The 57,671-nt window shown below is 60.2% G+C and carries 47 protein-coding genes and 8 pseudogenes (2 of these 55 running past the window's edge); 30 read left to right on the forward strand and 25 right to left on the reverse strand.

What is annotated here, in order from left to right; all coding sequences use genetic code 11:
- Nucleotides 1-20, reverse strand: partial view of a cytochrome P450 gene (locus tag ABIB91_RS11230; protein ID WP_354167856.1) — the beginning only. The gene continues 1,255 nt to the left of window position 1, outside the view; the window shows 20 of its 1,275 coding nt (coding positions 1-20); the start codon lies at nucleotides 18-20; its stop codon lies off the left edge, out of view.
- Nucleotides 21-200: 180 nt separating this feature from the next.
- Nucleotides 201-1,466 carry a cytochrome P450 gene (locus ABIB91_RS11235; protein WP_219683050.1) on the reverse strand — a complete coding sequence of 422 codons (1,266 nt, stop codon included), beginning with the start codon at nucleotides 1,464-1,466 and terminating at the stop codon, nucleotides 201-203.
- A 372-nt stretch (nucleotides 1,467-1,838) separates the two neighbouring features.
- Here ABIB91_RS11235 and ABIB91_RS11240 point away from each other — a divergent pair, with 372 nt between their 5' ends.
- The 3 genes from ABIB91_RS11240 (at nucleotide 1,839) to ABIB91_RS11250 (ending at nucleotide 4,692) form a co-directional block, all read left to right on the forward strand.
- Complete coding sequence (locus tag ABIB91_RS11240; protein ID WP_502916969.1) at nucleotides 1,839-2,984, forward strand: DUF898 family protein; 1,146 nt, start codon at nucleotides 1,839-1,841, stop codon at nucleotides 2,982-2,984.
- A 3-nt stretch (nucleotides 2,985-2,987) separates the two neighbouring features.
- The gene (locus tag ABIB91_RS11245; RefSeq protein ID WP_354167863.1) at nucleotides 2,988-4,097 is read left to right on the forward strand and encodes a M48 family metallopeptidase; all 1,110 of its coding nucleotides are present in this window, start codon (nucleotides 2,988-2,990) and stop codon (nucleotides 4,095-4,097) included.
- Nucleotides 4,098-4,200: 103 nt separating this feature from the next.
- On the forward strand, nucleotides 4,201-4,692 hold the full coding sequence (locus ABIB91_RS11250) for a DUF305 domain-containing protein (protein WP_007596484.1): 492 nt from the start codon (nucleotides 4,201-4,203) through the stop codon (nucleotides 4,690-4,692).
- Nucleotides 4,693-4,708: 16 nt separating this feature from the next.
- Here the strand turns inward: ABIB91_RS11250 and ABIB91_RS11255 are convergent, their stop codons facing one another.
- The 4 genes from ABIB91_RS11255 to ABIB91_RS11270 all read right to left on the reverse strand — a co-directional run bounded on the left by ABIB91_RS11255 (nucleotide 4,709) and on the right by ABIB91_RS11270 (nucleotide 8,295).
- Nucleotides 4,709-4,921: a hypothetical protein gene (locus tag ABIB91_RS11255; RefSeq protein WP_007596483.1), complete on the reverse strand. Its 213-nt coding sequence runs from the start codon at nucleotides 4,919-4,921 to the stop codon at nucleotides 4,709-4,711.
- 79 nt (nucleotides 4,922-5,000) lie between these two features.
- Nucleotides 5,001-5,630, reverse strand: a complete 630-nt coding sequence (gene upp / locus ABIB91_RS11260) for a uracil phosphoribosyltransferase (protein ID WP_219683054.1) — start codon at nucleotides 5,628-5,630, stop codon at nucleotides 5,001-5,003.
- Between the two features lie 162 nt (nucleotides 5,631-5,792).
- On the reverse strand, nucleotides 5,793-7,031 hold the full coding sequence (locus ABIB91_RS11265; RefSeq protein WP_354167868.1) for a URC4/urg3 family protein: 1,239 nt from the start codon (nucleotides 7,029-7,031) through the stop codon (nucleotides 5,793-5,795).
- A 7-nt stretch (nucleotides 7,032-7,038) separates the two neighbouring features.
- Entirely contained in the window at nucleotides 7,039-8,295 is a 1,257-nt protein-coding gene (locus tag ABIB91_RS11270; protein WP_007596478.1) for a GTP cyclohydrolase II, read from the reverse strand.
- A gap of 372 nt (nucleotides 8,296-8,667) precedes the next feature.
- Here ABIB91_RS11270 and ABIB91_RS11275 point away from each other — a divergent pair, with 372 nt between their 5' ends.
- Nucleotides 8,668-9,795, forward strand: coding sequence for a threonine synthase (locus tag ABIB91_RS11275; RefSeq protein WP_354167872.1), 1,128 nt, complete (start codon nucleotides 8,668-8,670; stop codon nucleotides 9,793-9,795).
- A 173-nt stretch (nucleotides 9,796-9,968) separates the two neighbouring features.
- On the opposite strand, the gene ABIB91_RS11280 is transcribed toward ABIB91_RS11275, so the two are convergent.
- Together ABIB91_RS11280 and ABIB91_RS11285 are read right to left on the reverse strand one after the other, a co-directional pair.
- Nucleotides 9,969-10,784 (reverse strand): DUF2927 domain-containing protein, encoded by an 816-nt coding sequence (locus ABIB91_RS11280; RefSeq protein ID WP_007596475.1) that lies wholly within the window; start codon nucleotides 10,782-10,784, stop codon nucleotides 9,969-9,971.
- 69 nt (nucleotides 10,785-10,853) lie between these two features.
- Nucleotides 10,854-11,432 (reverse strand): L,D-transpeptidase, encoded by a 579-nt coding sequence (locus ABIB91_RS11285; RefSeq protein ID WP_219683059.1) that lies wholly within the window; start codon nucleotides 11,430-11,432, stop codon nucleotides 10,854-10,856.
- 264 nt (nucleotides 11,433-11,696) lie between these two features.
- Between ABIB91_RS11285 and ABIB91_RS11290 the strand changes: the two genes are divergently transcribed.
- Entirely contained in the window at nucleotides 11,697-13,244 is a 1,548-nt protein-coding gene (locus ABIB91_RS11290; protein WP_354167877.1) for an acetolactate synthase large subunit, read from the forward strand.
- 180 nt (nucleotides 13,245-13,424) lie between these two features.
- Entirely contained in the window at nucleotides 13,425-13,943 is a 519-nt protein-coding gene (locus tag ABIB91_RS11295; RefSeq protein WP_354167880.1) for a hypothetical protein, read from the forward strand.
- A gap of 45 nt (nucleotides 13,944-13,988) precedes the next feature.
- Here ABIB91_RS11295 and ABIB91_RS11300 read toward each other — a convergent pair whose 3' ends face one another.
- The 4 genes from ABIB91_RS11300 to ABIB91_RS11315 all read right to left on the reverse strand — a co-directional run bounded on the left by ABIB91_RS11300 (nucleotide 13,989) and on the right by ABIB91_RS11315 (nucleotide 18,534).
- The gene (locus ABIB91_RS11300) at nucleotides 13,989-14,555 is read right to left on the reverse strand and encodes a hypothetical protein (protein WP_354167883.1); all 567 of its coding nucleotides are present in this window, start codon (nucleotides 14,553-14,555) and stop codon (nucleotides 13,989-13,991) included.
- Nucleotides 14,556-14,577: 22 nt separating this feature from the next.
- Nucleotides 14,578-16,179, reverse strand: coding sequence for a hypothetical protein (locus ABIB91_RS11305; RefSeq protein ID WP_354167886.1), 1,602 nt, complete (start codon nucleotides 16,177-16,179; stop codon nucleotides 14,578-14,580).
- Nucleotides 16,180-16,440: 261 nt separating this feature from the next.
- Nucleotides 16,441-17,976, reverse strand: coding sequence for a peroxidase family protein (locus ABIB91_RS11310; protein WP_354167889.1), 1,536 nt, complete (start codon nucleotides 17,974-17,976; stop codon nucleotides 16,441-16,443).
- A 324-nt stretch (nucleotides 17,977-18,300) separates the two neighbouring features.
- Nucleotides 18,301-18,534 (reverse strand): DUF3551 domain-containing protein, encoded by a 234-nt coding sequence (locus ABIB91_RS11315; RefSeq protein WP_007596464.1) that lies wholly within the window; start codon nucleotides 18,532-18,534, stop codon nucleotides 18,301-18,303.
- Between the two features lie 254 nt (nucleotides 18,535-18,788).
- Between ABIB91_RS11315 and ABIB91_RS11320 the strand changes: the two genes are divergently transcribed.
- From ABIB91_RS11320 to ABIB91_RS11345, 6 genes and pseudogenes are all read left to right on the forward strand, one after another.
- Complete coding sequence (locus ABIB91_RS11320; protein WP_007596462.1) at nucleotides 18,789-19,127, forward strand: hypothetical protein; 339 nt, start codon at nucleotides 18,789-18,791, stop codon at nucleotides 19,125-19,127.
- Nucleotides 19,128-19,277: 150 nt separating this feature from the next.
- On the forward strand, nucleotides 19,278-19,793 hold the full coding sequence (locus ABIB91_RS11325; RefSeq protein WP_354167894.1) for a hypothetical protein: 516 nt from the start codon (nucleotides 19,278-19,280) through the stop codon (nucleotides 19,791-19,793).
- 40 nt (nucleotides 19,794-19,833) lie between these two features.
- Complete coding sequence (gene greA / locus ABIB91_RS11330) at nucleotides 19,834-20,316, forward strand: transcription elongation factor GreA (protein ID WP_354167897.1); 483 nt, start codon at nucleotides 19,834-19,836, stop codon at nucleotides 20,314-20,316.
- A gap of 54 nt (nucleotides 20,317-20,370) precedes the next feature.
- Complete coding sequence (locus ABIB91_RS11335) at nucleotides 20,371-21,048, forward strand: SNARE-associated domain-containing protein (protein WP_007596452.1); 678 nt, start codon at nucleotides 20,371-20,373, stop codon at nucleotides 21,046-21,048.
- A 771-nt stretch (nucleotides 21,049-21,819) separates the two neighbouring features.
- A complete protein-coding gene (locus ABIB91_RS11340) occupies nucleotides 21,820-23,151 on the forward strand; it encodes a tyrosine-type recombinase/integrase (RefSeq protein ID WP_354167900.1) in 1,332 nt (443 codons plus the stop codon).
- 1,124 nt (nucleotides 23,152-24,275) lie between these two features.
- Nucleotides 24,276-24,953, forward strand: a pseudogene (locus ABIB91_RS11345) (MmgE/PrpD family protein); the annotation flags it as partial.
- Nucleotides 24,954-25,066: 113 nt separating this feature from the next.
- Here ABIB91_RS11345 and ABIB91_RS11350 read toward each other — a convergent pair.
- The 5 genes from ABIB91_RS11350 to ABIB91_RS11370 all read right to left on the reverse strand — a co-directional run bounded on the left by ABIB91_RS11350 (nucleotide 25,067) and on the right by ABIB91_RS11370 (nucleotide 27,911).
- Complete coding sequence (locus tag ABIB91_RS11350; protein WP_354167903.1) at nucleotides 25,067-25,330, reverse strand: IS630 transposase-related protein; 264 nt, start codon at nucleotides 25,328-25,330, stop codon at nucleotides 25,067-25,069.
- Between the two features lie 133 nt (nucleotides 25,331-25,463).
- On the reverse strand, nucleotides 25,464-26,453 hold the full coding sequence (locus tag ABIB91_RS11355) for a hypothetical protein (protein WP_354167906.1): 990 nt from the start codon (nucleotides 26,451-26,453) through the stop codon (nucleotides 25,464-25,466).
- Complete coding sequence (locus ABIB91_RS11360; RefSeq protein WP_354167909.1) at nucleotides 26,416-26,877, reverse strand: hypothetical protein; 462 nt, start codon at nucleotides 26,875-26,877, stop codon at nucleotides 26,416-26,418. Before ABIB91_RS11360 ends, ABIB91_RS11355 begins: the two co-directional genes overlap by 38 nt.
- The gene (locus tag ABIB91_RS11365; RefSeq protein WP_354168087.1) at nucleotides 26,837-27,445 is read right to left on the reverse strand and encodes a nucleoid-associated protein; all 609 of its coding nucleotides are present in this window, start codon (nucleotides 27,443-27,445) and stop codon (nucleotides 26,837-26,839) included. The genes ABIB91_RS11360 and ABIB91_RS11365 overlap by 41 nt, the downstream gene beginning before the upstream one ends.
- A 46-nt stretch (nucleotides 27,446-27,491) precedes the next feature.
- Nucleotides 27,492-27,911, reverse strand: coding sequence for a hypothetical protein (locus ABIB91_RS11370; protein WP_354167912.1), 420 nt, complete (start codon nucleotides 27,909-27,911; stop codon nucleotides 27,492-27,494).
- A gap of 318 nt (nucleotides 27,912-28,229) precedes the next feature.
- On the opposite strand from ABIB91_RS11370, the gene ABIB91_RS11375 reads away from it, so the two are divergent.
- From ABIB91_RS11375 to ABIB91_RS11405, 7 genes and pseudogenes are all read left to right on the forward strand, one after another.
- Complete coding sequence (locus tag ABIB91_RS11375) at nucleotides 28,230-29,777, forward strand: Fic family protein (protein WP_354167915.1); 1,548 nt, start codon at nucleotides 28,230-28,232, stop codon at nucleotides 29,775-29,777.
- Between the two features lie 84 nt (nucleotides 29,778-29,861).
- Nucleotides 29,862-30,692: a hypothetical protein gene (locus tag ABIB91_RS11380; protein WP_354167918.1), complete on the forward strand. Its 831-nt coding sequence runs from the start codon at nucleotides 29,862-29,864 to the stop codon at nucleotides 30,690-30,692.
- 847 nt (nucleotides 30,693-31,539) lie between these two features.
- Nucleotides 31,540-31,818: a helix-turn-helix transcriptional regulator gene (locus ABIB91_RS11385; protein ID WP_354129002.1), complete on the forward strand. Its 279-nt coding sequence runs from the start codon at nucleotides 31,540-31,542 to the stop codon at nucleotides 31,816-31,818.
- Nucleotides 31,808-33,151, forward strand: coding sequence for a type II toxin-antitoxin system HipA family toxin (locus ABIB91_RS11390; protein ID WP_354167922.1), 1,344 nt, complete (start codon nucleotides 31,808-31,810; stop codon nucleotides 33,149-33,151). The genes ABIB91_RS11385 and ABIB91_RS11390 overlap by 11 nt, the downstream gene beginning before the upstream one ends.
- Nucleotides 33,152-33,454: 303 nt before the next feature.
- A pseudogene (locus ABIB91_RS11395) lies at nucleotides 33,455-34,613 on the forward strand (IS30 family transposase); the annotation flags it as partial.
- Nucleotides 34,614-35,123: 510 nt separating this feature from the next.
- Nucleotides 35,124-35,489 (forward strand): hypothetical protein, encoded by a 366-nt coding sequence (locus tag ABIB91_RS11400; protein ID WP_354128996.1) that lies wholly within the window; start codon nucleotides 35,124-35,126, stop codon nucleotides 35,487-35,489.
- Between the two features lie 15 nt (nucleotides 35,490-35,504).
- Nucleotides 35,505-35,903 (forward strand): helix-turn-helix domain-containing protein, encoded by a 399-nt coding sequence (locus ABIB91_RS11405; RefSeq protein WP_279692399.1) that lies wholly within the window; start codon nucleotides 35,505-35,507, stop codon nucleotides 35,901-35,903.
- Between the two features lie 403 nt (nucleotides 35,904-36,306).
- Here the strand turns inward: ABIB91_RS11405 and ABIB91_RS11410 are convergent, their stop codons facing one another.
- A complete protein-coding gene (locus ABIB91_RS11410) occupies nucleotides 36,307-36,501 on the reverse strand; it encodes a hypothetical protein (RefSeq protein WP_354167927.1) in 195 nt (64 codons plus the stop codon).
- A gap of 88 nt (nucleotides 36,502-36,589) precedes the next feature.
- On the opposite strand from ABIB91_RS11410, the gene ABIB91_RS11415 reads away from it, so the two are divergent.
- The gene (locus ABIB91_RS11415; protein WP_354167930.1) at nucleotides 36,590-36,793 is read left to right on the forward strand and encodes a hypothetical protein; all 204 of its coding nucleotides are present in this window, start codon (nucleotides 36,590-36,592) and stop codon (nucleotides 36,791-36,793) included.
- A gap of 384 nt (nucleotides 36,794-37,177) precedes the next feature.
- Here the strand turns inward: ABIB91_RS11415 and ABIB91_RS41695 are convergent.
- Nucleotides 37,178-37,356: pseudogene (locus ABIB91_RS41695) on the reverse strand (outer membrane protein); the annotation flags it as partial.
- 11 nt (nucleotides 37,357-37,367) lie between these two features.
- On the opposite strand from ABIB91_RS41695, the pseudogene ABIB91_RS11420 reads away from it, so the two are divergent.
- Nucleotides 37,368-37,547: pseudogene (locus ABIB91_RS11420) on the forward strand (IS66 family transposase); the annotation flags it as partial.
- A gap of 260 nt (nucleotides 37,548-37,807) precedes the next feature.
- Nucleotides 37,808-38,268: pseudogene (locus ABIB91_RS11425) on the forward strand (YbgC/FadM family acyl-CoA thioesterase).
- Here the strand turns inward: ABIB91_RS11425 and ABIB91_RS11430 are convergent.
- From ABIB91_RS11430 to ABIB91_RS11440, 3 genes and pseudogenes are all read right to left on the reverse strand, one after another.
- The gene (locus ABIB91_RS11430; RefSeq protein WP_354167933.1) at nucleotides 38,256-38,645 is read right to left on the reverse strand and encodes a hypothetical protein; all 390 of its coding nucleotides are present in this window, start codon (nucleotides 38,643-38,645) and stop codon (nucleotides 38,256-38,258) included. The pseudogene ABIB91_RS11425 and the gene ABIB91_RS11430 overlap by 13 nt on opposite strands.
- 658 nt (nucleotides 38,646-39,303) lie before the next feature.
- The gene (speD, locus tag ABIB91_RS11435; RefSeq protein ID WP_354128993.1) at nucleotides 39,304-39,696 is read right to left on the reverse strand and encodes an adenosylmethionine decarboxylase; all 393 of its coding nucleotides are present in this window, start codon (nucleotides 39,694-39,696) and stop codon (nucleotides 39,304-39,306) included.
- A gap of 50 nt (nucleotides 39,697-39,746) precedes the next feature.
- Nucleotides 39,747-40,225, reverse strand: a pseudogene (locus tag ABIB91_RS11440) (transposase); the annotation flags it as partial.
- Between the two features lie 632 nt (nucleotides 40,226-40,857).
- Here ABIB91_RS11440 and ABIB91_RS11445 point away from each other — a divergent pair.
- The 5 genes and pseudogenes from ABIB91_RS11445 to ABIB91_RS11465 all read left to right on the forward strand — a co-directional run.
- On the forward strand, nucleotides 40,858-41,286 hold the full coding sequence (locus ABIB91_RS11445; RefSeq protein ID WP_354128992.1) for a hypothetical protein: 429 nt from the start codon (nucleotides 40,858-40,860) through the stop codon (nucleotides 41,284-41,286).
- A 757-nt stretch (nucleotides 41,287-42,043) separates the two neighbouring features.
- A complete protein-coding gene (locus tag ABIB91_RS11450; RefSeq protein WP_354167938.1) occupies nucleotides 42,044-48,508 on the forward strand; it encodes a non-ribosomal peptide synthetase in 6,465 nt (2,154 codons plus the stop codon).
- The gene (locus ABIB91_RS11455; protein WP_354167941.1) at nucleotides 48,501-49,928 is read left to right on the forward strand and encodes an MATE family efflux transporter; all 1,428 of its coding nucleotides are present in this window, start codon (nucleotides 48,501-48,503) and stop codon (nucleotides 49,926-49,928) included. Before ABIB91_RS11450 ends, ABIB91_RS11455 begins: the two co-directional genes overlap by 8 nt.
- Before the next feature lie 1,186 nt (nucleotides 49,929-51,114).
- Entirely contained in the window at nucleotides 51,115-51,432 is a 318-nt protein-coding gene (locus tag ABIB91_RS11460; protein ID WP_354167944.1) for a transposase, read from the forward strand.
- Between the two features lie 199 nt (nucleotides 51,433-51,631).
- Nucleotides 51,632-52,459 (forward strand): annotated as a pseudogene (locus tag ABIB91_RS11465) (IS110 family RNA-guided transposase); the annotation flags it as partial.
- Nucleotides 52,460-52,512: 53 nt separating this feature from the next.
- Here the strand turns inward: ABIB91_RS11465 and ABIB91_RS11470 are convergent.
- On the reverse strand, nucleotides 52,513-54,069 hold the full coding sequence (locus ABIB91_RS11470; protein ID WP_247547482.1) for an ISL3 family transposase: 1,557 nt from the start codon (nucleotides 54,067-54,069) through the stop codon (nucleotides 52,513-52,515).
- A gap of 141 nt (nucleotides 54,070-54,210) precedes the next feature.
- Here ABIB91_RS11470 and ABIB91_RS11475 point away from each other — a divergent pair, with 141 nt between their 5' ends.
- The gene (locus ABIB91_RS11475) at nucleotides 54,211-55,242 is read left to right on the forward strand and encodes an IS110 family RNA-guided transposase (RefSeq protein WP_354167947.1); all 1,032 of its coding nucleotides are present in this window, start codon (nucleotides 54,211-54,213) and stop codon (nucleotides 55,240-55,242) included.
- A gap of 358 nt (nucleotides 55,243-55,600) precedes the next feature.
- Here the strand turns inward: ABIB91_RS11475 and ABIB91_RS11480 are convergent.
- A pseudogene (locus tag ABIB91_RS11480) lies at nucleotides 55,601-56,053 on the reverse strand (IS21 family transposase); the annotation flags it as partial.
- Between ABIB91_RS11480 and ABIB91_RS41700 the strand changes: the two are divergent.
- Both ABIB91_RS41700 and ABIB91_RS11485 read left to right on the forward strand, forming a co-directional pair.
- Complete coding sequence (locus tag ABIB91_RS41700) at nucleotides 55,937-56,221, forward strand: hypothetical protein (protein ID WP_502916968.1); 285 nt, start codon at nucleotides 55,937-55,939, stop codon at nucleotides 56,219-56,221. The pseudogene ABIB91_RS11480 and the gene ABIB91_RS41700 overlap by 117 nt on opposite strands.
- Before the next feature lie 248 nt (nucleotides 56,222-56,469).
- Nucleotides 56,470-56,811, forward strand: a complete 342-nt coding sequence (locus ABIB91_RS11485) for a hypothetical protein (RefSeq protein WP_354167950.1) — start codon at nucleotides 56,470-56,472, stop codon at nucleotides 56,809-56,811.
- Nucleotides 56,812-56,995: 184 nt separating this feature from the next.
- Here ABIB91_RS11485 and tnpC read toward each other — a convergent pair whose 3' ends face one another.
- Nucleotides 56,996-57,671, reverse strand: partial view of an IS66 family transposase gene (gene tnpC / locus ABIB91_RS11490; protein ID WP_354167953.1) — the 3' portion only. 881 nt of this gene lie beyond the right edge of the window; only the last 676 of its 1,557 coding nucleotides appear in the window; the start codon falls outside the window, past its right edge; it ends in the stop codon at nucleotides 56,996-56,998.

Genomic DNA, 57,671 nt, shown 5'->3' on the forward strand with positions numbered 1-57,671 from the left:
ACCGGCGCTTGGATGTTCATGGTCGTAGCTCCAGTGTTTCTCTTTCTTCGCCTCTCCCCGCTTGCGGGGAGAGGCCGGAATTCGCGCACCGCGCGGATTCCGGGTGAGGGGGACTCTCCGCGAGTCGGCGGCTACTTTTTTCGCGGATAGAGCCCCCTCACCCCGACCCTCTCCCCGTAGAACGGGGAGAGGGAGTAATCTCACGCCGCGATCTTCACCGGCAAGGTTTCGAGACCCTTCACGAAACTCGAATAGACCCGCTTGGGTTCGCCGACCACCTCGATATGGTCGAATCGCTTGAGGATCTCTTCCCAGATAATCTTGAGCTGGAGTTCGGCAAGCCGCAAGCCGACGCAGCGGTGGATGCCGAAGCCGAACGAGAGATGCGTACGCGGCCGCGCGCGGTCAATGATGAATTCGTAGGGCTTTTCGATCGCGTCGGCGTCGCGGTTGCCCGAGACATACCACATCACGACCTTGTCACCTTTCTTGATCTGCTTGCCCCGGAACTCGAAGTCCGCAAGCGCGGTGCGCCGCATATGAGCCAGCGGCGTCTGCCAGCGGATCACTTCCGGCACGAAGCTGTCGAGCAGCGCGGGGTTTTCGCGCAGCTTGCGATATTGCTCGGGATGCTGGCTCAGCGCGTCGAGCGAGCCGGACATGGTGTTGCGGGTGGTGTCGTTGCCGCCGACGATCAGAAGGATGAGATTGCCGAGGAAGTTTTTCGCGTCCATGTCGCGCGTCGCGGCGCCATGCGCCATCATCGACAACAGGTCGCTCTTCGGCGGCTGCTCGATGCGCTCCTTCCACAGCCGCGCGAAATAGCCGGCGCATTCGGTGAGCTCGGCCTGACGCTCGTCTTCGGTGGCGACGAGGCCGTCGGGTCCGGGAATGGTGGTCGCGATGTCCGACCAGCGCGTCAGCTTGCGGCGGTCCTCCCAGGGGAAGTCGAACAGCACCGCGAGCATCTGCGTGGTGAGCTCGATCGAGACGCGGTCGACCCAGTCGAACACCTCGCCGCGCGGCAGATTGTCCAGGCACTCGGCCGAGCGCTTGCGGATGCTGAGCGCGAGATTGTCCAGATGCGTCGGCGTGAACATCGGCGCCACGGTCTTGCGCTGCGCCGCGTGGCGCGGCGGGTCCATCGAGATGAAGCTCTCGCGACGCAGTTCCGGATCGATGTCGCGGATGGTGATGCCGCCGAGCGAGGAGGCCGAGGAGAATACCGAATGATTGGTCTCGATCTCCATGATGTCGTTGTAGCGCGTCACCGACCAATACGGCCCGAACATCGAGTCCTTGCAATAGTGCACGGGATCTTCGCGGCGCAGGCGATCGAAATAGGGCCAGAACGTATCGGTCCTGAACAGCTCGGGGTCGCCCGGATCGAACTGCTCCAGCGGCAGTGACGTTGCGCGTGCGCGCAACGCGTCGAGCTTCGCCGCGCTTTCGATGGTCCCATGCATGACCGCTCTCCCTGACATAACCGCGCGTTCTCGTTGAATTCTGCGCTGCGGTATTTGATTTGCAATTACAGCCGGTTGTCTGCGCCGGAGCAAGGGCGAGTTTTGCCACATGGGTGTGAAGTAGCCCGGATGGAGCGAAGCGAAATCCGGGATTCGGGCCCCCACTGCCACCGTCCCGGATTGCGCTTCGCTCCATCCGGGCTACCGGACATTCGCGAACGTGATCTCGCGCACGCCCTCGGCCGTGGAAATGCGTCAGAAATCGACCGGAATCGAGCCAAATCGAACCCGCCCATCTTGGGGATCGACTAATCTCTGATCTATAGTTTGAACGAACCAGGTCCGCACCCCGAGGTTGCCGCCGTGAACGATATGCAATGGACGCCCATCGGCTCCGAACCCTTACCCCCGCCGCTGCCGCCCATGGGGGTCGATTTCACCGGCAACCGCACCGAGTTTCGCAAATTGGTTACCAAGGGTGCCCTGCTCGAGCTCGTCACCTTCGGCTTCTACCGGTTCTGGCTCGTCACCGACATCCGTCGTCATCTGTGGGCGAACACCGCGGTCGACGGCGACGCCGCCGAATATACCGGGCGGGCCAAGGAGCTCTTGGTCGGCTTCCTGTTCGCGCTCGCGATCCTGGTGCCGATCTACCTCGCTTACTTCCTTGTCGGCATCGAGTTCGAGCGCTGGCAGGGCTTTGCCTCGACGCCGCTGTTCATCAGCTTCTACGCTTTCGGCCAGTTCGCGATCTTTCGCGCGCGGCGCTATCGCCTGACGCGGACGGTCTGGCGCGGCGTGCGATTCTGGATGGATGGATCGGGCTGGGCCTATTCGTTCCGCGCCATGCTGTGGGGCTTGCTGGTGTTTCTGACGCTTGGGCTCGCATTGCCGTGGCGCGAGGCCTCGCTCGAACGCTACAAGATGCGGCACACCCATTACGGCGATTTGCGCGGCGATTTCGCGGCTGACGGCTGGACGTTCTTCAAGCGCGGCTGGTGGCTGTGGCTGCTGAGCCCGATCGCGATGGTGATCTTTCCGCTCGCGCCGTTCGTCTATGCCGAGTTCAAGGCGCGCGAGTGGCGCTGGTGGCTCGACGGTATCCGCATCGGCGATGTCAGCGTGTCCTCGCAACTTCCGCGCAACGCATTTTACGGCCTGTACTGGAAGGTGATCGGCTGGTGGATGCTGCTCTCGGTCATCTTCGCCGCTTATGTCGGCGGAGCCACCATGCTCGTCGTCAAGCTGAGCGGTCTTTCGGTCGAGCAGGCGTTGGGGCCCGGCAATGCGGCCAAGAGCATCCCGACACTGGTGATGATGGTCGTCGGCTACCTCGCGCTCGCCCTGGCCCTCAACATCGTCATGCGGGTCTATCTCCAGCGCGATCTCTGGGCCAAGGTGCTGGAAACGGTCGATGTGCACAACATCGCCGCCGCCGCGGACGTGCGCGGCAGCGCCGAGCTTGCCAGTGCGCTCGGCGAAGGCTTTGCCGATGGACTCGATGTCGCGGGATTCTGAGCTGTGAGTGACGTATTCGCCGAAGCCCCGGCGCAGTCCGCAAAGCCGACGATCTTCTTCGACGGCGTGTCGAGCCGCAGGCGGCAGGTGACGCTGACGCTCAGTGACGCGCTCGAGATCCTCGAAGAGGGTGCGACGCCCGTTCGCTGGGGCTATGCCGACATCCGCCGCGCCGACAGCCCGCCCGGCATTTTGCGGCTCGCCTGCGGTTCCGCGCCGCCGCTGGCGCGGCTGGAAATCCGCGACGCTCTGCTCGCCTCAGACGTGACCGCGCGCTGCATGCGGCTCGACGACCACCAGACTTCGCGCCGCGGCGTCGCAAAGATCGTCGGCTGGTCGATGGCTGCCGCCGTCTCCATCGTCTGCGTCGTGCTGTTCGGCGTGCCGCTCGCCGCCGACCGCCTCGCGCCGCTGGTGCCGAAACCGATCGAGCGGCGCATTGGCGATGCGTCGGAGGTTCAGGTGAAGACCATCTTCGGCCGCAATGCGTGCGAGGATGCGGCGGGGAAGGCGGCCTTCGTCAAACTGGTCAACCGGCTACGCGATGCCGCCGGCCTCGACGACGATTCCATGACCGCGGGCGTGCTGCCGACCCCGGTGCCGAACGCGTTCGCGCTGCCGGGCGGCAAGGTGTTCGTGCTGAAGGGCCTACTCGACAAGGCTGAAAGCCCGGACGAACTCGCCGGCATACTCGCCCACGAACTCGGTCATCTCAAGCATTACGACAACATGCGCGGCCTGATCTACAACGGCGGCACCTCGTTTCTGATCGGCCTGTTGTTCGGCGACGTCACCGGCTCGAGCGCCGTGATCTTCGCCTCGCGCAGCGTGGTCGAGGCCTCCTATTCACGCGAGGCCGAGACCGCTGCGGATACGTTTGCCATCGACATCATGCACAAGCTCGGCCGTTCGCCGAAGCCCGCAGCCGAATTGATGTTCCGTATCACCGGCAAGGAAGGCGGCGGCCTCACGTCGATCCTGGCGAGCCATCCGCTGACCGAGGACCGGCTCGCGCGCATGACGAAGGAGGATCGCCCCGCCAGCGGGCTGCCGCTGCTGACGGATGCGGAGTGGCGGTCACTGAAGGGGATCTGCGGCAACGGCAAGATCTGAATCTCTTGCCGCCGACGCGTCGGCCCCGCGCCAGATCATGAATCGGCGAGGAACGATCCCTCGGGGAGTGGTTATCCCCCGATAGACAGCGGGAATGTTCCTCATGGCTTACGGTCGTTTCGTCACGATGATCGCGGCTTCCACCGTGATCATGTTCGGTCTGATGTATCTCAACACCTTCGCTCTGGATCACGTCTGGTACAGCCAGACCCGGACGTGGATGGCGTTGCTGATGGGCGCCGTCATGGCCGCCGTGATGCTCGCTTTCATGTGGGGCATGTACAGGAACCGCACGGCGAACGTCGCCATTCTGGCCGCCAGCGCCGTCGTGTTTGCGGTTTCGCTCTGGCTCGTTCGAAGCCAGCAGACCGTGACCGACGTCGCCTATATGGAGGCGATGATCCCGCATCATTCCATCGCGGTTCTCACCAGCGAGCGCGCGCACATCAGGGATCCCCGCGTCCGCAAGCTGGCCGACGACATCATCGAAGCCCAAGTGCGGGAGATCGGCGAGATGGAACGGTTGATCGCCGACCTCAAGGAGAAGCCCGCGCCCGCGGATGCGAAGGATCTGCCGCCGCGGCCGCCGACCTGACGGAGCGGCCCTCGTATCACTTTGCCGGGGCGGCCGGATTGGTTGAGCCCGTGGTGACGCTCGGCGCGTTGTTCGGGCTGGTGGTCGTGGTCTGGGGACCGACATCGCGTCCATTGTAGAAGAAGACGGCCGCGACGACGGCGATCACGAAGATCGCGCCGATCGCCCAGCCCACCGGGCTGTTGAGGCGTGCTCTGTCTACTCTGCGGTCGTCATCCTGATAGGTCATCGTGCTCTCCATCCTAGAGCAGGAAAAACCTTGCGCGGGCGAAGCTGTTCCTACCGTGACGCGGTTTGCAGGCCGGCGCCTATCTCGTCCCGTAGGCGCGGTCGCCGGCGTCGCCGAGGCCCGGCAGGATAAAGCCGTTCTCGTCGAGACCTTCGTCGACCGCAGCCGTCCAGATCGGGACGTCCGGATGCAGTCCGCGCAGCCGTTCGAGACCTTCGGGGGCGGCGATCAGGCAGGCGAGGCGAATGTCCTTGGCGCCGCGCTCCTTCAGCCGGTCGATTGCGGCCACAGCCGTATTGGCGGTCGCAACCACCGGCGTTACCACGATCGCCAGGCGTTCGCCGAGATCGGACGGCGATTTGAAGAAGTACTCGACCGCCGCAAAACTGTGCGGCTCACGATAGAGGCCGATATGCGCAACGCGCGCGGTCGGCACCAAATCCATCATGCCGTCGACGAAGGTCGTGCCGGCCCGCAGCATCGGCACGAAGACCAGCTTCTTGCCGGCAATCTTGGCCGAATGCATCGTCGCCAGCGGCGTGTCGATAACGGTATCGGCGAGCGGCAGGTCACGCGTCACCTCGTAGCACAGGAGCATGCCGATCTCCTTGATCAGCTCCCGAAACGATTTGGTCGAGATCGATTTGTCCCGCACCAGGGTCAGCTTGTGCTGCACCAACGGATGATCGACGATCGTGACGCCTTGCATGACGGGATGCCTTTCTTCCTTCTCCCCTTGTGGGAGAAGGTGGCGCGAAGCGCCGGATGAGGGGTACTTTCCGCGAACTCCTGTGAGAGATATGCCCGCGGAGACAACCCCTCACCCGGCTTCGCTTTCGCGAAGCCACCTTCTCCCACAAGGGGAGAGGGTTTAGAAAACCGTGCCGTCGCTGATCACCTTGAGCGGCGGCGAACCATCGGGGCGGCGCGCGAAGGCGATGGCGCGGCCCGCGGCCCAGGTGCCGCCTTCCAGAATGCTGGCGAGCGGCAATGTCTCAGGGGTGCGGCCGAGTTTTGCGCGGACCAGATCGGCAAGCCGGTCGAGCAGCGCCACGGTCAGCGCGCGCCACTCGACGACGAGCAGCGAATCCACCGCATGCGCATGTTCGGCATCGGCGGCGTCGCGCAGGCGCAGCACCTCGTGATCGACGAACAGCCCGCCATTGCGATACTCGGCAAGCCCGGTCAGGCCGTCGATGTCGGTGACGTCAATTCCGGCGCGCTGGAGCGGCTCGATCAGCGAATAGCTCAGCCATTGCGACAGCTTGTGCAAGGGCACGAGACCCGAGGTGGCATCGCTGGCCTTGATCGCCGGATGGCGCCAACAATCGCCGAGCGGAATTCCGGCAAGCTCCAGCCGCGACGGCCAGATCGGTCCGAGCTGGTTCAGCACCGCCGAGAGAATCGCGGGTGCGGGAACCGCGCCGCCCTTCGCCTGTGCCGCGATGTGATCGAACAGCCCGCCCGGCCGCGGCGTGTCGTGCGAGCCGAATACCTCCGCGCGCTCCGCCACCAGCTTGCCCAGACGCCGCAGCAGGTCGGTCCGCCCCTCGAGCCCGAGCAGCGGATTGGCATCGCTCACCTGAAAGGCGGATGTAAGCGCGGCAAGCGGCAGTTGCGCGAGCACGTCGGCATCGGTCTTGAACGGTGCGCGGGCATCGCGGGAAAAAAGGCCGCTCGCGAACATGTCGAGACTTGCAATCGCAAGTCCCTCCGACCGGCCGATCTCTTGTCGCGTCACAGCGTCGCGGTATCGCCACGCCGCGCCCGCGCCGGCATCGAGCAGCACGCTGACGATGGCAAGGTCGAACTCCGCGCGCGCCCGCGCCGCGCGATCGGGCCACGACGCCGCGTCTGCAAGCCGCGCCCAACGGTCGACGCCGCCAAGCACAAAATGGCGCCACCGCGCATGGAACGGAATCTCCAGCGTCGGATAGGCCTTTCGCGTCACCGCGAGCACGGCATCAGCAACGCCGTCCATGCGATCGAGATCAACAGTGAAATGGGTGAGTCCGCCGGCAAGGCCGATGTCAAGTATCTCCCCGGCACGCGCGCGAACCGCTGCTGCGCTGAGCAGCGAACGGGCCTGCAATTCCAAAGCGTCTGCCATCAATCGATCAGTATTTTTCCAGCGAACGCCCGACAACGCCGTCGACGTCCTTCTCCGGCGCGATGTCGGTGGAGTAATAGCCGGCGGCCTTCTTCGCGGCGATCTCGACATAGGCGTCGGCGGGAATGAGCTCGGGCGGGATCGGCACGCGCTCGACGATGTCGATGCCCTGCGATGTCAGCGCGTCGTGCTTCATGTCGCTCATCGAGAGGAAGCGGTCGATGCGCTTCAGGCCCAGCCAGTGGATCGTATCGGGCATCAATTGCTGGAAGCGCGCGTCCTGGACGCCGGCGACGCATTCGGTGCGCTCGAAATAGGCGGCGGCCGCATCGCCGTCCTCCTGGCGCTTGCGCGCATTGTAGACCAGGAATTTCGTGACCTCGCCGAGCGCGCGGCCTTCCTTGCGGTTGTAGATCACGAGCCCGAGCCCGCCCTCCTGTGCGCCGCGCGCGGATTCCTCGATGCCGTGGATGAGATAGGGACGGCAGGTGCAGATGTCGGAGCCGAACACGTCGGAGCCGTTGCACTCGTCATGGACGCGGCAGGTGATCTTGGTGCGATGGTCCGGCAGTTTTGTCACATCGCCGAACATGTACACTGTGGTGCCCCCGATCGGCGGCAAGAACACCTTCATGTCCGGCCGGGTCACCAGCTCGGGGAACATGCCGGCGGTCTGCTCGAACAGCGTGCGGCGCAGCTCGGTCTCGTTGGTCGCGAAGCGCTCGGCAAGGCCAGGCAGATACCAGACCGGGTCAATCGCGATCTTCACCACCGACACACTGCCATTGGCATGCACGACGTCGCCGTCGGCGCGCAGGCGCTTGGCGGCGAGCGCCTCGCGGATCTCCGGCAGGTCCAGCCGCGCCCGCGTCACCGCGATGCTCGGCCTGATGTCGATGCCCTCAGCAATGTCCTTGCCGAAATTCTCGGCGACGAGATGCCCCCAGGGATCGAGCGCGACGATTTTTGCGGGATCGCGCCATTGCTCGAACGGCCCGATGGTCGCGGCCGGAAAGGTGTTGGTGAGATCGGGCCTACGAATCGGATCGAGCGCGCCCGCGGACACCGCGAGCGCGCGGTACATCGCATAGGAGCCGCCATGGCTGCCGATCACGTTGCGATCGGCGGCGCGCGATACCGTGCCGATGATCGGCCCGCGGATACGCGCGTCGGCTGCGCCCCAGTGGATCGGGAAGGCGGCTGTCCTGCCCGGCTCCGGATGGGAGGTGAGGCGGATGTGGTCGGTACGGTTCGCGCGGCTCATGACCAAACTCCCAAAAAGCCAACGGCCCGCCGCTCGGACGGGCCTGGCTCTGCGGCGTTGCCGATGCGGTCACCGGCGACGCAATCCAACATATTGTAGCGGCCAGCCACGACAGACAAGTTAATCGTGCTGCGCAGGGCAGGCGGCTTGCGGCCAAATCCCCATCATCACCGAGCCAGCAGGGGCTGCGTGAGAGCCACGCTACCGCACGGGCCGACCCCGGTGAGATCGCTGTAAGCCGATGAAGTAATTATCTTTTTCGTGCTTTCAAGGGGGCGTGCACGGATGGTGCGGCGGGCGTCGAGTTTCCGGACAAAACGTGTCATCAAACCAAACCTACAGATCGCCTTTGCCTCTGCCTTGGAGACCGCCATGCCCGCCGCCGCCTACATCGACCCTCGCAACGGAAAGCTCTATCCGCTGGACCAGCCGCGCTGGTGTTCGGACGAGCGCACGCCGCTGCTGGTGACGCCGGGGACGGGGATCTCGCGCGAGGACATTGACAGCCGGGCGCGCTCACTCTGGCGCTACCGGGCGGCGCTCCCGGTCGAGATCAAAACTCCGATCACGCTCGGCGAAGGCTGCACACCACTGGTGCAGCAGGCCTGGGGCGAACTGCGCCCGTTCTTCAAGCTCGAATGGTTCAACCCGACCGGCAGCTTCAAGGACCGCGGCTCCGCCGTGATGCTGTCCTTTCTTCGGCAGATTGGCGTCGACGCCATTCTGGAGGACTCGTCCGGCAATGGCGGCTCGTCGATGGCGGGGTTAGGTGCCGCCGGCGGCATGCGCGTGAAGATTCTCGCGCCTGCATCGACGTCACCGGCCAAGATCGCGCAGGTCCGCGCCTATGGCGCGGCGGTGCAGCTCGTCGAGGGCCCGCGCGAGGAATCGGAGGCCGAGGCCATCCAGCAGTCGAGCCAAACCTTCTATGCCAGCCACAATTGGCAGCCGTTCTTTCTCGAAGGCACCAAGTCGCTCGCCTACGAGATCTGGGAAGATCTCGGCTTTCGCGCCCCCGACAACGTCATCGTTCCCGTCGGCGCCGGCAGCAGCCTTTTGGGTTGCGCCTTTGGTTTCCGCGAGCTTTTGAAAGCCGGTCAGATCACCAGGCTGCCGCGCCTGTTTGCGGCGCAGCCGCTCAATTGCTCGCCGATTGATGCAAGCTTCAAGGCCGGCGTCGACACCCCTGTCGCGCGTGAGGTCAGCAAGACCATCGCCGAAGGTACCGCGATCAAGCATCCCCTGCGCCTGCGCGAGATCATCGCCGCGTTGCGCGAGAGCGGCGGCGGCACCGTAGCGCTCACCGAGGACGAGATCGTCGCCGCGCTGCGGCGTCTTGCGCGGCAGGGCCTGTTCGCCGAGCCGACCAGCGCAAGTGCCGCCGCCGCGCTGGACAAACTATCCGTCGCCGGTGCCATCAAGGCGAACGAGACCACGGTCGCGGTCCTCACCGGCACCGGCCTCAAGGCCGCGACCATCGTTGCCGATCTTGTGCAATAAGGCGGTCTCTTCCGTTCTCCCCTTGCGGGAGAAGGTGGCGCGAAGCGCCGGATGAGGGGTTGCTTCAGCGGATTCGAAAGCCAAAGGCTCGCGCGTGGAGAGAGACCCCTCACCCGTCTCGCCGCTTCGCGTCGAGCCACCCTCTCCCGCAAGGGGAGAGGGAAAGCGTCGCCTCATTCCTTCAGATCGTTGACACGCCTCACCCACACGCGCACATCGGCGAGCACGTCGGGCAGCGCCGCCTTGACCTCCTGTACGGTCATGCCGGCCTTGATGCGGGGATCGTAGAGCAGGTTCAGGATGTACTGGTCGTAGACGTCGAAATAGCCCATCGAGACGTTGTCGTTGAACATGGTCCAGGGCACGCTCGCGGTGTCGTTGATCGGGCCGAGCGATTGCAGCAGCTCCTCATAGGCGCAGTCGAGGAAGGTGAAATCGCCGTTGTCCACGGTGAGGATGACGTCGGAATGCTCGATCTCGAAATTGTCGTTCTTGCGGAAGCCTGACAGGCATTGCGGATCGAGCGAGGTGCGGATCTCGCGGGCCTTCTCCGCACCGTAGAAGCTCGAGATGGTGCGGAACAGATCGCGGTCGCGCACGAGCTTCACCCGCACATTCGCCGCCTCGCTGCTGTCGATCATGGCGATGTCGAGATGCTGCACGTGCTTGCCGATGTCGGCCACGACTTTTGCGAGCTGCGCCTTGCGGTCGGCGCGGTCGCTCTCGGCGAACACGCGCACCGGCCCGTCAAACTTGCGGATGCGGTCGACACGGCCGGCAAGGTGATATTCGGCGCCGAACGCCGTCTTCAGAAAGCCATCGACGATCTCGCCGTCGGTAAAGCTCTTCTTCTCGGCGCGCTGACGCGAGACGATCGCGGGCAATTCCCCCGCGACGGCGATGGTAGCGGTGTCAGGGGCAAACGCGACGGTGGCGAGCGCCAGCAGGGCGATGCGAAAGCCGGACGAAGGCGGGGCTAATGCGCTCATTGCCAAGCGACGCTGCCGTATTCGCGTCGCGCGCACAAGACCGCATATCCACGCGCCCGTCGGTTCCTGCTAGTTGTTCAGCACGACCACGGTGGTGCCGACTCCGACGCGGCCGTAGAGGTCGGTGACGTCGTCGTTGGTCATGCGGAAGCAGCCCGAGGACACCGCCTGGCCGATCGTCTCCGGCTCGTTGGAGCCGTGGATGCGGTAGAGCGTCGAGCCCAGATACATCGCGCGCGCACCGAGCGGATTCTCGACGCCGCCCTTCATGTGACGCGGCAGGTCCGGCCGGCGGGCCAGCATCTGCGACGGCGGCGTCCAGTCCGGCCATTCCTTCTTGGCGGTGATCCTGTGCACGCCGCCCCAGCGGAAGCCGTCGCGGCCGACACCGATGCCGTAGCGCAGGGCCTGGCCGTTCTGGAGCACCAGATAGAGCCGGCGCTCCGAGGTGTTCACCACGATCGTGCCGGGGGCGTAATTGCCGTTGTACATGACGGTGGTGCGGGGGACCGGGCTCGAGCCGCCGCGGAAGAAATTCGGGCCGCCGCCCATGATGTCGCGCGAGTCGAACTCCTCGGCGAAGGCGCCGCCGGCGGTAGCCGTCAGCAGTGCGATGGCGGCAATCGGCGCGGCAAAATACCGGATCATTGTTCCCCCAGCAAAAAATCGATTCAACTGAAGTTACAGGCCATATTTGCGGGCTTTCCGCAAGCCACGGCCCCGTGAGGGAGGCATCCTTAATGAAGGAAGTTACCAAATCGGCAACCGCGCCAGTTGGAAGAAAACGTTAGTCAAACCGGCGCATCGCTGCGCGGGGCAGGGCGGCGATGCCGGCTATTGCTTTGACGAGACGAGCGAACAATGATTGATCGGACGGATTGTTGGAACATTGCCGGTTGCGGGAGCTGACGGATGAACGGTGCGGAAAGTCTGGTGCGGACGATGGTCAAGGGCGGGGTCGACGTCTGCTTCTCCAACCCCGGCACCTCCGAGATGCATTTTGTCGCAGCGCTCGACCGCGTGCCCGGCATGCGTTGCGTGCTCGGCCTGTTCGAAGGCGTGGTGACCGGCGCCGCCGACGGCTATTTCCGCATGAAGGGCACGCCGGCCTCGACGCTGCTGCATCTCGGTCCCGGCCTCGCCAACGGCCTTGCCAATCTGCACAACGCCAAGAAGGCGAATTCCGGCATCGTCAACATCGTCGGCCAGCATGCCGTCTACCACATCGGCTACAACGCGCCGCTGACCTCCGACATCGAGGGCCTGGCCCGGCCGATGTCGTCCTGGGTCCGCACCTCGCCGGACTCCAAATCGGTCGCCGCCGACGGCGCCGCGGCGATCGCCGCCGCCAAGAGCGCGCCGCCGCAGATCGCGACCCTGATCTTGCCCGCCGACACCGCCTGGAACGAAGCGGACGGCATCGCCGAGGTTCCGGCCGAGCAGCAGCGCGCGAGCTATTCGCCGCAGGCGGTCGAGCAGGCCGCAAAAATCCTGCACGGCGACGGCGAGGGCACGCTGCTGCTGATGACCGGCAGTGCGCTGAGCGAGCAGGGCCTGGCGCTGGCCGAGCGCATCGCCGCCAGGACCGGCTGCACCGTGATGGGCCCGACCTTCCGTCCGAGAATGGCGCGCGGCCGCGGCCGCTTCTCGATCGATCGCATCCACTACGTGATCGACAACGCGCTGCAGATGCTGGCGAGGTTCCGTCACATCGTGCTGGTCGAGTCCGACGATCCCGTGGCGTTCTTCGCCTATCCGAACAAGCCGAGCATCCTCAAGCCCGAGGGCTGCGACGTGCATCGCATGACCTCCTGGGGTGAGAATTCGGTCGCAGCGCTGGAAGCGCTCGCCGGCGCGGTGAAGGCCAGCGCGAAGGACGTCAAGCCGCAGGCTTCGGCCGAACTGCTCAAGCCGACCGGCGCACTGACCCACGCCTCGATCGCCCAGTCGATCGCCTATGCGATTCCCGAGAACGCAATCCTGGTCGACGAATCCCTCACCACCGGCCGCGCCTTCTTCCCGCCGACGGCGGCGGCTGCTCCGCACGACTGGCTCCAGAACATGGGCGGCTCGATCGGCTTCTCGACGCCGCTCTCGATCGGTGCCGCGATCGCCTGCCCGGACCGCAAGGTGATCTGCATGGTCGGCGACGGCAGCGCGATGTACACGATCCAGTCGCTGTGGACGCAGGCGCGCGAAAACCTCAACATCGTCACCATCGTGTTCGCCAACCGCATCTACCAGATCCTGCGCGGCGAGTTCGACAATGTCGGCGCCGGCGAGCCCGGCCAGCGCGCCAACGACATGCTTCGCCTCGACCGGCCGACGCTGGATTTCGTGGCGCTGGCCAGGGGCATGGGCGTGCCCGGCCGCGCCGTCACCAACGCGGACGAGTTCAACAAGGCGCTGGCCGAAGCCGTCGCCGAGCCCGGGCCGCGGCTAATCGAAGTCCAGATGTAGGTCTGGTCGATCGCGCCGCGAATTCCGGCCTCATCCTGAGGAGCCCGCGTACGCGGGCGTCTCGAAGGATGGTGACAGGCGGGATACGGGCCTTCATGGTTCGAGACGCGCGTTCCGCGCTCCTCACCATGAGGGTCCGGTGACGGCGCATCGGAATGCGCGTGATGAGCCGGGGGCAAGATGCAGACCGAGCTGAACAAGGTGATAGCGGCGCTCCGGGACTTCTACGCCCACGAAGCATTCCTGTTCGAGAAGGACATAGGGGAGCGTGCCATCACGCACCGCTTCGCCGTGCATCTGGAGAAGCAATTCTCCGGCTGGTCGGTCGACTGCAACTACGACCGGCTCGGCGAGCGTACGCTGCATCTGCCGCACGGCACCATCGTCTCGACCGACGATCATCTGGGCAAGTCGATCTACCCTGACGTCGTGGTGCATCAGCGCGAGATCCCGAACAACCTACTCACCGTGGAGATCCGCAAGGCGAGCAATCACACCGCGCTCGACCACGACCAGCACAAGCTGATGGCGCTGACCGATGCGCATGTCTGGTTCGCCTATTGGATCGGCGTGCTGCTGGTGCTGGACAAGCACCATGTGACGATCTCGGAGGTCTATGTCGGCGGCGTCCTCGATCAGCCGCTGTCGCGCTGGTTCGCGACGCGGCTGGAGGAGATCGGCCTGCGGGCTGCGCGGTAACCAGCGCGCCGAGATTGTCGCCTTCAATTCAGCTATTGCTTTGAGTCATAACCCAAGCGCGATCTCGGCCCATTTCAGCATGCGGTCGCTATTAAGGAATGACAGCACCGCCGGCTCCAGTGACGCGGTCGCGCCCGGTGCGAGCAAGGCCGTCGCGGCGACCATGTCGCAGCGTTGATTGAAGGCGAGTGAGAGCGCGGCCTTGGGGTTCCCCTCGACGCGATAGGCCCTGCTGCGGCCGCGCATCGGACCGACGACGATCTCTCGGCCGGCAGCCGTCGGCGTTGCCTTCCCAATCAGCGCCAGGTCGCCCATCTGTTCGAGGTCGCCGTCGTCGGCAACGCCGGTGGCGCAATTGCAAAAGCCGAGCTTGGGGCGAACGTAGAGCAGGACCTCGCCGCCGCAATCTTCGGCCTTGCAGCGAAACGCCTTTCCTTTCCCCCAGGGATCCGCGCCGAAAGGCCAGTCGATTTCCGTCCACACCGGGCGGACCTCGCCGGAGGCCGCTGTTGCGCGTGCCGGTTCGCCGGATCGCGATATCCAGAGCGCTGCGGCTGCGCAGAGCAGCGCAGTGGCTGCGCTGATTGCAACGAATTTGCTTGTCAGGCGCATGGAAGCTGCCGCGGCACCTTTGCTAATTCTGAGCCATCAACTTTCGTGCGGCCGCGAGGTCCTCCCGCGATGAGTCGCCATTTCTCGCCGTTTCGACGACTTTGGCGTAGTACTGGCGGGCCTTCACAGCATCCCCCGCTTTCTCGGCCGCGTGAGCGGCGCCGATGGTCGCGCCAAATCGGTTCGGCTCCTTGCGCATGGTGCTTTCGAACGCGACCAATGCCTCCGTCGCCATGCCGCGTTCGAGCAGCATGGTCCCGTAAAGCTCGCGTGCGGGAGCAAGCGGACCCGGCGTCACGATGGATTTTTCGGTCTTGTCTTCGGCATCGGCGGCAAGGCGCATCGCTTCCAGCGCATCCGCCTGTTTTCCCTGAGCGTTGAGCTGCCAGGCTGTGGCGACCTGCCGCTGAATGTCCACGATTTCGGTCCAATAGGCGTCCTTGTCCTGCTGCAGCTTGTCCCGCAACTCCGCCAGCTTGGCGATGTCCGCCGCTGCAGCGTCTGCATTGCCGGAGCGCGCGGCGCCAAGGGCGCGAGCGAAATAGGTGATCGCATCGACATAGGCAAACCGGCTCGGCTCGACTTTCAGCGCGGCAGCGCCCTGCCAATCACCGCGTTCGACCATATAGCGCGCCTGGCTGGCCGCTATCGCGTAGGGTCCGGCGCGGACAGCCGGCGCATAGCCCGTGGTCGCAATCATATCCGCGATGACCTCGCTGGCTCGGCTGTCCTGCGCAAGCTGGAGCAGGGCGTAGACCATATAGTCGTCGGCATGCAGCTGCTCGCTCGGGTCCTTGCCCTCCTTAGCAGCCTTGGCGGAACGGCTATTGGCGTCGATGGATTCGTTCCAGTAGCCGACGCGCGTGAAAATGTGCGACGGCATATGCAAGGCGTGCGGTGCCGCCGGCGCGATCTCGGAATAACGCTTGGCAGCGTCGAGTCCTTGCTCTGCGATCGCCGGATAGTCATAGAGATGGATCAGGTAATGTGCGACGCCGGGATGCCGCGGCTGGCGCTTGAAGATCGGCTCCAGGATAGCAGCGCCCTTGAGCTGGTTGGCATAGGTCTTGTCGTTTGGCGACGCCGTGACGTTCAGCGTGATGGCGTAGGCGATCTGTGCCTCGTCATCATCGGGATAGCGCGCGGCGACGGCTTCGGTTGCCTTGAGATAGGACTGCGCGCGCTGGCCAAACGTCGTCTTTTCGTCGCCCGAATAGAAGGCCCGCAGCGCGTCGATATAGTCACGTTCGCGTTCGCTCTTGGCGCCGAGTGCCTTGGCCTTCTGCAGCGCGACAAGGCCTGCGGTAAGGTTTTCCTTTGGCGCGGGAAAATGCGGATTGTACAGCAGGCTCAGGGCAATGCCCCAATAGGCGATCGCGCATTCCGGATCGGCCTGCAGAGTCTCCTCGAAGATCTCTTTTGCGGGCCGGTACCAGAACGAGTGCTGATAACGCATCCCGCGATCGAAGCGGCGCTGCGCCACCTCGTTGCAGGAGGTCTGGAAGTGCACCTTGCCAAATTGCTCATCGGTCCCGTCCTCCGCGCGTGCGGCAGGCGTGCCGGAAATCGAGCCTAGGGCAGCGAGGGCGAGAAGTGAGACGGTTCTCAAGGCAAGCGCGCGCATCGGCCCCTCCGTTTTCTGTTCAGAATAAATCTGGTCAGATGGCGCCGATAAAACCGAGGGCGCCGAAGTTCGTATTGCTGAGATTGGCAATGGCAATTGTTGCTAAAGGATTTCTCCATTCGAGATGCGAGTCAACAGGAAGCGGACAGATTTGCGTTAGGGAAGCACGCCTGCCAGGATCCATCCGCCCGCCCGTCGAGGCGAGTGGGCCACAAGGCCGCTCGCACGACGAGCGGCCTTGCATCATCGTCCGTCACCCGCTCAATGCAGCGGATCGCCCTGGCCGAGCGCGTAGGCGACGAGGTCCTTCAACGCGAAGCCGGAGCCGGTCACCGGCGTCCATTGCGGGTCGAGCGACAGCACGGAGGAATTGTCTCCGAACATCATGCCGAGGAAGACCTCGGCGACGATGCGACCGCCGACCGGTCCGAGCTGCGGTGTCCTGACCGTGGCGGGCCCGCCGGTAGCGGGGATCGCCATGTCCGTCGCGTTTTGCCGCGCCTCGGCCAGGATGTAAGCCCACAGCGGGCAGTTGCCGGCGAACACGCCGTTCGCGATGCTCGCGATCTTGACTTGCGGATCGCCCGCGCCGGGCTCGTCGACGGCCTTGCCGATGATGATCTCGTCGTCGCTCAGCGGCGTCAGGTTCATCGCCCTGGCGACGGCCTGGCCCGACGGCAGTCCGAGCCGCCAGCTGCGCTCGAGATTGCGTAGCGCCAGCGACGCCGGATTGGAGGCGACTTCCGGGGGCAGCTTGCGCAGCGGGTCCACCAGCGAGGCATCGATGCGATAGGCGAACTGCAGCCGCCTCTTGTTGTCGGGATTGGTGTCGTCGTCCTCGGCGCCATAGGGGCGCGTGTCGAGATCGATGAAGCGGCCCCAATCCATGGCGCGTCCCGGTCCCATCGCACGGAAGCCGGTCAGTGCGTTTTGGTCGGGATTGTTGGGATCGGGGAAGATCTGCAGCAGCATGTTGGCCGCGTCGTTCAGCCGGTAGCCGGGGCGGATCATGGAGTGCCCGAGCCGGTAGGCCGCGACCGAGAACTCGACCGGCATGAACGGATAGGTCTTCCAATGGTAGTAAGCGAGCTTGCTGCGGTCGTAGTGACCCGCGGTCTTCAGCTCGTCCAGCACGCTGGCGTGGACGATGCGCGGCAGGAAGTCGTTCAGCACGACATACTGATAGTGGAATCGAACGCGCTGCTGCACGTCTTCGAACGACAGGCTGTCATTGTCGTCGACCATGCGGTTGTGAAAGCGCAGCATCAAGGCCTGGAATTGCGAGACGATGCTGTTCTCGTCGTTGCGGGGATCGCCGATCAGCGCGCGGCCCTTGAAGCGCGGCAGGTCGACCGCATCGGGCACGCCGGCGCCCGTGACCTTCTCGCCGAGCCGGAACTTGATCCCGTCATACATGTAGGGCTGGTCGTTCGGACCGCGGCCGTAGAGATTGTCCATGTCGAGCGATGGCGTGCGGAAGTCGACGAGCCCGTCGGGATCCTGCTGCTTGGTCAGAGAGCTGACCGGATCGAAGGTGATGTCGTGATCGACGAACTGGCCGAAATAAGTGTAGAGCGAAGGAATGCCGCTCTCTTCCGCGTCCGGCCCGTCCTTCGGCCCGTCGAAGCCGGCGATCATCTTGTCGGCGAGCGCCGACAGGTTTGCGATCGTGCCGGAATCGTTCGGGCCGAATTTGGCCGGTGCGAGCTTGCGGAACATGCGGCCGAAGCGGCCTTGCGAAAGCGGCGAACGCGTTGCGTTCAGACCGCGCGGAACAATTGCGTGGCGGCTGCTCATTGAAACACCTTCCTGAAAAGTCGAATGAAACAGATCGGGCTAAAGTTTCTCGCGCTGGGGTTTGCAGCCTAGGCGCGATCACGCCTGCCACGAGCGAGATGGATCACAATTGCCCGGCATCGAAATTTTCGGAAGGTGCGCCTTGCCCGCAAGCCGCGGCTGCGCATCGTGAATTTCTCCGTGGCGATGACGGATAACATTCTCGTCATCGACGGACGCAGGCGGCTTCGCACCGTTTCAATTCGCCGGGGCGTCGGCGAAGCGGATCGGCTTCACGTAGAAATTGTGGCGGCGCGCGCGTCATGCGCGCACGCCGCCAATTCGTCAGTAGTCGCGCTGCTGCGAGAACGCGTAGCGCGGGTTGATGCCGCAATAAGACGATGTGCCGGAGGCGGTGGCGAGGCACTGCTGATAGCTGGCGAACTGGCAATTGCCGGGGTAACCCCACGAGCGGCCCTGGATGCAATATCGATCGTTCGCAGGATGTGCCTGGGCGGCCGGGGATGCTACGGCGAGCAGGGCCGCGAGCGATGCGAGAGTGAGGATGGTGCGACGCATGTCAGTCTCCTTCGAGAGCGAGTGGGTGGGAATGTCAGCGAGCCTGGCTCGTCTGTTGCGCAGTCATGCCTGTGTTGGTGTCGCCAGAATGCCTTGCGTTCGCGACAAGGCACATCATGACGCAGCCTGCCGCCGGCAATGTGATCTCGGCCACAGTTCACGGTGGGGTTCGAGCCTATCGTGAACGGACTTGCACGCGTCGATCCCGGAGAACTACGCTTGCCTTATTCGGATCAGGTATTTTGGAGGTTCTAATGCAGAAATCATACTTGCTGGCTGCGACAGCAGCGCTGGCGCTTCTCATGCAGACACCGCTCGCGTTGGCGCAGGGCGCACCAGCCGCCGCCGGAACCGCGGCGCCTGCGACGACAACCGCCGCGCCGGCAGCGACGACGACCGCGCCGGGCGCAACCAATGACGCTTCCAGCCAGCCGACCGACTCCAAAAAGAGTGCGTCGAAGAAGCCGGCGAAGAAGAAGATGACGCGGCAGCAGGAGATCGATCACTCGGTCGACAGCGGCACGGTGCCCGCGCGCTACCGCAGCTCGGTGCCCAAGCAGTACCAGCAATACATTCCGTTCGATAAGCAGTGACGGATCGCACGGCGGCGCGGCGTGATCGGGCATCGCACCGCCGGTGCCATCGCGTCAAAATAGGACCTTGGCCGGGCGGAATCCGGCCATACATCCCCAGTGGCGGTCCGCGCGAGCGGTGCTAGAGTAGGCCGAAGCCTAGGGGGACTAATGAGTGACGACGTGAAGGATGCTGGCCTCGTGGCCATGATCAGCAGCATCCTGGGAGGCAACAGGCGCGCCGCAGACAGTATTGTGCCGCCGCCGCTCATCGAGGTTCCGCCGCCGACAGCGCCGACGAACGGATTTGAGCTGGCCGAGCCGCCCGCCGCCGATACGCCGCCGGCCAAGGCCGAGAACAACGCAGAGAACAATTCCGAGAACGCGCCCGGTGCGGCGGCGGCTGCCGCGAAGCCGGTCGAGCCGCCCGCGAAGATCGCGACGACGCCTGATGGCAAGCAGTTGCTGCCTGCTGAAGCGATCGCCGATCTCGTCCTGGGCGAGCTGCGCAAGCTGGAGAATTTTCCGGCGACCGGTGCCTCCGTCACGGTCTACGGTTACAGGCACTGGAATGCGATGATCACCTTCGCGCCGTTCTCGACCACATTCCGGGATGCCACGCGGTTCCGCCAGGCCATGCCGGACATCGTCTTCAAGCTGCGCCGTTTCGTCGAACTTGAGATATGATCCTGGCCATGAGCCCGAACAGTTCGACAGGAATTTCGACTTGAGCGTTGCCTTTACCAAAGAAGAGAGCGCGGAAACCGCCGCCGAGACGCTGTTGCCGGATCGGCCGATCTCGCCGCATCCAAACCTCGTGACGGAAGCAGGCCTGCAGGCGTTGCAAAGGCAGCTTCAGGACGCGCGCGAAGCCTATGAAGCTGCGCAAGCCATCGAAGACGTCAACGAAAAGCGCCGGCAATCGGCAGTGCCCTTGCGTGACGCCCGCTATCTCACCGAACGGCTGCGCACGGCGCAGGTCGTTCCCGCCCCGGCCTCGACCGAGGTCGTCGCCTTCGGCAGCACGGTGACCTTCAGCCGCGCCGATGGCCGCGTGCAAACCTATCGCATCGTCGGCGAGGATGAAGCCGATCCCAAGGCAGGCACGATCTCGTTCGTGGCGCCGGTGGCAAAGTCGTTGATGGGGAAGGCGGTCGGAGATGTCGTGGGATCGGGTGCGCAGGAGATCGAGATTTTGTCGATTGGGTAGGGGGCGTTTATCGATGGTTTCCGCTGTGTCTGCGCAACCAAGCGCGATAGCTGGATGAGGCGGTTTCTGTCGGGGGCGTTGCCGTTTTACGCGCTGGCCGGATTGGCCATGTGCATGTACCTCGTCCTGTACAAGACTGATCTGTTCGACTTGAACGCCGTCGTCCAGGATGCAACCGGTTCGTCGTGGTTTCCGGTCTTCATATTCGTCTGCGTGCTACTCGAGTCGGTCTTCCCGTATTTTGGCTATTTTCCCGGAACCGCTCTTATCCTGATGTCCGTAGCGCTCAATCCGAAGCCCGCGGACGTCCCCGTCTTCATCGTGGCGTGGTTGGCCATCATCGCGGGCGCCGTCCTGAGTTACGGACAGGCTCGCTTTTTCAGACCGCTGTTGCAGCGGGTTGCCTCAAAGGCGGCACTGAACCGCTGTGAGTCCCTCCTCGACGCCTACGGCCCTTACGCGCGCATTGCCCTGTTCGTTCATCCCAACGCCTGCGCGATGTATTTCACGGCGCTCGGACTCCTCGGCCGCAACCTGACGCGCGAACTCGCTTATCTCGGCGTGGGGGCAGCAGCCTCCGTGGGCGTTCTGTTCGTCGTCGTGAGCAGACTTGTGTCGTCCGTAGGCACCACCGACGACGGGGAATTGCAGCTGCTGCTGGCCGCAGCACTGGTTGCCATCGGAACCCTGGTCGGTCTTTACGCGGCTTGGCGGCCGGCGCGGGCGGCTTGAAGCTCGAGGAGGCGTGCGCGTCAGCCGGCGCGGTCTCACCCCTTGCTCCGTCATTGCGAGCGCAGCGAAGCAATCCAGTCTGTCTCCGCGGAAAGACTCTGGATTGCTTCGCTACGCTCGCAATGACGAGGGGAGATCATGCGCAAAACAAAGAGCTAGTGCCCCAAGGGCGATGGCCCAATACTCCCGCTCAGGCCACCGCGACGATGCCATCATGCCGGTGTTTTGCCCGACGAGTCAAATCCGATTTCGGAAAAATAGCATGGTTGTAACCCATTGATCCGACTGATGCCGGCTACTGTGCATGGGGTTGTTTTCGACATTTTGTGATTGAGACGGTCCCGACACGCCACTGTGTGTCGACGATAGGTCCACAATCAGCAGGGTTCAGGAAGGTGGATGGTGGGCGCACAAGGGATCGAACCTTGGACCTCTCCCGTGTGAACCACAATATGTAGTCCCTAGCCAACCCGAGCCAGCCATAGTAAAAAGTAGATAAGTGTATGCGTTAAGAAGGATTTCGCCATATGCGGCCATAATAGGCCACAAGTGACCAAACTACATTTTGTATGCCCCCGCTGTGCCCCCGTGCCATCTTCCCTTGGGGCACACAAATCGGGGAGGGTCGGTGCCCATCTGTTCTTCAAGGGCCGTCCTTCCACGCTGGTGTGCCCCGAGGCGGAAAAAGCGAAGGAAAGTCAATGATCACTTTCCCTCGCTTCGATGGTCCCGGCGGCTGCGGGGCACACCGCGACAGGGAGCACAGGGAAAATGCCGGAGCCGAGCAACCAGCTGACACTCACCGATGCTGTAATCCGCAACGCGACGTTGCCGCCGGGTAAGGCGCAGCATTATCTCCACGACGACAAGTTGCCCGGCCTCGCGCTGCGCATGCGCGCTACCGGTGGCCGGACCTGGGTCTACCTTTTCACCAAGCCGGGGGTGAGGGGAACCCAGCGCAAGACCCTCGGCCCCTGGCCCAAATATAATGAGAAGGCAGCGCGCAAGGCCGCCACCATCGCCGCAGGCGAGGTCTTCAAGGGCGTGGATCCGAACGACGCCAAGCGCGAGGCGAGGCGGCAACAGGCAGCCGAGAAGCAGCGCACCACGCTAACCACCCTCATTGTTGAAGATGGTCCCTACCAGGCGTCCTTGACCGGACGCCAAGTCGTCAACTGGAAGCCAGCAATGTCGGCGCTGCGGCGCGGGCTCAAGCAACACGCCGAGAGCGCCGTCGGAGACCTGACGCGGCGGCAGATCATGGCGGCCGTCGACAAGATTGCCAAGACCGGCAAGCGTGGGGCGGCCAAGGACCTGCGCAAGCACACCCACACCTTCCTCGAATGGTGCGTCGGCGAGGGTTATGTCGACCACAATGTGCTGGCTGGTTATCGCGAGCCGAAGGAAACCCGGGCGCAGCGGATCTTGCGCCGCACCAAGGGACGCGCGCTGAGCGATGACGAGATCATCAAGGTCTGGCAGGCATCCGGCAAGCTCGGGACTTTCGGGCTTCTGGTACGGATGTGCCTACTAGGCGGCCCGCGCCGCAGCGAGCCAACCATGATCGAGTGGTCGAAGCACGTCATGGACGACCGCATCACCTTCGATGCCACATGGACCAAGATGGGCCTGCACCACGACCTGCCGCGCACCCATCTCGTTGACGAGGTGCTCGCGGCCGCGAAATATTTCCAGCGGGCAACTTCCGACTATGTCTTCCCGTCACCAAAGACCGGCGGCCTGATGTCCGGCTTCACCAAGATGGTCGACCGACTGGTCAAGGAAGCGAGCGTCGCCAAGTTCACCATGCATGACTTACGGCGGAGCTTGCGCACCATCATGTCACGCTGTGGCTATGACAACGAAATCCAGCGGTTGTGTGTTGGGCAAAAGCCAAGCGGAATCGATCAGGTCTACAATCACGACGAACAGTGGATCATCCGCAAGATGGCATTCGAAGCAGCTCACGACTACATTGCGGAGTTGGTCGGCGCGAAAAGGGTCGGCAAAATCGTGCGCCTGCAGCGGACGAATCCGCTAGACCCGATCAAGGCCGAGCTCCTCGGGCGTCTGCGTGAGCATTATGCGGCTGAGGGGCCTTAGTGGTTTTGCCGCACTTGGCCAGATAGTCCCGCACTGCATCGACACGATAGAGTGGCCGGCCATCGACGTAGCGCCATTTCAGGGCGTGGTTCGGATCGCGCCGCCACTGCTCCAGTGCGCCGGGCGTGCGCCGGATAACCGCGGCCGCCTCTAGTGCCGTCAAATTAGAGCTGTTCGGCAATGTATCGACATCGAAGGTCGCGGGCGGCGGCATGCCACGGTTCTTGCGAGGGCGCTTCGTGGCAGGCGGCATCTTGCTGGAATCTGCCGGCCCAAATACCTCGGTCCGTGTCTGTTCGTTCTTGCCCGGCATGCCTCCTCCCCGAACCATGATCGGTCTCTGATGCGATAAGACCGTGGGCTGCTCCAGCAAGAAAGGAATCAAGTGCACAGGTATGGCCGCTGGATAGCTATGGCGTACAAAAAGGACGCCAATCTTTGCCGAGACCCTGACTGTGAATCGGGGACCGAACGATATCCTAAATGTTCGCTGGAGCTCGCATCTGTGGCATTCCGATCGGAGCACGATTGATTTAGCTGCAGATTCGGAAGGCGTACGACCAGCAACCAAGCCGTTCTGAGCGGCAGGATATCGATCAGGTTTGTTGATTGTATAGAGGTTTCGTTTGATTTCGTTCGCGTTTTGTTGCGGTTCGTTCAGGTTGTTTCTGGTGCGAAACTGGTGCGGCTCGTCTGCAATCGATGGGACTTAGGGCATTGCGTTCTGTTGGTGGTAACGTGAGAACGCAAATTAGTCCCGGCGACCGACGGCAAACGAATTCCGTACGCCATCGTGCCGGCTGATCCCCGCGGCCTGTCAAGGTCAGCGTCCCGGTGCTTGCGCTGTGGATTGTGCTTTTGGCTTCGCGTGCTCCATTCTTTGACGGCGCGACCATTGTCGATTTCTGAATTTTTCCACTAGGCTTATCGCGATTTTGTTGCAGCCCTTAGTGGCGCCATCGGAGCCGTGCAGCAATTTCATAGCGGAGGCTTTCATAAAACGTCGTGAATTTCTTGCGCGATCCGCAACGGCCGCATGCGCGAGCTTCCTTCTGGAAAACGGGTCCGACGGTTCTCGCCTCGTTGGATCAGCGATTGCCGCTGACGAGGGGGATCGGCAGAAAGTGACGCTTGAGCAGAAATTTTCCGAATTCGCACTTTCGCTCAAGTATGAAGCTCTGCCCGCCGATGTTATCACCTCTGCCAAGCGCGTGCTTCTCGACACCCTGGGATGCGCATTCGGATCGGTAGGATCCGAGCCTTCGAATATTGCTCAAACTACTATTCGCAAGACTTTCGGAGACGGCGATACAGCCACAGTGATCGGCTATCCGCGGTCAGCTACCATAGAAGGCGCGATATTCGTCAATGGCGTCCTCGTTCGATCCCTCGATCTGAACGATACCTATATTGGCACCGAACCACTTCATCCGAGCGAGGTGCTGCCGACGGCGATTGCTCTATGCGAGGAGAATGGACGATCTGGCCGCGAGCTCATCGAAGCGATAGTCGCAGGCTATGAGGTCAGTATGCGCGTTAATGACGCCATCTCCTTCATTGAGCGCGGCTTCCACCCCGTTTGCGCGGCCTCCTACGGCATCCCTCTGATTGCGGGCAAGATCTGGGGGCTTCCAAAAGAGGCCATCGCCAACGCGGTTGGAATTTCCGCCGCCCGCGGCTTCACGAGCTTCGTCATCAACAGCGGCGCGATCAGCATGATGAAAGCCATGGGACTTGCCGCCACAGCCGCAGACGGCGTTTTCGCGGCGCGGCTCGCCGCCCAAGGCTTCACCGGGCCTTCCGGCACGCTGGAATGGCTGACGTCGAAGATGAAGCCGGTCAAGGAGGGGCTTGCCGTCGATCTTGAGCTTGCGCGATACCGGCTGCCGGAGGTGGCCTTCAAACGCTTTCCCATTCAAATCGAGTTACAGGCCGTAGCGGAGGCCGGCGCATCGCTTTCCTCGAAGGTCAGGGATCGCATACAAGATATCTGGCCCGGAGCAACGCTGCCCGTCTCATCGACCCGCTTCATCCAGCCTATCGCTGTGCTGATCGCCACTCCAAACTGCTTGGCGTCCCGATTGCGGGACATTCCGCCCTCAATCGCCGCCACCACCCGCTTGCGAAGATCCAAAGAATAAGGCTTGCCCATCCATGCTGCCCTCCGCCCAGCCAGCATGGTGAATCAGAAACAGACTGATTTGAGATCTCCAAATCGATTCAGCCTAACCCATCCCGCTTTAGGGTCGAAGCAGACATGATGAGCGTGTGATGGGCTGCGCGGCTAGTAGAAATCTTGAAACCGCTCGAATTTACGGCGGCTTTGCCGGAGGCGGCGGAACTGGTGCTGGGCTGGGCGCGACGCCTGTAGCGGGGCTCGAAGATGAGGGCGTTACATCGTGTAGAGTGTGGACACCGGCGGAAACGAGAGCTCCGATCAATAGTCCATAGACAACAAGCAGTACGGCGCGGGTCTCCCGATAGTTCTTCATCGCTTGTTCGATGGGCGTTTCAGCGATTTCTTCCCGCTCGCGAACGGAGATGTAACTAAAAAGACTTTGCATCCAGCTCCGTCGGGACGAGGCTTGGCTTTGGAAGAACGCGCCATTGATCCGCCACTGCAAGGCGAACGACAGGCCGATGAATGCGGCGGCCGCAAAGTAGAATAAGGAAGAGATGAGAGGACCCGGTGTCTTGGCCGCATCACCCAGGATTTTCAGTATGAAAGGCGCTGCCGAGACGGCCAGGTCGCGCCAGAGCGTAGCCGCAAGATCCTGCGCCCGTTGCGCTACCTTCTGAGTTTCATCAATCACGGTCTTGCGGAGATCGGCGAGCGCCTTCAGAGTCTCGCGGCTCGATGATTGGACGTGAGCTTCATAGGCAGCTTTGGCCGCCTCAAGCGCCTGCTCCAATGTCGTAGCGAGATCTTGCTGAGGACGGCTCGCCCGAGCCAACTCACCGGAAAAGAGCAGGTGGCGTGCCTCGACATCTGTCCCCGAAAGAAAAACCCAGTTGGCGGATTCAGTCAATCGAGAACGAGCGCCGGGCAGGGCAGGATCATCGGCTCTAATGCGATAGATCGGAGGCGTCGCCGCGTGCAGCCAGACCTGGCCATCCTCGAGCCAGGCGCGGGAGACGAGACCGCCCAACAATCTGCGGGCAGAAACCGTTTCCCAAGCTTGATACGCCGGCGATGAAACCGCTGGCGCGGCCAATAACAGCCAGGGATTGAGATCGGTAACGATTTCACGTTCGGGGACAAAGTCACGAACATAGCGAGTCGGGTCGATAGACCCAAGCAAAGGCTCCGCTGGCGGTGGCGTTTGCGCGAAATCCCATGAAGCGAACTCCAATCCTCGTGCGCGAAATGCCTGATTGGAATTCAAGTCGGCGATCGCGACGCGCGGGAGCAGAGTTCGTTGCACCAAATAATGTGGGATGTCGAGCGCAGCCGTCGGCAGTCGGCTTTCCGAGCGTGATCACGATCTCGCGCGTCGAATCAAAAATATCACCCGTAACGAGATCGCCACCGAGTGCTGGATTATAGACTTGCAATGACGAGAACGGCGTTGGGACGTCGTCGACGAACCCGAGCCAGGCGATCTGCGCATCGACAGACGGCAGCCGCCCTCGCAACACAAGGGCGTCAATACGTTCGTCCGCCACGGCGCCGTTCGCGACAAGCTCACGTACGCGTTCGACCAGATGTGTTGAGCTCGAAGTCATCGAGTGTGATCTTGTCCCTAATGATGATCTCGCCCTTGTCGCGGTTTACCGAAATGACTGAAGACATCAAACCGACAGGGAAGGTCAATTTGACCCCGCTTGCCGTCTCGACGCGACGGTTCTTGGGCGCCTGAATTGCGTTCTTTTGGAGCACGAACGATTCGCCCGCCATTCCTTCGCGCTTCAGCTTTGCCTTGAAGTCTGTCAGCACGGGGCTATCATCAGGCAGCGGCCCGAAAATGCTCTTCAGCCAATTTTCAGCACTTTCGCCGTCGATAGAACCGCCGGACTGGCTGGCGTCGTAGAGGCGTTGCGCCAGATTTTTCATCGCGTCCCGCGGAAGTATGTCTTTGTGCTTGTGCGCAATGTTGCGCGTGACCTCGACGATTGTCCTTGTCAACTCCTCTTCCGTTCGCTGGCGTCGTACGAGCAAGAACTGTTCGAAATAGGCTGCAGGCCGCTGCGGATTTTGACGATCGACAACGCAGATTTCGTCGCGCTCTTTGCCCAGCTTGATGAGCGCGGCTTTCTGCAGGGCGTTGCGGTTCTGGACAAAAGTCCGCTCAATCTCGCCGAAGGTCGGCTTCGGCTTCCGAACGCCCGCGACTGACGTCCTAGTCGTAACTGAGAACCTTTTCGTCCTCGAATTTCAGAAGCGCAAATACCCGGCCACCTGAACAAGACAGCGAGAAGATCAAGAAGGCACCGACAGCCGTGCTGCCTCCGTGAGCTTCATTGAACGCTGTTGCGAGTTTCTCGCTCTCTTCCTGGAAAGTCGCCCTGTCCCGGCTGATCCGAGCCAGTTGCGCCCGCACCGCCGCGTCCGCGAGGAATTCGTATCTGTTTCCGCTGTTGACCGATCGGACGCGGCCCAGGAAAAAGGATGCGTGTCGACCGGCGTCGAACGCCGTTAGTAGCTGAAAATGTTCTTCTCCCGGGCCGACAATATGAAAAACGCTCTGATCAATGCGCAGGCTTTCGAGTTCCTGCTCAGGGCCATACACCACCATAGAACATAAAGAGAACAATCGCAATCGCGCCGATTTTTATTCCAAAATCTACGTCGTGTTCCGTTAAGAATCCTGCATCTTGTTAAGAATTCCACCCGACTTGTAGTCGAGGGGCCTGCGTATGGACGGTTGAAAGAGGGCCGGTCATGCCACTTGGATTGCTGGTTATCCACGAGGGTTCCTTTGGACCGGGGGAGGGAACATCTAGGCTATGTGCGTGAAGACTTTTCATGTTTAGCGTATGACGCGAAGGTTTTTCGCTATATATGAGGTGTTTTCGGCTCGAAGGCTAAATTGAGAGTGAAATTCACGACCGAGAACCTTTTTCACGGATTTGGCACAATGGAGACGGATTTTTCAGGGCCCGTGAGTGTTTTTCATGACCGGAGGCTGCCGGAGGTGGCAACTCCTGTTGGCTATGCGGCGCTGCTTGACGCCTACAACCTATCCGCCCCGGTCCCGCGCATGCTTTCGGCCATCGGAACAAAGCACCGTATCATTGAGCAAGGGGGATGGCGCATCTATACGCCGCGGCATGCGCCGGACGCGACGCTTGAGGGACATCTCACCTTCGCTCTCAAGAATGAAGGACTCGATCTTGCAATCCTGAAGCGGCTTTTCCTCGCCGTGAACGAGGATCAGATTGCGGACCTTGTAAGACAGAAGCCGACCGGTCTGTACACGCGTCGTATCTGGTTTCTCCATGAATGGCTGTTGGAGCGCCAACTCAATCTGCCTGCGGCAGATAAGGTCTCTTACGTCGATGCCGTCGATACCGAACTCCAATACGCTACCTCCGGGCGGAATTCGGCACGGCACCGCGTCCGCAACAACCTGCCAGGAACCCTGGAGTTCTGCCCGCTTGTTTTCAAGACTGCAGCACTGAGCGAATTTATTGCGCAGGATCTCAAGGAGCGCGCGCGTGTCGTCGTGAGCCAAGTGCCGAAGGATCTGCTCGCGCGAACTGCCGCCTTCCTTCTCCTCAAGGATTCAAAGTCAAGCTACGTCATTGAAGGAGAGAGACCGCCACAGGACCGTATCCAGCGATGGGGCAGGGTCATCGGTGAAGCGGGACGGGCACCGCTCGATGAGGCGGAGTTTCTGCGCCTGCAGCGCATTGTGATCGGCGATGAGCGCTTCGTGAAACTTGGTTTCCGTAACGAAGGTGGTTTCGTCGGCGAGCATGAACGCGAGACGCAAAGACCTATCCCAGATCATATCAGCGCGCGTCACGAAGATATCCCCTCCCTCGTGCGGGGACTGATCGCGTTCGATCATGCGGCGGAAAACGAGCTTGATCCCGTCGTCGCTGCCGCCGTGCTCGCCTTCGGGTTCGTTTACATCCACCCGTTCGAGGACGGCAACGGACGCATTCACCGATACCTGATGCACCATGTTCTGGCACGGCGCGGATTCAATCCCGCGGGGATCCACTTTCCGGTTTCTGCCGCGATTCTCGACAAGATCAGCGAATACAAGAGTGTGTTGGAAAGCTATTCGACTAGATTGCTTCCATGTGTTGAATGGGAGTCGACCCCACAGGGCAACGTCAAGGTCTTGAACGATACAGGTGATTTTTATCGTTTCTTCGACGCGACGCCCCACGCCGAGTTTCTGTACGAATGCGTGCAGAGGACCATCGAACAAGATCTTCCAAAGGAAACGCAATTTCTGCGGAGCTTCGATACCTTCCGCGCGGGCATCGAGAACATGATCGAAATGCCGGAGCGGACGCTCAATAACCTCTTCGGATTCCTGCAACAGAATGGAGGGCAACTCTCAAAGCGCGCTCGCGACGACGAGTTCTCCGAACTAACGCCGGATGAAGTCACGAGGATTGAGGAGCTTTATCAAGCGGCGTTCTCGAACGACTCTGGAACGGCGAGTTGACTTGTCAGAGTGCCACCTGAATTGGGGCCTGTCGGATCAGATGCTGGTCGAGCCCTTCGATAAAAAATAGCGCTCTCTATCGGCGTGGTCGCAGCTAAGACGCGCCGCATCGGTGAGTTTGGACCCTGGGAGGTTATCTTCTTTTTCTTCTTTATCCGCATCCCGCCAGAGTTTCCCCGCAGAGGACTGTACGCGCGCGTCTCGCGCGTGGATTCATTGAGCACGAGCCCTCATCGCCGTGCATCCTTCGAATTTGATTGCATCGATGCCGACTATGTTGATGGCGCCGGACCGCGGCTCTTGGACGGTTTTCGTGCTGAACAGACCAAACCATTCGCGCTCCTGCGCGTAGTGACGACGCCAGCCCGATTTGGCCACTTTGCGGGCGCGACACCGGCGCCAGCCGATTGGTTTTATCTCGAGATCGAGCCGGATGGCTCCGGCCTGCCGGCATGGCACGCTCAACTTGAAGGCAACGGCTACTCGGCGCACGCACGCGGAGTCCTCACCTACGCGCGGCAGCTTGATACACCGGACAAGACCCGGGGGCCGCGATCGAGACCCCAGACTCTCGGTGCCGCTGCCACCCCACGGCTAGGGCTGCCGAGTTCGCTCGTCAGTGCCTGTGCGCCACTGCCGAAGCCGGCAACGCGCGCCGCAATATCGACTGTTCTAAAAAGGGTCCCACAAGCGGCATCTGTCCTGGTCAGTGATGTCGGTCAGGCAAACTTTGTCTCCCTATGCGATGATCGCGGCCGCGCCATTCTGCACTTCGATGTCGGATTTCCGATCTCCTTCAATCGCCATACATTCCCCTCCAATTTCGACATCAATCGCAGCGAGACGCCGCCGATCGTTCTCTCGCATGGATTGGGATCATCTTCACGGTGCCTTCCACCTCCCGCATCTGCTTGAATGTCGCTGGATTGTTCCCAATCAGCGGCTGGGGCCTGGCGCGGCGCGACTGGCGCGAATACTCGCCGAAAAGGGCAATCTGCTCGTACGCCCCCCCAACGCAAGAATCCGCTTTCCGTTTGGTGAATTGGTAAGGAGTCGAGGCCCGGCCCGCGATCTCAATAATAGCGGATTGACCATCCTTGCCACGCTCACTAGCGGACGGTCGGCCTTGCTGACCGGAGACGCGGACTATGCGCACCTCATGCATGCCAATGCCACGAAGGTAGATCACCTCGTCGCAACTCATCATGGTGCGCGCTTCAATGCGGACGCGGCGTCGGTGCCGATGCCGAATAACAGGCATGGCCAACTGGTGATTTCCTACGGATATCGCAACGTCTACCGGCATCCACACGCGGAAGCGCTATCTAAGCACGCAAACTCGGGTTGGACGACGTGTCTGACCACCGCCGGGCGAAGAGGTGTCGCAAGCCGAGGCGATCGCATCATGAATTGACATTGGAAAGCCAAGGTTCTGGCGCTGCACCTTTCAGTGCGGCCGGCACTTCGATGCCTCGTGATCGACGCCGAAGTTCATATTGCGTAGTTTGCCGCCGCAAGGTTGCACTCGTTAGCCGTGCGGAGTTTAAGCTTTCTGGGAAATCTTGTGGCATCTTCAGGCGCCAATATAAGAATTTACGGTAGCTTAAGGCGCCAAACGATTGACACCGCAAGGAGGAGCGGCCATACCTCTGGGAACCATAAGGCGCCAAAAAGCCTTTTTAAGGAGCCTTAAGACGCCATGCCTCCTCGTAGCCAATTAATCAGCGCGCCACCCTCAGCCGTTCAGGAGGCGATCAAGCGCTTGGGCAACAATCTCCGGACCGCGCGCCTGCGCCGCAACCTGAGCCATGCAGAGCTGGCAGCTAAGCTGGGCGTAGATCGTCACGTCATCGCTGACGCTGAGAACGGGAAATTGAGCACCAGTGCCGGCGTGTATGTCGGCATGCTGTGGTCAATGAATCTGCTCCCGTCGCTTGCCGACGTTGCCAACCCGAAGAACGATGAGGAGGGGCTCGCTCTAAGCGGCGTCGATGAGCGCGAGCGTGCGCGACAGCGGAGAGGACCAAGCAATGCCTTCTGAGGAGTGTTTCGTCTACATCACGCTGCCAGGCCAGACAGAACCGGTTACGGCGGGCCGGTATCAACTCGACACGACACGCCAAGGGGTCGCCGTTGGACAATTCGTCTATGGCCGCAGCTACCTCGAGCGAAAGGATCGCGTCGAGTTCGATCCAGTCGAGCTCAAGATTCAAGTCCCTCCGTTCCGGACAACGAAGCTGCGGGGCAATTTTGGCGCGTTGCGGGACAGCTCTCCGGACGCCTGGGGACGCAAGCTGATCGAAACTCGTCTGGGCAATCCGTCGCCGAGCGAAATTCAATTTCTGCTCAATTCACCCGACGATCGCGCCGGCGCCTTGGGTTTTGGACTTAACGTGCAACCGCCGGCACCTGTTCGTACCTTCAACAAGACGCTGGACTTGGCGCGTTTGCTCGAAGTGGCCGACCAGACCGTCGCCGCTGAAAAGGATCCAGCAGCACGAGTACCAGCAGGCGCTGACGCTGAACAGGCTGAGGCGTTGATGCGTGCGGGCACCTCGATGGGAGGCGCGCGGCCGAAGGCTACTGTCGAGGACGACGATGCGCTTTGGCTCGCGAAATTCCCCCATCGCGACGATCGATGGAACAACCCGCGGGTCGAGCACGCCATGCTGACCCTTGCTCGCGAGTGCGGGATCTCGTGCGCGGAGAGCCGGATGACCACGATCGGCGACAAGGATGTCATCCTGATCAAGCGGTTCGATCGGAATAAGGCCGAGAGGGGTTACCACCGCAGCAGGATGGTGAGCGCCTTGACGCTGCTCGATGCGGATGACACGCTCGACACTGTCGATAAGCGTCAAAAATGGTCATATCTTCTGTTGGCTGACGAAATACGGCGAGCCGCATCCGGAAGTCAGTCGAAGGATCTGCCAGAGCTGTTTCGGCGGGTGTGCTTTAACGCCCTCATCTCCAATACCGACGATCATCCACGTAACCATGCCATCTTGGCAAAGGACCAGGCGTGGTCGCTGTCGCCGGCATACGACCTCACACCGAACCCGATGATTGCAATGGAGCGCAGGGACCTGGCGATGGCATTCGGCAACTGGGGACGATACGCCAACCGGGTCAACTTGCGGTCGCAGTGCGAACGTTTTCTCTTGTCCAGAGAAGACGCCACGGCAATCGTTGACGGCATGAAAGCTACCATAGATGAGGCCTGGTATCGAGTCTGCCGGCACGTTGGTGTCAGCGAGCGGGATTGCGAACTGATCCGCAGCGCGTTCGTTTACGAAGGGTTCGGTTACAATTTGGAGGATCCGACGATCGCAACCGACGAAGTCGAAGAGCTGCCGACCATCCGTCCACGCTAAGCAAGCGGGAAACGAGCGACAATCGCAGGATCAGCGGTCCGTCGCAACCTCAACGTCTCAACCGGCTAGCGATCATCATAACCCAGACCGTCTATGCGCGCGCGCAATCGTTGCGCGGCACTCGTCGGATGCGTACGACTAACTGAAATGACGGGCTCTCGTGATGCCGCCCCTTGATGTAGGCAGGTCGGACGTCGGCCAAATCACGGCTATAGGACAGCTTGTCCTTAACGCGCACCGAATGTCACCTCACGAACGGCGGAGTCAAACGGTCGTCGCAACAATCGGAGGTTGGAGGTTGCGATGAACGTTGTAATGCGTCGATCGGCGGGGTCAGGACGAGCTCCGTTGCCATCGCCAGGACGGCCCTCTGTTGCAGGGCGCAATGAACAGAACAATTTTTGCGGGCGATTGCCGCTGGGTTAAGCAGCGAAGCTGCTGCACTCGAAGCCGGATTGTCACAACCTGTCGGAAGCAGATTATTCCGAAAGGCGGGCGGCATGCCACCAGCGATGTTCGGAACTTCGGCAAAGGCGCTCTCCGGGCGGTACCTCTCGTTGATTGAGCGCGAGGAGATCGCACTTCTCAAGGTGCAGGGCCATTCCATACAGGAGATTGGACGTCGCCTGGGGCTGGCTGCTTCGACAGGCTTCTGTGAACTGCGGCGCAATGCGGCCACCCGCGGCGGCGGGTTGGAGTATCGGGCAAGAACTGCCCAGTGACATGCAGATCGATCCGCCCGCCGGTCCAAGCCGACCAATGTTACGCTGAATGCAACCTTGCGCACTTATGTGGAGGAGAGACTTGCTGGCGGCGTCGTTGCCCCGACCGGCGCTCCCGTTCCTGGTCCCGCCGTTCCGTGGAAGGGGGGCCGGCATGGCCCGCGCAAGGATCGGCGGTGGGCGCAAAGCCTGGAGCCCTGAGCAGATTGCCCGACGCTTGCCGATCGACTTCCCGGACGACAAGGCGATGCGCATCAGCCACGAAGCTATCTATCAAGCTCTCTTCGTTCAGGCCGCGGCGCGCTACGCCGAGAGCTGACGGCGTGCTTGCGAACCGCGCGTGCGTTACGGATGCCTAGGGCACGCGTAGGCAGGCAAGGCAAGGGCTTTGTTTGCCCGGAGATCATGATCAGTGAGCGCCCTGCTGAAGCTGCCGATCGAGCAGTCCGGGACGTTGGGAGGGAGACCTCATCCTCGGTGTTGGCAGCTCAGCAATCGGCACGCTAGTCGAGCGCACGACGCGCTTCACGATGCTATTGCACCTTCCCCGGTTGGCGGGGCATGGCGAAGCTCCGCGCGTGAAAAACGGACCTGCGCTCGCGGGACACGGGGCCGAAGCCGTGCGCGACGCTATCACGCGCACCGTCATCACTTTGCCCGAAGAGCTGCGTCGCTCGCTAACCTGGGATCAGGGAGCCGAAATGGCTCAGCACGATCGTCTCAAGATCGATGCGGGTATCCCGCCGTAACGGTTCGGCCGTCATCGGCCGCCTCGGCGAATCTTCTGAGCAGCAAAAATGCATCCGATCAATCAGCCGCCGCGCCCGCCAGGGCAAGCGAGTCGGTATTGGCTCCGCCGATTGTGTCTGCAGTGCCGAGAAGCGACTCATGATCTTCTTCTACAGGTTCTCTCAATTCATGGGCTCTCTTTTGTCCCGTTCTTGGTCTTTTCGATCATGCCGCGCCGGCTGTTGAAGGTCCGGTGTTAGAAGCGAAGCGAACGTTAGGATTCCGATTCCGTTGTAAATATATGACTATTGGTAAGTCCCGGCAGGACTGCGACCCAACGGTCATGAGCCCCGGAAAGTATCTTCGTTCGCCTGGTAAAATCCCTTATATTGAGGGCTTCCCCGGTCTTCACAGTTCCAGTTTGCGCGTTACAGTTGCATCACGCCGTCGACTACATTTATAGCTTCTTTTTCCAACATTCGCCTTGATTCGGGGTTGACAGAATATAAGGAATTCCATATATGCTTGTTTCATTCGAGGATCCCGGATTGGGAGACGCGGCTGATGAGTTGGAGCAGCTTGGGCACAATTTCGCTTGCGAGATCCTGCTCTACCTGCAGAAAGTCCACAGCGGATCGGTGGATAGCAGGGATCTGTTGCCCTTCTATACGTATAGGGGCGTCGAGATGTTCCATGCTTCCGCGGCGGCTAAGTTTGCGATCTTTGCTGTCGAAATTGATGATGATGGCGATGTGACGGTAACGCTAATGCTCGCGGCTGAGCATGGCGTGCTGATGTACGCTGGAGGGTCTTCCTGGAATGGCGGCGATTATAACGCTTTGAAGGCCGGAATACTGAATGCGCGAGCTTCAGTTTGGTTCGTATGAAGAGTGGAGGCTGCAATGGTCAAACTCAAAGTCGACAAAAGTCACAAACGTAGAGTGCGAGCCGTTGCTGAGGTTAGCAGTAAGGGGCGTGGTCGTTCGCTTGCTGATCTGGTCGAAAGAATCGAAAGAGCTGATGCAAGCCTTGCAGCTGAAAAGGAACTGTCGAGTGCGGCAATGCGTGCAGGCGAACTAGTTCGGGCCATGCGCAAGGATGCCAGATTCTCTCAGTCACAATTGGCGGATAAGTTGGGTATTAGCCAGGCTCGAATTAGCGAAATCGAATCGGGAGTCGGGACCCAGGGGCCAACTTGGGATCTGATGGAACGAATTTCGGTTGCATGCGGCAAGACGCTTGGCGTTGCTGCCTCTAGCGATGACCTAGAACTCGCGGCGCACATGCCAATGGCTGTGTAGTCTGCCGTCGATGAGAGCCTGAGATACATGGCGTACTCTTGGTGGGACGCTCTCAAAGACGTGCTCGGCGCCGCGAGTCCGGTATGTATCGCCGTGCCGTGGTTCAGAGATTTTTGGCTGCGCGCTCGCAGATCGAAACTCGAGCGAGTCGAGGCAACAGGACGGCTTGGCAGGCTGAAGGTGTCTGTCGAAGGTTCAATCCGTCAGAAAATTGAGTCCCCCAAGCTGGCCGACATAGTGTGGACCACACTTGGGCTAGTGTTAATGTTCATAAGCTTCTTGATTGCCATTATTCAAGGCCTCGCTGATCTCTTGGGCGGAACTTAATGCAGCGTTCCCCAATGAAGCGTGCGTTCAGAACACTGGTCGGCATCTGCGCGCGGTAGTTGTTGCGGCATGTTTCTCACCAAAGCCAGAACTGCGCTAAGCCGATGATAGCTCCGTGGGCCAGGCTGACGCGAACCTGCAACCAGAAGGCCGTGTGGTGTAGATCGCCAATCAGATGCGCCAGGAAGAACAGCGCTTCAGCTTTGGTGGCGACATTGAAGGCCGACGGGGAGGGGCGGTTTAACAGCACGGCGACCGCAGCATTAATCACGGCTACGATGTCATGCTAGTTGGTGCCTTGATAGTTACGGTCGAAACGGCCGCGCTGGATCGCGACGTCATCAAAATGATAGGTGGTTGTGACATCCCATCTCTTCATCAAACTCATGACCGTGATCGTTGCGGTGCGTCGTATAGCTGCACTGCACGAAATTCCGCGAAACGCACGCTTCCATCAGGCCATGATGGTCCTCGAAGGCTTTGCAAGGCGCCTCAAACGCGTCCTCGACAATGTATTTAAAACTGATGTCCGCCCATTTGTGGACGCTCTTAACGCAATCTAGCCAGGGCCTGCCGTTCGCAGGTCAGCGCCCAAGATCGAGGCGACCTGAGCTTTGGCGTTAGTCAGCAGCATCTCGTCCGCAATAGCGCCCACGATCTGGTGGCCGTCGGCATTCCAGGCCTGCGCCGTAACGTAGGTGTCAGCAACTACCGATCCGATCTTTCTGCGGTTGGATGCCCCGATGGCCTCGAAGTAACGCCCCACGACCCGGGGGCGAACGCAAGGTCTGTCCAAGGAGCTGGGCAAATCCCGAGGATGGCCAGCATGCCCGGCTTTGCGGTCTGCCGGAATGCATAAGACCGTTTATGGCTCCTGTACATGAGACCAACAGGTCAAAAAAAACGGCCCAATGGCCGGGCTTTCGATCCGTCGTTTGAACGATAGATCAGTATTTGAGAAGAATCGGACCGCCGAACTTATAGTTGAGCCGCGCAGTCATAACATCGAAATCCTGGCGGACGCGATCGCCGCCCAGTGAACCACCAGCAACGGTGAAGTTCACGTCGGCATCCGCATAAACAAGTGGTCGTATTCGACGCTCACCGACCAGTTCGGCGCGAAGCCGAATAGAGGCGCCGATCGCCAGCGAAGCGGTACGTCCTATAGAAATGCTCTTCGAGATCGAGCGCATTAACGGCCAAACGCCGGAGCAACGGCTTGCCGCGCGCCGTGAACAATCGCGGCCGCTCATTGCCGAGCTTGAAATCTGGATGCGCCAGCAGCGAGCGTTACTCTCCGCCAAGAACGATACCGCCAACTGCACTTATCTATGTGAATGGAAACGGCCACGTGGTCCCCAGCGGACTTCGCCTTGCGAGCGCCAGGGCCACGCCCTCCAATCCAGTGGCAAACAAGGTACCGCAAAGCAGTCGGGACTGTGCCGGGCCAGCTTATTGGCGATTGATGCCTCAGTGTCTATCTTGCCTCTCACAGTTGCATGGCGCGTGACCGTGGTACTTTTGGTCGCAAGGCCGCGCCATTGTGGGTCTACCAATGCGACTCTAGAGGGACCGATTTGCCCGACCTTGACGGCGAAATCCGGGACGGCGGGCACCACACGCAAGTCCGCGTTTATTTTGAGGACACAGATTTCAGCCAGATCGTATATCACGCGAACTATCTACGCTTCATGGAGCGCAGCCGAACGAACTACCTTCGGCTTCTGGGACAGATCATCGCAGATTGTTCGAGGCTAGCGGCGAGGAGCTGAGCGGCTTCGCCTTCGTGGTGCGTTCTATGAAACTGGACTTCTTCAAACCTGGCTATATGGATGACGTGATTGATGTGATCGCGGCTCCTGAGGAGGTGAAGCGGGCTTCGATCGCGCTGCACCAACAGTGCAGGCGTGGAGCCGACTTGCTAGTCGAGACGCGTGTGCGTGTGGCCTTCGTCTCGGCTGGCAAAGCTCAACGCATCCCCAAGAGCTCGAGGGATGCCACGGAAGCGAGCGTTAAGGGTGCTTCTCAGGCAGGCTGATTTTTGGCTGTGGTAAGACGCCCCCAAGGATCGGCGCAGCCAGCTGGAAAACGGCTTTTCGCGTCCGTCGCCTGTGCAATAAGGCGCGCAATTCCGTCCAGCGTTTGCCGGACGTTGATTTGGCGTGACAGCCGTTGATAGCGGGCGATCTTGGCGCCGTAAGGGATGCACTGCTCACACATGGCTTCCGCGCAGAGTCCAATTCCCGCAACCACCGATGCTTGGGATAGCAAGCCATACAGAGCCCCGGCCTCCGATGTTGGGATCTCGGTCGAGACCTTGGTCGTTCGAACTGCTTCATCAAAGTCGAGCGGCGGGATCGGAATTCCGTGGCTCGACAACTTGCTAGCTGTCGCGAACACGATCTCGCGGAGCAATCCTAGCCTGCCATCCGCGGTGCGGGTTGAGGCCCCGCTTATTGTTGCGCGTGCCGAACGACCAGACTCTAGATTCCCGACTTGACCTGATATCCCTACATCTGGTTGGCCTAAACCGTCGACGGAAAATTAGGTTCGGACCTGCTCGATGGACTGCCACATCGCAGGACGGACACTAGCGGACATGCAACGGCGCAGGTAGGTATGTCGCCCCTGGCCGAGTATGTGGATATCGCGCGTTGCCTTTGTCCAAACATGCCAGGCCTGGAAAGAAGATGGCCACTCGCCGGGAGACCATGCCTGAGGAAAACTCGAAACAGCCTGTAAACCAGCACTACGTGTCTACCTGCGCCAGTTCGCCAATGAGCATGGGAAGGCTCACCACATCTTCGATCGGCATCCAGCTCGGGACTGTATGGATCCCGACGCGCTCGAGGCGGCATTGCGCAAGATTTCGGTGAGTCGATCCTCGACGTTTCCTGGCTGACTCAGCTTGATGTTGTTATCGTTGGACATGGCATATCGCTCCTTCGGTGGAGAAGTGGAGGCCTCAAGCACCCCCACATGCCGCCTTCCCGATTCCCGCCGTCACCAACTTTCAGCGATAGCTCGCGGGCGGAAACATGACCAGCTATTCCAAGGAGATCGATCATCTGCTTCAATGCGTTGGCATGATCGACGCACCTCTCCGGAAGCTGCGAACGTCAGACCGTTCGGGCTGAAAGGCCTCAACTAGAATTGGCACGGCGCCCGCAGGATCGCTGTCGCCACATACGAAAACATCAGCGGCCGCGTAGGACCTCTCAGGCCAAGTATGCAAGGTAATGTGCGATTCAGCCAACAAGGCTATTGCGGAGACGCCGTGACCCGGACAAAACTTATGAACGTGAAGGTGGAGTAATGTCGCACTCGCCGCACGGATGGCTTTTCGAATTGCGTCTTCCGCAATGGCCGGGTCGTCGAGGTTCTTCGCTCCCCATAGTTCGATGAGTATATGCGTCGCACCGGTAGACAGAGCCGGTGGGGCGTCCTTCTCGTCATCAATAGTCATTAAGAAATCTCCATTGAATTATCGGCCCAATGAGCTGAGCTATTCGGGATTTAGGTGACGAGGTGATCAGGCGCTTGGCTTGCCGGCACTTGCATGCTCTCAATGACGCGTTGAATCCGAATTGCGACGACCTTGGGCCGATTTGTGCCTTTGAGCCGCCGCCAGGTCCTTGATGCGGCGATCACCAGCTTGAATACCATCAGCTTAGCGGTGGCTGGCGACAAGGAGGCCTTCGGCCGCACGGTCCTGTATCGCCCGCTGGCGAACACGCGCTCGATGCGTTTGGTGGTGCGCAAGTGATCCCAGTGTTCGGCAAGAAAATCGTAGAAGGCCGGCAGCGCTTCGCGATCCTTGACCAGGCATTCGACCGCCCGGCCGTACTTGGCGCAATCGGCGAAAACGTCGGTCGCCGCTTCGGCGGACGCTCGGTTCGCGCCCAGTAGACCTCGCGCAAATCCTTCCTCATGGGGGCCTGCACCGAGACTGAGAGCTTGTCCAGGACGTTCACGGTCTTGTGCACCCAGCCGCGGCATCGCCGACATTGGCCAAACTCGTTGTCATTGATGACGGCGCCCTCAATTGTTTTGCCAAGCCACACCTCCCTTGAGGGCGTGTGGCGCTGCGCGCCAAAGGCGTAACCGAGGCGACCGGCTCCGGTGACAAAGACGTTTGGACTCGCCTTGGGCTCAGTACTATGCCGGACGCGGCGAGGCGGGTATTTGTGCCGTCGGAGATAGCACTGCTGGCTTCGAGTTTGAGGCTAAGTACCCAGCTATTCTTCTGCCGGTCGTAGCCGATCTGGTCGCCTGCCAGAAAAACAGGAGTATCGCCGCCGCCATAGACTGACGGACCGCAGGGATTAGTGAAGGATTTTTGGCCGTAAGCACGGCCGGCGTGCCCGCCAATGTGTCCTCCGGACCAGGTCCACAGAGCCGATGGCAGTTGTACGTCCGCCGAATTGGCTGTGCCGCTTACGGTGATCGTTGTCGCTCCCCAAAAACGAACTCCAGATCGCATCAAACACTCCGCGGCGCTTTCCCGATCCACTACCGATCGAGCTGGCACCGGTGATGGCACCACGAATGAAGCAAGCAGCGTGCCGCTTGGAAGTGCGCGGTCCCCAGTTGCTTCGTACCGGGTGGGTACGTCACGTTGTGGACAATGGTCTTAAAGCTGACCGTCCGACAGTATGCTGCGCAGCAGGAAGCCCCTTTCCCGCTGCGGCAGCAGAAGGACACTTTTGTTGCCTTGGACGGATTTTCGATCAATCGAGACACATGCCGTAACGGCGAAAGCCAATGGATATCGTCGGCGAGCGGAGCCGGTTTGGAGCTGGACAGTTCTACCCACACAGGATCGCACGGCTACGCCGCGGTCATCGAAATCCGGCTCGTGGGAAAAACCGTCACGAGGGATCATCACGCAACGCGGCAGGCGCAGGAAAGGCTCATCATCAGCGTCTTCCAGCTTACCACGAATACGAGGACGGTAATAACAGTCTGGCTCCGGCTTCGCCGTAGTGCTAAGCGGCTTGGTCGCAACATTATTCGTATCGGTTCTGCTGTAGGCGCCGAGACGAAGCTTCTGTGACGCGCGAAGAGAACTGCCGAGCATGCATGTCGTGGAGGGTAAGCGAAGGCGCTACGCGCAATTCGATTCCGGTTCGGAAAGCCGTATCGGAACGCCCTTTGGCCTAGACTGGACGTCGCCTGCGGGTCCGCAGCAAACGTTTCTGAGTGAATTGTCGTTTGCACCAAGGCGGACGACTGCGAACATCAACGGATTAAGGAGCTCGCGGCGGATGATTCTGCACGCCTACGAGTCGTTAGGCTGCCCCTTAGCCATCTCGTGATAGCCACGAGCATCAAAATGTTTGAACGCTTAACGACTGTCCTTCAACGGCTATGGCAAACAACGCCGGCCTCGTTGAAAACGGTAACACACCTCTGTGTTCGTTCTTGCACAATCGATGTCATCGCTTAGGCGCCGCAGGCGACCTGCAGTCTGGCGAGCGCCAAGTCCACTTTGATGAGGAAAGCACAAATGCAAGAAACCACAAGCCGGAACGAGTCTCTGAGCGCGTTGGTTGCGAGTGCCATGCAGACTATCGCGTGTCTACTACAAGAACCCGGAGATGCCAACGCCAACTTGAGGCGCTAGCGTCCGGTCGTGTTCCCTGCCGATCATCGAGGAAATCGAAGCGAACGCAAAGGACGAGAAGCTGAGAATGGGAGAAACGACACACTATGACTGGCAGAACCAGGGCGGCTACGCAATGCACACCTCAATCAGGATCCCCGGTGTTCTGATTTGAGGGCCGCAGACGGCGACGAATGGCGAGACGCGTATGCCCACGGAAGATCGATCAGGCAAAAATCAGCTTGTGGAACGTCAGCCGGTCGACGCGATCACGGCGATCGATCGCCTTGCAAGATCGGATCCGGAGAGGGTTGCGCTGAGGTACGGCGCAGACGAACTTACGTACAAGGCGCTGCGAGTAAGATCGGAATCCCTCGCGAGGACGTTACGAGAGCGGTGCGCTCGCGGCACAGTGATTGGCTATTGGGGTGAGCGGGACCTCGACTGGGCGACGGCGGTAGTCGCAATTTTGAAGGCTGGATCAACGTACCTGCCGCTCGATCCATCGTTACCGGCTCCGCGTACATCATTCATGATCGAGCAGAGTCGCTGTGCTCTGATTATGGGGCCAGGCCAGCTGGATTCGGTCAGCCCAATCCGGGCGAGCAGCAAAGGCGCCACGCAATTCATGACGATAGAGGCGGCGCTGCGCGAGGGCCAGACTTCGTCTGTTGTGCCATCATGGAGCAAGGATGGACTCGCTTACATTCTGTTTACCTCTGGTTCAACGGGCCGTCCTAAGGGGGCAATGATCGAACGTGCAGCCCTAAACAATCATCTGGCGGCAAAGATTGATGCCCTGACCCTCACTCGGACGGATTGCATCGCGCAGACGGCATCGCACTGCTTTGACATCTCGTTATGGCAGCTTTTGGCGGGGCTTTGCGTCGGAGGCTGTACCGCGCTCATTGATGATGCGACACTGAAATCGCCAGTGTCGCTTCTCAAAGCGATTCAGGGACACGGCGTGACGGTAGTTCAATTCGTTCCGTCGATGCTTGCAGTATTTGTTGAATATTTGCAGCCGCTTGCGGCGGCTGATCGAGCTCTGGACGGTTTGCGGATTATTTCGACGGTCGGAGAACCTTTGACACCCGCACTGGCGCGCGCGTGGCTTGCCTTATATCCGCGGGTCCCCATTCTCAACCACTACGGGCCGACCGAGTGCGCGGACGGCGTCACGCATCATCTGGTTTCCGCGCCGCCTGCGCTGGCTGACGCTTATGTGCCGATCGGCAAGCCGATTTCTAATCTTGAGGTTTATATCGCCGACGGGCCCCGGCTGTGCAAGGCGGGAGAGGTCGGTGAAATCTGCGTTAGCGGCGTTGGCGTCGCTGCTGGTTACGTCAATGACGACGTCCGCACCAAGGATGCCTTTGGGCCAAACTGGTTCTCAAACGTTCCGTCCTTCCAGCGCCTATACAGGACGGGCGATCTCGGGCGCGTTCGTTCCGATGGTCTTTTGGAATGTCTCGGTCGACGGGACCGTCAGGTCAAAATCCGCGGACACAGAATTGAGCTAGGAGAAATCGAGGCTCGCCTCTCCGCTCATCATTCGGTGCGTGGCGCCGTCGCGGTCGCGTCCGTCTGCGCAGGCGTAAAGCTTATGGCGAGAGACATAACCAGGGCCGAGGGGGAAAGCGGGACGAGACGACTCATCTCGTATGTGTCCGCTCCAGCTGAGGTAACGGAAGGCGAGCTTCAGCACTTCCTTGCTGAAGCGCTGCCAATCTACATGCTCCCAGACAGAATCATCCACGTCGACGGTATTCCACTGACCAGTAATGGAAAGGTCGATTTTGGAGCTTTGCCCGACCCGACCAGTCTTCGCCCTCCATTGCCGACGCCATTCGAGGAGCCGCAAACCGACCTCGAAGCCCAGCTGTGCCAAATTTGGTCCGGTGTTCTGCGCATTGAGAACATTGGTGTGAATGATCAGTTCATAAGCCTGGGCGGAGACTCGCTCCGGGCAATGCTCATATTAGGCCGTTTGCAGACCCAGCTCGGAGTGAGAACGGATTTCAGGCTGGTCCTGAATGGAACGATCCGATCTCTTGCGGCTTCGATCTCGGCGCGAGCAGAATCTAGGCCGTGCACAGCACCGGCTGGCGGAAAGCTTACACGATCGCCTCTGACGCGAGTTCAAGAGCACCTGTGGTTTCTTTCGCAGCTCGATCCGTCTGCCAGGAACTACGTCATTCAGGGCGGCCTGCGAATGCGGGGCATCATCGATCTGGCCGCGTTCAATCGCGCCTGGATCGATGTCGTTCATTCCCATCAGGCACTTTCGGCACGCTTTATCGACGAGGACGGTCCGGTTCAGCTTTTTGATGCTCCGCATTGCGCAAGTCTCGAATTGACTGATGCATCTCATCTCACGTCGCAGGGGGCTGAGAAGCTGATCGCAGAGCTAAGGCGAACAGAGCTGAACGGCAGCTTTGATCTCAGCCAAGGTCATCTCTTTCGCGCGCGTATGATCAGTTTTGGCCCTGACAACCATCTCATACTGATCACCGCTCACGAAATTATCATCGATGCCTGGTCGATCTCTGTTCTGCTCAGGGACCTTCGACAAAGGTACGTCGATGCCGCGGCGTTTCTGCCAGAGAACCGAGTGTCACTCTCGACCTACGCGGTCTGGGAAACACAACACGCTACTCCGGAGGCGCTTGCCAACCAATGTAGCTATTGGCGTCGTCAGATTGGTGATGATCCGCCGGTGCTTTCGCTTGGAACGGCACGGGCGCGGCCGCAGACAAATTCGTCTCGCGGCGCATCGCATGCGGTGCTACTTGGCAGCGATCTATCCCATCAGATAAGGGAGTTTGCGCGCCGACATAGGTGCACCACGTCGACAGCACTCCTCGCATGTTTTAAGCTTCTGCTGCGGATGTATAGCGGTCAGGATGATATCATCGTTGGCATACCGCACGTCGTACGGGATCAACCTGGCAGTGCCGAAATTGTTGGTTTCTTCCTGAACATGCTGCCAATCCGCACCGCGATCGATGTGGGCCAGTCCTTTGCGGTTCATGCCTTGCGCATCCAGGCTGTGGTCAGCGATGCCATCGCAAATTCGGCATATCCGTTCGGCTGGATAGTAAGGGATACCAGGCTACATCGCGAAGCGGGACAATCACCGATCTTCCAGGTTATGTTCAACATGTACTCCGAGGCGGCGGAGCCACGTGGCCAACATGAGTTGGATCTGACATTCCGCGAATTCGAGACCGGCTACGTAAAATTCGATCTGACATTGTACGCACAAGATCAGGGCGAGGAAATTGCCCTCCAGCTAGCGTACGCGGAAGACATATTTTCCAGTGATCTGATTATCCGCATGGCCGACAATCTGCGCCGTCTGATTGCAGCGTGCATTGAGAAGCCGCTTACGCCCATTCAAGATCTGAGCTGCCTCAGTGAGTCAGACGTCACTATGCTGGACGCGCTAGAGGGCTCGGCGCAGTCATATGAGACCGAATGTCCGCTTGTCCGAGCGTTCGAGCAAATCAGCGTCTCTAATCGCAGCGAGGTGGCGTATTGTGGTGATTTCGGTGAGATCACATTCGGCCAGTTGCGTGAGCGCGTAACAGCTATCAGGTCGTTACTGCAGACTTCTGACGTGGGGGCTGGCGACATGGTCGCCGTGCTGGTCGACCGGTCGCCTGACGTTGCCGCTGTTATTCTTGCCGCACGAGCTTTGCAGTCCATTGTTGTCCCTATATCGCCGGATTATCCGCGTGATCGGATCGAACATATCCTGCGAGATAGTCAAGCAAAGCTTTTGGTTCACGCAAATACCTCTGAGCCTGCTTTTGGAGTGACGTCGAGATGTTTATTGACTCTAGAAGCGTGCGGCGCGCCCGCGCGCGATTTTGAGTGCAGCGACAAACCACCAGATCAGGGAATTGCGAGCCTTATATACACTTCGTCCTCAACCGGGAAGGCGAAGGGAGTTCTTATACCGGAATCGGCAATTCTCAATCGACTGAACTGGATGTGGCGACGCTTTCCGTTCGATAGTACCGACGTGATGGTTGTCCAGAAGTCCGCATCAATTGTTGCGTCCGCTTGGGAGTACTTTGGCGGCCTTTTGAGAGGCGTGCCCGCGCTGATCCTAACCCAAGAGCAGTTGCTGGATCCAGATCTGTTGTTGTGCACGTTGGCGAGACATCGCGTGACACACTTGTTTGCCTCGCCGCCACTCCTGTCCGGACTCATTGCTTCCCAAGAACGGCGCTCGCGACCGACCGCCTTGCGCTTGGTCACAAGCAGCGCCGAACCGATGCCGTCCTCGCTCCCTGTTCGCTGGCGTGAGTATTTCCCGGACGTGCCGTTGTGGAACTTCTATGGTGCTACGGAATGTGCATCCAATGCGGCAGTCTACGAAACATCGGATGCCTGCGACGGCACGTCGCACGTCCCCGTTGGACGCCCAATCGATAACGTCAAACTCTACGTGCTCGATGCCCAGTTGAAGAGAGTCCCGGTCGGAGCCGCCGGCGAACTCTGCATCGCGGGACGCTGCGTGAGCGCTGGGTACTGGCGGGATCAAGATCGGACCAACCGCTGTTTCGTGCCGAATCCGTACGACGGCGGGCAATACGGCGTTCTTTATCGAAGTGGCGATATCGCGCGCATCTCAACAAACGGCCTTCTCGAGATTTGCGGCCGATCGGACAACCAGATCAAAGTACGGGGCTTTCGCATCGAGCTGGAGGAGGTCGAAGCGGCCCTTGAGTCTCATCCGGCAATCGCAAAGGCCGCGGTCGTCGCAGAAGATATCGATGACCATCGTCGCTTGACGGCCAGCTTGGTTCCGGCTCGCGACGGTCTAAGCTCTGCAGATATTGTCACCTATTTGCGCCACACATTGCCATCCTACATGGTTCCAGCCGCCTTTCGTTTGGTTGATAGTATCCCCCTTACGGCGAGCGGAAAGATAGATCGTGCTCGCCTGTCGTCCGTTCCTTACTGCGAGGTCGGGCCTGTTCCATCTGCTGAGCTCTGCACGAGGAAGGAGCGTATTCTTGCTGGAATCTGGCAGGATCTATTAGGCGCCAAGTGGGTCGGACTCGATCAAAACTTCTTTGATATCGGCGGCGACTCTCTTCTGAGTGTGCGCTGCGTCACGCTGGCGCGCAAAGTCGGGCTGAATCTCACTGTCGACCAACTCTATCGAACACCGACCATCAGGGAATTGGCGACAGACGGAGCGGCAGTTACACTCGATACCTTCCTTTCCGGGGATGGCTCATTGCCAGTTACCCCCGCAATCTCATCTTGGAACCGTCTTGTCGGCTTCGATGAGCATTTCAACATCGGCGATCTGTTCTTCTTGCCCGGCGCCATCCTGAATATCCGAATGCTGGAACGTGCTCTTGCCCATGTCATGGATAGGCACGAAGGCCTCAGACTCCGTATTGCGCGAACCGCCGATGGTCTACGTCTGACAATCGAGCCTTCCGTGGCCGAACGCCTCGTGGAGGAGATCGATCTTGTCGGAATGACCGACCCACAGCAGCGTAAGGCAATCGAGAGCATCTCAGCAAGACGTCAGCACATGTTTCGGTTTGACGGCCAGACGCCTCTTGTTAACGTCACGGTGTTCCGCACATCGGAAAGCGGCGATTACTATCTGCTGGTCCTGATGCATCATTCTGTAGCGGACGGGATAGGCTATCGACTGTTCCTGGAAGCATTGGATGCGGCGTACGCCCTTGCCTCAGGCCACGCCGTGAGTGGTCCCGAGAACATACAAATGCTCTCTGCATGGTTGAAGCGCCTTGAGCACTACGCGAACAGCGAAGCGCCAGCCGAACTCAACTACTGGGAGAGGATTGACTACCATCAGTTCAATTTGCACGTCAGCGCCACCTCATCGGGCGGCGCGAGCGTTTCGAAAGTGACCGCGAGAGAGCTTCACTATGCACGCCTTGAAGGTCGCATGGATGAAGCGAATTGCCGATCCCTTTGGGAAGATCAGGGCAAGTACCTTCTTGAGATTGACGAAGAAGCGACAGCTGATCTCCTCAATATTTCAGCCAGATTGGCGCATTGTCAGGACTTTGATGTGTTTCTTGCCGCCATTTCTGGCGCCTTTGGACGCGTTTTCGGCAACTATTCGCTCTGGATTGATAGCCTTACCTCAACCCGAGGTCGGCTGTTTGACGATCTCGATCCATCTCAGATCATCGGCCATATCAGCGAGCTCGTTCCGCTTCCCTTGAGTCTCACCGGAACGGAGCCCCGTCCCGATCGTGCTCGTTCAATATACCGCCAGCGCAATGCCCTGCCGCGCGGAGGAATAGGCTTTCGGGCCATGAAATTCCTAAACCGAGATCCAGCCGTGCGGAGCCGGATCGATCGCCTGCCCTTACCCAGGATTGGATTGAATTATCGAGCGGGTTTGCAGCGCCATTTTCCACGCCGTCTCCTAGCCAAGGATCCTTCTCCACTTTGGATCGGCGAAGACATGGATGAAGGGGCCGTGATTCACCTCTTCTGGTTCGATGTCGGATATCAAGCCGGCCATCTACAGATCGAAACGAGGTATGATCCAACCCAGGTCGGTTATGAGGTGACCCGTAATCTTTGCATGGTGTTGCAACAGGAGCTGTTGCAGACGATCAGCGAATTCGGAAGAGCTGGGGACACCTTCATCCATGAATGAGCCGGATGCGAAATTCGCCGTCGAGAGCGATCGCGATGTGATGCCAAAGAAAAAGCAGCACATCGATCTATCGGATCCCAATCTCTCGAGCCTTATCCTGCGGCTCGCCATTCCGTCTGTTGTTGGCTTATCGATCCACGCGTTACAGCAGGTCGTCAACGCGATCTTTGTTGGCGCACTTGGCGCGCAGGCGATCGCAGCTGTCAGCATGACCTTGCCGATCGTGGTCCTGCTCGCGGCAGCCGGACAGGGGATCGGTGTTGGAACAGCGTCGTTCATATCTCGTCATCTTGGCGCTGGTGAGTACCTGGAGGCGAGTCGAGGCGCGAGTACTGCACTCGCGCTCGCCGCCCCGATCGGTATCATTGTTACCGTCGCTCTGCTTCTAAACCTGCGAGGGATCTTCGTAACGCTCGGGGCAAGTCCAACCATCATGCCCGTGGCGCTCGACTACGCGGCGACGCTTTTGTTCGGGTACACCCTGATGCTTCTAAACATTGTCAACGGCTTCATCGTCAGAGCCGAAGGCAACACACGATTCAGCATGTGGACGATGATTACAGCCTTCATACTGAACGCTGTGCTTGATCCCGTCTTCATATTCTTGCTGGACTTCGGTGTGCGAGGCGCAGCCCTCGCGACGCTGGTATCTCAAATCGCTGCTATTAGCCTCTATATCGCGTATTTTGCGAAGCTTCGCGGGATAGTCCTCATCGGGATAGCTCACATCTCGTTGCGAGCAGATCGCATCAGACAGCTCGCGTTCATAGGGGCGCCGTCGACCATGACCAGTATTTTATCTGCTATTGCCGTTATGCTCTTGTACGGAGCTGCTGCGCCGTTCGGCGACGATTCCATCGCGGCCGTGGGAATAGCAGTGCGAATCATGACGATGGGTGCACTGCCTATCACCGGCTTCTGCATAGGCTCTCAAGCTGTCCTGGGTTTCGCTTGGGGCGCACGCGACTTTGCTCGTGTATTGAAGGCTGCGAAGTTCATGCTCTCCATGACTGTCGCTCTTTCCGTTGCGTATTCTGTGGCCGTTGTGACTTTTGCGCGGCCTTTGGTCAGACTGTTCAGCGATAGCGATAAGGTCACGGAAATCGCCGTCTCGACCTGCATCGTCTTCCATCTCTTTTTTGGATTTTTTGGTGTTGAGAGTTTCGTTGCGACGATGCTTCAGTCGTTCGGGAGAGCGCGCCTCAGTGCGGTTGTGTCCTTGGCAAGGCAGGGCTATCTCTTCATACCGGCCGTACTGTTATTCCCGGTCATATCGGGTTTCAACGGACTGTTGGCCAGTCAAGCAATCGCTGAGCTGGGCGCCGGAATGATCGCGCTGTTTGTCACGTTCCACCAGTTCGCTGAGTTCAGACGAGCGCTCCGGCATCCTACTTCAAGAGCGATCGAGATCGCGGGTTGACCTGACAAGGGACATCATCGGAGCTCAGAGCATTAGGCCTACATAGGGGAGGTGTTGCGCTCCAAGAAAGTTGTTATTCGGCTTACAATATTGGCTCTGACTAACGTTTGATGCAGTTTGGGGGTGCGTGGAGCTTTGATTGGAGGCATGCAGCAAGCACTCCACCGCTCCAGTCTGGTGCCGCGTGGGTTTGTTGCTCCCATCCCCTATCCATCTAACACTGGCGAATGATTCGATGCCAAACCCGGCCACGAACGACAAGTGCACGTATCTGGTGCGGCGGCAGCGCTGCAGGCAACAAAGACGAAGTAAACTATTGATCACGTTGGTGGGCCCAGGCAGGACTCGAACCTGCAACCAGACCGTTATGAGCGGGAAGGGAGCCCGCAGAACACTGAAAACCCTAATGAAATTGGCGATGATTAGTCGCGTCTGTTCGCGCTTGGTTGCGCCGTAGTATTGGTTATCGATTGGTTGGCGGCCCCTATCGCCGAGGCCGAACGCCCCGAGGGCCCCGCCCCTCCCAACCGCGGCAATAAGCGCCTGTGCTGAGCAGAAATGCAGCGCATGTGGGCCAGTAAACGCCCGCTAAAGGCTCTGGTTCACTTTTATCATCGAGCACGAGCGAAGGGGGCTGGAAATGATCGCGGTGATGGGACTCACAATCGGCATGCTGCTTGGCATGATCTTTCGGGTGGTTTCAGACGTGCGCCGAGGCCCCGACTAACTTATTCCCGCCACAACCTTTGGTAAAAAAACCGATTGTAGCGATGAGGGAAGATGACCCACTGGACTGTTGAAACACGGTCTACCGCCCTAAGCGCTCGCGCCGACCACAGTATGTCGGCAAGCGGATCAGTGCGACGGTGGCCGATCATGGATCGAAGAGGGTCAGGTTCAAACCGGCTTCGACGATTCATTGTCCAATGTTACGCGCGAAGTGGATATCAGGGAATACGAACAGCGAACCGGTCATCCGCGTAGTCTCACGGTGATCTTCCCGTTGGGTGTGATCGCTGAATAGGACAAACGCCTGCCGACGACAATTAGCCACCTCCGCGCAGAAATTCGACGGACGACTAGCATAAAGCGCAGCTAAACATCGCAAATGCGATGCTACTGTACATTGAGCCTCCCCTAAATCAAATCGGTGGACACCTATAGCTTAGACAGCAAGAGGTGTCAGATGACGAAACGGCAGCGACGTTCTTATTCGGACGAGTACAAGCGGCAGGCAGTTGATCTGGTTTTGTCGAGCGGCCGCTCGGCGAAGTCGGTATCGAAGGAGCTCGGGCTTGACGGCTCCGTGCTGAGCCGATGGGTGGCGGAGCAGGGCACGGCGAGAGCCGGCGGCAGCGCCGTGGCGCCCACATCGCAGGCGGCGGTGCCGTCGGCGGACCAAGCTGACGTGATTGCGCGGTTGCAGCGGGAAAACGAACAGCTGCGTATGGAGCGCGACATTTTAAAAAACTGTCCAGAGCCGTTGCACGCCTGCGCGGGGTAGAAACGGCCTTGTGCTATTCTCTGCGGCAGGGAGGGTAGCGGCCGTCAGCTTATTGGAGGCGCAATCCCCGTTAAAAAACGTGGTCCATGGGTTCATGCGGGCTTGAGAGTGGTGACGCCGCTCCGGCGACGATCCCGATTAGGAAGATGACGATTGGCATAACCCAGACCCTCCTGCTCACGATTGAAGGGAGGATGCTATGCCCAAGACGACGACTGATAACCGCCCGGAGTTGAAGCCGGTCAACTCTGGTGCCGCAGCCATCGACATTGGTTCGAAGATGCACATGGCCGCGGTGAACCCGGCCAGCGTGGACATCCCGGTGCGCACGTTCGGGACGTTCACTTCAGACCTGCATGATCTGGCGGACTGGTTTAAGGCTTGCGGCGTGACCAGTGTTGCGATGGAATCGACTGGGGTCTACTGGATCCCGGTCTACGAGATCCTAGAGCAGCGCGGCTTTGATGTCATTCTGGTCAATGCGCGGTACGCCAAGAACGTGCCCGGACGCAAAACCGATGTGAGTGATGCCGCGTGGTTGCGCCAGCTTCATTCCTACGGCCTGTTACGTGGCAGCTTCCGACCTGATACCGAGATTGCGACCCTGCGGGCCTATCTGCGCCAGCGGGAGCGGCTTGTGGAATATGCTGCCGCCCACATCCAGCATATGCAGAAGGCCCTGATGGAGATGAACCTCCAACTCCATCATGTCGTCTCGGATATCACCGGTGCGACGGGCATGCGGATCATTCGCGCCATTGTTGGAGGCGAGCGCAATCCCGACGTGTTGGCAACCTACCGGGACGTCCGGTGCCATTCTTCGACTGAGACAATCCGCGCAGCACTGGTTGGCAACGACCGGGAGGAACATGTCTTCGCCCTGACTCAATCGTTGGAACTTTACGACACCTATCAGGCAAAGATGTTGGATTGCGACCGCAAACTCGAAGTCCTAATCGCAGGGCTGAGCCCCAAAACGGAAAAACCTGTCGCAAAGCTATCCAGAGCACGCATCAAGACCAAGCAGGTTGTCAATCGGCGTTCGACTGGGGCTCTGACGCAATTTTGGTGCAGCACTGGTCATGTGGCGCCGATTAGCCGAGCCTGTAGCAAGTCGAGCTTGGCGCGTCCGTACATTTGGCGTTTGACCAGTTTGAGCTTGGTGATCTGGCCCTCGGTCTGTCCGTTGGACCATGACGTCGCGATCGCTGCGCTGACAGCGGCCTTGTCCTTGATGACGCCATTGGCGAAGGACATGACGAGGCTTGCGCGCGCTCGTTCCAACCATGGTTCAAGCTCTACGTGAGCCTTCTTGCGGATCATCGCATGGAAAGCGGCTATGATCTCTCGAGCTTCCACCAAAAGAGGAACGCCTTGCTCGATCGCCGCAATGGTGACGGTTTCTGACTTTGATAGCGTATCGCGGCCATTGGTCATCAGGCGAGCGATCGTTCTCGCGGATGGTACGCGCTGCAGGCTCTGAGCATCGGGCATTTCGGCACGTCGACGGCGTGTCGTCCATTCGGTAACGACCCGCAGCGAGCCTCTAAATCCCTGCGCCTTGAGGCAACGCCAAAGGTCGGCGCCATTACAACGGCCAGCAGTCCACTGAGCGTCGAGCCACGGCAGGTAGTGCTCGAGCGAGCTCTCGCGCACCCTGAACACGTCGGATCGCTGACCGCGCAATACCCTGCGGATGAGGCCCCGGCTATGGCCGGTGAGCCGTACGATCTCCTTTATGGAGATGCCCGTCTCAGCCTGTTTGAGGATTGCCGCGTTGGTGTCTTCTCGCCGAAGATAGCCCTCATATTGAATGCGCTCGGCGGCGGTCAACAAGCTGGGATTTATGGTGGCGGAGCCGACCGCGATGCGGACCTGGCGCATGGATTTGCGAACCGCATCCAGGAAGGCGTGGCTGGCGTTCTCCATGAGGTGCCAACGGTCGGCGACCTGGGTGGCGTGCGGGAGTGCCTTGACCGCAGCAAGGGCGTAACCACCGCCGCGGTCGCGCGCGACCACAGCGATCTGTGGCTGGCCCGCGAGCCAGGCCTGCGCAGTGGCTGGCTCTCTGTCGGGTAAGAGAGTGATCGGTCGTCGCCGCTCGAGGTCGCAGATGATCGTTCCGTACCTCTGATTGCGCCGCCAGGCCCAATCGTCGATTCCGATCACGCTCGGCGGAGCAAAGGGCGGACACCCGCGCCTTCTAACCACCCGAAGCAATGTGTCGTTGCTTACGGGCAGCATAAGTCGACGGGCAAAACTCGCCGCCGGGCGGCCCCCCAAAGCAAGGCCAAGGTGATGGACGATTAGATCGAGCCGGGTCGTTCGCCGCGCCCACGGTGCCAGAGCTCCGTCATCGAAGCGCTCGGTGAAAATGCGCCGATCGCACAAAACAGAAACGCAGCGAAAGCGGCGCGCCACGACCACCAGGCGAACCTGCCGCCCCGCCAGCGGCAGATCAGTGAGGCGCCGCTGATATCGGCTATGAATCCTCTCTGAACTGGTCCCGCAACCGGGACAGAGACTCGTCCTGCTCGTGGGATGTACGGTGATCACGGTTGTAGCGCCACTACAAAAGGCGCTTTCCACGTCAAATCCGCGAGGGACCAAGACCGACGGACGTAGGGCTCGCTGCATCATATTGATTCCTTTGTGAAACCAACGCGAGCCGGCGCCTGAACTTCATCAAAAGTGATGGTGTGGAACGGCCCTTCGAACCGGCATCAAAAGTGCCTAACGTGGTCGCGTAGAGAGGCGCCACAAAGGAAGGACCGTTCCATGGAGAAGATTATCACGGTGGGTTTGGATTTGGCCAAGTCGATCTTTCAAGTTCACGGCATCGCCGAAAACGGGAAAGTCTTGGTTCGTCGCACATTGCGGCGATCGCAGGTTCTGCCCTTCTTTCGGAGCCTTCCAGCCTGCTTGGTAGGTATGGAGGCCTGTGCGAGTGCCCATCACTGGGCACGCGAGATCGCGGCGCTGGGCCACGCTGTCCGCATGATGCCGCCAGCCTACGTGAAGCCTTACGTCAAACGAAACAAGACCGACGTGGCGGATGCTGAAGCCATTTGTGAGGCGGTCACCCGCCCGACAATGCGGTTCGTACCGGTGAAGACTGCCGAACAACAAGCGGCCAGCATGATTTTGCGAACGCGAGAGCTGCTGATGAGGCAGCGCAGCCAGACTGCAAATGCCCTACGTGCTCATATGGCCGAATTGGGCATTATCGCCGGCACAGGCATGGCAAGCATCGCAAAACTCCTGGTGCTTCTCCGGGACGAAAAAGACAATAGGATTCCCGGCCCCGCTCGCTTTGCCCTGATTCTATTCGCTGAACAGATTGAGCTGCTTACAACCCGCATAGAGAAGCTCGACAGAGAGATTTTGGTTGCCGCCAGAAAGGACCCCGATGCAAGGCGTCTGATGAGCATTCCGGGTGTCGGTCCTCTCATCGCCGCTACCGTTCGGACATCGGTTTTGGATGCTCGCAATTTTGCGACTGCACGAGATTTTGCGGCTTGGACGGGGCTCACACCGAGGGCACAGTCGAGCGGCGGAAAAGAAAGGCTCGGCGCGATATCAAAGCGTGGAAATCGGCAACTACGGACGCTCTTGATCGTTGGTGCGACCTCTATCATCAAGCTTGCTAAACGAGGCTTGAAAGTCCCACTCTGGATTCGGACCATGCTGCAAAGACGGCCGGTCAAGGTCGTATCGGTCGCGCTCGCCAATAAGATTGCGCGCACGATCTGGGCCTTGCTGGTCAGAGGCGGCATCTATCAGGCGCCGGCCGCAATGCTGAAAACCTAATCTTAAGAGCTCTCCGGCGGAAGAAGAAAGCTGCCGAGGAGGCAAGGTGCAAATCTGGATGAACCCCGAATGACGTCATTCCCGGTAGCAATCAGACCGCCTGACTCACTGCGCTTCGAGCGCGAGAAATTGATTGGGCGATTGCTTCCGCGGATATCATCGTGGCCAGCGGCCAGGCGCCGCTTCACAGGCCGAACATATGACCGCACCGTCTTCCCTTGTTCAACCAGAGAAAGATCTTGCAGCCCGGGCCGTTCCACATATGAGTCAGAGCCCTTATTCCATGCCGAAACACAGCCGTGAAGGCCGAGCGCGTGAAGTTGATCGAGAGTCGGATGCGTGAGCAAGGCACGATCTCCTAATTGTAGTAGCGCGGTCCGCGGATGTTGGGATGGAGGATCGGCGGATCGTCCGCGGTGCGCTTGGGTGAAGGACGCCGATCGAGATTGTTGGCGAGGATCGATTTGACCGAGCCGTAGGTGCGCGCGCCGATGTCGATCGCTCGCATGGCAGCCGCATCAAGCCGCTCCTGCCCGTAGGATCGGGCGAGCCGGATGATGCCGAGGCAGGCGCGGAAGCCCTGCTCGGGGTGTGCGCGCTCATCGAGGATCAGGTCGCATAGCGCCGCGGTGGCTGGCCCGATCGTGGTGGCGTCCTTGCGGATGCGCTCGATGGTCCAGCCGGCGTAGCGCCGATGACTGGACGCCATGTGCTCCGGCACGGTCGTGTGCTTGTGGTTGCCGCTCATGCGCTGATGCGCTGCGATCCGCTCGCCCTTGTGGAAAATCTCGACGGTGCGGGCAGTGACCCGTCAAACAGCGTCGCCGAGTTGGTCGCGCTTGTCAGTAGGGCGAGCGGCACGAGCGGAAGCGCAATTGATTGCGTAAAGAAGAATTTTGAGGGGCTGCGAGCGACGGGGCTTGAAGATGCCGCCGTTACTGAGCTTTGGGAGACCATATTGGCCTATAACCAGGGGTAGCACTTGAAGCGGATGGTTATCGATACGAACGGCCTCAAGTCGGACGAGCTGAAGGAATACCTATCCGATCCGTCTAATGTCGCCGTTCTCCCTGACTTTGCAATACCGGAAACGCTGAAGATCGGCGACGCGAAGGGAATTTCAGAGCGACCTGCGCCGAACGCCCGAAGCAGATCAAGGTATTGAAGCCAACGTACTCTGTAGCTGGGCTCCGTTCACTGCGACGAAGCCGAGGGCTGCAGCGGCGATTGGTAGACAAGAAGCAGACAGCATTCTTCAAAACGTTTTGTGGCAAGGTGGAAGGTGCCAAGGATGGTGATCAACTATTGCAGAAGCAGTTGAAAAGCAGGTGCGAAGCCGCCTCGTTCGACCTTGAGAAGATTGTCAAGAATCAAGAAACGTTTACGGCTAACCTGGCTGAGCATGCGAAGAACTATACCGAGGCAGAACTAAAGATTTTGCGAAAAGGGGAGCCGATAAAACCTGAGCTTTTCAGCAAGATAACAGGCCATATCTTCGACCTGCTCCTTTTGGCTGCTCGCTACGCACCCTTACTTCAAAAAACTGCCAGATTTCAAGACTCTCCCTAATGCCTTCCCGTTTCGCTATGCTGTGGCGGGTTATGTCGGCGCCCTTCGTTGCATCAAAGAGGGGGGTGCCAATGGCGCGTCGGCGGAAAATATCGGCAGCCAGATGGTGGATGCCATGTTCGCAACGTACGCCACGTACTTTGACGGCATCCTCACAAAAGATCGTAAGCGCTCAGCCGGGGCCCTATTGAGCCTGGCTTGACGCCTTGCGGAAGCGCCACGGCATGAGGTCGCCGATTCTGCTATGGGGATGGCCGTCGATGATCGCCTCGAGTGTTTCGGCGATGTAGGCGGCCGGATTGACGTCGTTGAGCTTGCAGGTGGCGACGATCGACGCCAGCAAGGCCCAGTTTTCTGCCCCGATTTCATGACCGGCAAAGAGAGCATTTTTTCTGGCCAAGCAGACTGGCCGGATGGCGTTCTCGACCGGGTTGGTGTCGAGCTCGAGACGTCCGTCTTCGAGGAAGCGGGTCAGCCCCTGCCAATGATTGAGGGCATAGCGGATGTCCTCGGCGAGCGTCGAACCGCTGGAGATCATTGACAGCTGTTTCCCGAACCACGGCTTTAACGCGGCTACCATGGGCAGCAAGTGCTCCTTGCGCGCGACCAACCGGATGTCTGGCGACGAGCCGCGCACCATGGCTTCGATGGCGTAAAGCTGTGCGATGTGCCGAACGGCGGCATGTGCGATCGGCGATTTGCTGTTCCGGGCCAACTTGACAAAGCGTCGGCGCAAGTGACTCCAGCAATGCACGAGCGTCCATGGCCCTTGCCGTCGAGCGACTTCGGTCAGTCGGTCATAACCCTCATAGGCATCGAATTGCAGGAAGCGTCCGCTGAAGCCATCCAGGAACTTCTCA

The sequence above is a fragment of the Bradyrhizobium sp. JR4.3 genome (genome assembly GCF_040547695.1).
Lineage (GTDB): Bacteria > Pseudomonadota > Alphaproteobacteria > Rhizobiales > Xanthobacteraceae > Bradyrhizobium > Bradyrhizobium canariense.

Coding starts and splice junctions, on each gene's coding strand:
- ABIB91_RS11235 (WP_219683050.1), bottom strand. CDS start 1,466: ATGCATGGGACCATCGAAAGCGCGGCGAAGCTCGACGCGTTGCGCGCA.
- ABIB91_RS11240 (WP_502916969.1), top strand. CDS start 1,839: ATGCAATGGACGCCCATCGGCTCCGAACCCTTACCCCCGCCGCTGCCG.
- ABIB91_RS11250 (WP_007596484.1), top strand. CDS start 4,201: ATGGCTTACGGTCGTTTCGTCACGATGATCGCGGCTTCCACCGTGATC.
- ABIB91_RS11255 (WP_007596483.1), bottom strand. CDS start 4,921: ATGACCTATCAGGATGACGACCGCAGAGTAGACAGAGCACGCCTCAAC.
- upp (WP_219683054.1), bottom strand. CDS start 5,630: ATGCAAGGCGTCACGATCGTCGATCATCCGTTGGTGCAGCACAAGCTG.
- ABIB91_RS11265 (WP_354167868.1), bottom strand. CDS start 7,031: ATGGCAGACGCTTTGGAATTGCAGGCCCGTTCGCTGCTCAGCGCAGCA.
- ABIB91_RS11270 (WP_007596478.1), bottom strand. CDS start 8,295: ATGAGCCGCGCGAACCGTACCGACCACATCCGCCTCACCTCCCATCCG.
- ABIB91_RS11275 (WP_354167872.1), top strand. CDS start 8,668: ATGCCCGCCGCCGCCTACATCGACCCTCGCAACGGAAAGCTCTATCCG.
- ABIB91_RS11280 (WP_007596475.1), bottom strand. CDS start 10,784: ATGAGCGCATTAGCCCCGCCTTCGTCCGGCTTTCGCATCGCCCTGCTG.
- ABIB91_RS11285 (WP_219683059.1), bottom strand. CDS start 11,432: ATGATCCGGTATTTTGCCGCGCCGATTGCCGCCATCGCACTGCTGACG.
- ABIB91_RS11290 (WP_354167877.1), top strand. CDS start 11,697: ATGAACGGTGCGGAAAGTCTGGTGCGGACGATGGTCAAGGGCGGGGTC.
- ABIB91_RS11295 (WP_354167880.1), top strand. CDS start 13,425: ATGCAGACCGAGCTGAACAAGGTGATAGCGGCGCTCCGGGACTTCTAC.
- ABIB91_RS11300 (WP_354167883.1), bottom strand. CDS start 14,555: ATGCGCCTGACAAGCAAATTCGTTGCAATCAGCGCAGCCACTGCGCTG.
- ABIB91_RS11305 (WP_354167886.1), bottom strand. CDS start 16,179: ATGCGCGCGCTTGCCTTGAGAACCGTCTCACTTCTCGCCCTCGCTGCC.
- ABIB91_RS11310 (WP_354167889.1), bottom strand. CDS start 17,976: ATGAGCAGCCGCCACGCAATTGTTCCGCGCGGTCTGAACGCAACGCGT.
- ABIB91_RS11315 (WP_007596464.1), bottom strand. CDS start 18,534: ATGCGTCGCACCATCCTCACTCTCGCATCGCTCGCGGCCCTGCTCGCC.
- ABIB91_RS11320 (WP_007596462.1), top strand. CDS start 18,789: ATGCAGAAATCATACTTGCTGGCTGCGACAGCAGCGCTGGCGCTTCTC.
- ABIB91_RS11325 (WP_354167894.1), top strand. CDS start 19,278: ATGAGTGACGACGTGAAGGATGCTGGCCTCGTGGCCATGATCAGCAGC.
- ABIB91_RS11335 (WP_007596452.1), top strand. CDS start 20,371: ATGAGGCGGTTTCTGTCGGGGGCGTTGCCGTTTTACGCGCTGGCCGGA.
- ABIB91_RS11340 (WP_354167900.1), top strand. CDS start 21,820: ATGCCGGAGCCGAGCAACCAGCTGACACTCACCGATGCTGTAATCCGC.
- ABIB91_RS11350 (WP_354167903.1), bottom strand. CDS start 25,330: ATGCTGGCTGGGCGGAGGGCAGCATGGATGGGCAAGCCTTATTCTTTG.
- ABIB91_RS11360 (WP_354167909.1), bottom strand. CDS start 26,877: ATGACTTCGAGCTCAACACATCTGGTCGAACGCGTACGTGAGCTTGTC.
- ABIB91_RS11375 (WP_354167915.1), top strand. CDS start 28,230: ATGGAGACGGATTTTTCAGGGCCCGTGAGTGTTTTTCATGACCGGAGG.
- ABIB91_RS11390 (WP_354167922.1), top strand. CDS start 31,808: ATGCCTTCTGAGGAGTGTTTCGTCTACATCACGCTGCCAGGCCAGACA.
- ABIB91_RS11400 (WP_354128996.1), top strand. CDS start 35,124: ATGCTTGTTTCATTCGAGGATCCCGGATTGGGAGACGCGGCTGATGAG.
- ABIB91_RS11405 (WP_279692399.1), top strand. CDS start 35,505: ATGGTCAAACTCAAAGTCGACAAAAGTCACAAACGTAGAGTGCGAGCC.
- speD (WP_354128993.1), bottom strand. CDS start 39,696: ATGACTATTGATGACGAGAAGGACGCCCCACCGGCTCTGTCTACCGGT.
- ABIB91_RS11445 (WP_354128992.1), top strand. CDS start 40,858: ATGGTCTTAAAGCTGACCGTCCGACAGTATGCTGCGCAGCAGGAAGCC.
- ABIB91_RS11450 (WP_354167938.1), top strand. CDS start 42,044: ATGCCCACGGAAGATCGATCAGGCAAAAATCAGCTTGTGGAACGTCAG.
- ABIB91_RS11455 (WP_354167941.1), top strand. CDS start 48,501: ATGAATGAGCCGGATGCGAAATTCGCCGTCGAGAGCGATCGCGATGTG.
- ABIB91_RS11460 (WP_354167944.1), top strand. CDS start 51,115: ATGACGAAACGGCAGCGACGTTCTTATTCGGACGAGTACAAGCGGCAG.
- ABIB91_RS11470 (WP_247547482.1), bottom strand. CDS start 54,069: ATGCAGCGAGCCCTACGTCCGTCGGTCTTGGTCCCTCGCGGATTTGAC.
- ABIB91_RS11475 (WP_354167947.1), top strand. CDS start 54,211: ATGGAGAAGATTATCACGGTGGGTTTGGATTTGGCCAAGTCGATCTTT.
- ABIB91_RS41700 (WP_502916968.1), top strand. CDS start 55,937: ATGACTGGACGCCATGTGCTCCGGCACGGTCGTGTGCTTGTGGTTGCC.